This window comes from Pseudoalteromonas sp. N1230-9 (genome assembly GCF_032716425.1).
Taxonomy (GTDB): Bacteria; Pseudomonadota; Gammaproteobacteria; order Enterobacterales; family Alteromonadaceae; genus Pseudoalteromonas.
On record NZ_CP090419.1, the window covers coordinates 855,001 to 912,671 of the forward strand.

The 57,671-nt window shown below is 41.3% G+C and carries 53 protein-coding genes, 3 rRNA genes and 1 riboswitch (2 of these 57 only partly in view); of the genes, 36 read left to right on the forward strand and 20 right to left on the reverse strand.

The features are described from left to right. From LY624_RS04020 to ung, 14 genes are all read left to right on the forward strand, one after another. Window positions 1-2,607, forward strand: a 23S ribosomal RNA gene (locus tag LY624_RS04020); it begins 276 nt to the left of the window's first position. Window positions 2,608-2,796: 189 nt separating this feature from the next. Then, window positions 2,797-2,911: ribosomal RNA gene (gene rrf / locus LY624_RS04025) — 5S ribosomal RNA — on the forward strand. Window positions 2,912-2,969: 58 nt separating this feature from the next. Continuing rightward, window positions 2,970-3,084: ribosomal RNA gene (gene rrf, locus LY624_RS04030) — 5S ribosomal RNA — on the forward strand. 341 nt (window positions 3,085-3,425) lie between these two features. After that, the gene (locus LY624_RS04035) at window positions 3,426-3,854 is read left to right on the forward strand and encodes an FKBP-type peptidyl-prolyl cis-trans isomerase (RefSeq protein WP_341803913.1); all 429 of its coding nucleotides are present in this window, start codon (window positions 3,426-3,428) and stop codon (window positions 3,852-3,854) included. Window positions 3,855-3,938: 84 nt separating this feature from the next. Continuing rightward, entirely contained in the window at window positions 3,939-4,556 is a 618-nt protein-coding gene (locus tag LY624_RS04040) for a histidine phosphatase family protein (RefSeq protein ID WP_341803914.1), read from the forward strand. Between the two features lie 60 nt (window positions 4,557-4,616). Continuing rightward, window positions 4,617-4,685: riboswitch (cobalamin riboswitch) on the forward strand. 103 nt (window positions 4,686-4,788) lie between these two features. Continuing rightward, a complete protein-coding gene (locus tag LY624_RS04045) occupies window positions 4,789-5,619 on the forward strand; it encodes an ABC transporter ATP-binding protein (protein WP_341803915.1) in 831 nt (276 codons plus the stop codon). Beyond that, window positions 5,612-6,601 carry a FecCD family ABC transporter permease gene (locus LY624_RS04050; RefSeq protein WP_341803916.1) on the forward strand — a complete coding sequence of 330 codons (990 nt, stop codon included), beginning with the start codon at window positions 5,612-5,614 and terminating at the stop codon, window positions 6,599-6,601. The genes LY624_RS04045 and LY624_RS04050 overlap by 8 nt, the downstream gene beginning before the upstream one ends. A 3-nt stretch (window positions 6,602-6,604) precedes the next feature. After that, window positions 6,605-7,666 carry a nicotinate-nucleotide--dimethylbenzimidazole phosphoribosyltransferase gene (gene cobT / locus LY624_RS04055; protein WP_341803917.1) on the forward strand — a complete coding sequence of 354 codons (1,062 nt, stop codon included), beginning with the start codon at window positions 6,605-6,607 and terminating at the stop codon, window positions 7,664-7,666. Between the two features lies 1 nt (window position 7,667). Continuing rightward, the gene (locus LY624_RS04060) at window positions 7,668-8,474 is read left to right on the forward strand and encodes an adenosylcobinamide-GDP ribazoletransferase (protein ID WP_341803918.1); all 807 of its coding nucleotides are present in this window, start codon (window positions 7,668-7,670) and stop codon (window positions 8,472-8,474) included. Continuing rightward, a complete protein-coding gene (cobU, locus tag LY624_RS04065) occupies window positions 8,471-8,998 on the forward strand; it encodes a bifunctional adenosylcobinamide kinase/adenosylcobinamide-phosphate guanylyltransferase (protein WP_341803919.1) in 528 nt (175 codons plus the stop codon). The genes LY624_RS04060 and cobU overlap by 4 nt, the downstream gene beginning before the upstream one ends. Continuing rightward, complete coding sequence (locus LY624_RS04070; RefSeq protein ID WP_341804382.1) at window positions 8,998-10,482, forward strand: cobyric acid synthase; 1,485 nt, start codon at window positions 8,998-9,000, stop codon at window positions 10,480-10,482. The genes cobU and LY624_RS04070 overlap by 1 nt, the downstream gene beginning before the upstream one ends. 9 nt (window positions 10,483-10,491) lie before the next feature. Next, on the forward strand, window positions 10,492-11,091 hold the full coding sequence (cobO, locus tag LY624_RS04075; RefSeq protein ID WP_341803920.1) for a cob(I)yrinic acid a,c-diamide adenosyltransferase: 600 nt from the start codon (window positions 10,492-10,494) through the stop codon (window positions 11,089-11,091). Window position 11,092: 1 nt separating this feature from the next. Continuing rightward, window positions 11,093-11,950 carry a cobalamin-binding protein gene (locus LY624_RS04080; protein ID WP_341803921.1) on the forward strand — a complete coding sequence of 286 codons (858 nt, stop codon included), beginning with the start codon at window positions 11,093-11,095 and terminating at the stop codon, window positions 11,948-11,950. After that, window positions 11,947-12,621 carry a uracil-DNA glycosylase gene (gene ung / locus LY624_RS04085; protein ID WP_341803922.1) on the forward strand — a complete coding sequence of 225 codons (675 nt, stop codon included), beginning with the start codon at window positions 11,947-11,949 and terminating at the stop codon, window positions 12,619-12,621. Before LY624_RS04080 ends, ung begins: the two co-directional genes overlap by 4 nt. A 34-nt stretch (window positions 12,622-12,655) precedes the next feature. On the opposite strand, the gene LY624_RS04090 is transcribed toward ung, so the two are convergent. Both LY624_RS04090 and tal read right to left on the reverse strand, forming a co-directional pair. Then, entirely contained in the window at window positions 12,656-12,847 is a 192-nt protein-coding gene (locus LY624_RS04090) for a DUF3545 family protein (protein WP_062570233.1), read from the reverse strand. A gap of 186 nt (window positions 12,848-13,033) precedes the next feature. Further along, on the reverse strand, window positions 13,034-13,984 hold the full coding sequence (gene tal, locus LY624_RS04095) for a transaldolase (protein WP_130151001.1): 951 nt from the start codon (window positions 13,982-13,984) through the stop codon (window positions 13,034-13,036). Window positions 13,985-14,205: 221 nt separating this feature from the next. On the opposite strand from tal, the gene yaaA reads away from it, so the two are divergent. After that, window positions 14,206-14,985 carry a peroxide stress protein YaaA gene (gene yaaA / locus LY624_RS04100; RefSeq protein ID WP_237119648.1) on the forward strand — a complete coding sequence of 260 codons (780 nt, stop codon included), beginning with the start codon at window positions 14,206-14,208 and terminating at the stop codon, window positions 14,983-14,985. A 128-nt stretch (window positions 14,986-15,113) separates the two neighbouring features. After that, window positions 15,114-16,049 (forward strand): mechanosensitive ion channel family protein, encoded by a 936-nt coding sequence (locus LY624_RS04105; protein WP_237119647.1) that lies wholly within the window; start codon window positions 15,114-15,116, stop codon window positions 16,047-16,049. Between the two features lie 90 nt (window positions 16,050-16,139). Here LY624_RS04105 and LY624_RS04110 read toward each other — a convergent pair whose 3' ends face one another. Continuing rightward, window positions 16,140-16,871 carry a DUF3800 domain-containing protein gene (locus tag LY624_RS04110; protein WP_130151004.1) on the reverse strand — a complete coding sequence of 244 codons (732 nt, stop codon included), beginning with the start codon at window positions 16,869-16,871 and terminating at the stop codon, window positions 16,140-16,142. 376 nt (window positions 16,872-17,247) lie between these two features. Here LY624_RS04110 and LY624_RS04115 point away from each other — a divergent pair, with 376 nt between their 5' ends. Together LY624_RS04115 and LY624_RS04120 are read left to right on the forward strand one after the other, a co-directional pair. Beyond that, window positions 17,248-17,526: a type II toxin-antitoxin system RelE/ParE family toxin gene (locus LY624_RS04115; protein WP_054554252.1), complete on the forward strand. Its 279-nt coding sequence runs from the start codon at window positions 17,248-17,250 to the stop codon at window positions 17,524-17,526. After that, the gene (locus LY624_RS04120; protein ID WP_054554253.1) at window positions 17,526-17,819 is read left to right on the forward strand and encodes a HigA family addiction module antitoxin; all 294 of its coding nucleotides are present in this window, start codon (window positions 17,526-17,528) and stop codon (window positions 17,817-17,819) included. The genes LY624_RS04115 and LY624_RS04120 overlap by 1 nt, the downstream gene beginning before the upstream one ends. A gap of 265 nt (window positions 17,820-18,084) precedes the next feature. Here LY624_RS04120 and serA read toward each other — a convergent pair whose 3' ends face one another. From serA to LY624_RS04145, 5 genes are all read right to left on the reverse strand, one after another. Then, window positions 18,085-19,314 (reverse strand): phosphoglycerate dehydrogenase, encoded by a 1,230-nt coding sequence (gene serA, locus LY624_RS04125; RefSeq protein WP_130151005.1) that lies wholly within the window; start codon window positions 19,312-19,314, stop codon window positions 18,085-18,087. A 14-nt stretch (window positions 19,315-19,328) separates the two neighbouring features. Then, window positions 19,329-19,982: a ribose-5-phosphate isomerase RpiA gene (rpiA, locus tag LY624_RS04130; protein WP_130151006.1), complete on the reverse strand. Its 654-nt coding sequence runs from the start codon at window positions 19,980-19,982 to the stop codon at window positions 19,329-19,331. 54 nt (window positions 19,983-20,036) lie between these two features. Further along, window positions 20,037-20,633: a 5-formyltetrahydrofolate cyclo-ligase gene (locus LY624_RS04135; protein ID WP_341803923.1), complete on the reverse strand. Its 597-nt coding sequence runs from the start codon at window positions 20,631-20,633 to the stop codon at window positions 20,037-20,039. A gap of 13 nt (window positions 20,634-20,646) precedes the next feature. Next, complete coding sequence (locus LY624_RS04140; protein WP_341803924.1) at window positions 20,647-21,210, reverse strand: hypothetical protein; 564 nt, start codon at window positions 21,208-21,210, stop codon at window positions 20,647-20,649. Between the two features lie 116 nt (window positions 21,211-21,326). Beyond that, window positions 21,327-22,844, reverse strand: coding sequence for a S10 family peptidase (locus tag LY624_RS04145; protein ID WP_341803925.1), 1,518 nt, complete (start codon window positions 22,842-22,844; stop codon window positions 21,327-21,329). Window positions 22,845-23,085: 241 nt separating this feature from the next. Between LY624_RS04145 and LY624_RS04150 the strand changes: the two genes are divergently transcribed. From LY624_RS04150 to mrcB, 5 genes are all read left to right on the forward strand, one after another. After that, complete coding sequence (locus tag LY624_RS04150) at window positions 23,086-24,315, forward strand: response regulator (protein ID WP_130151010.1); 1,230 nt, start codon at window positions 23,086-23,088, stop codon at window positions 24,313-24,315. A 332-nt stretch (window positions 24,316-24,647) separates the two neighbouring features. Further along, the gene (locus LY624_RS04155; RefSeq protein WP_054554260.1) at window positions 24,648-24,986 is read left to right on the forward strand and encodes a P-II family nitrogen regulator; all 339 of its coding nucleotides are present in this window, start codon (window positions 24,648-24,650) and stop codon (window positions 24,984-24,986) included. Between the two features lie 9 nt (window positions 24,987-24,995). After that, window positions 24,996-26,225, forward strand: coding sequence for an ammonium transporter (locus tag LY624_RS04160; protein WP_062570248.1), 1,230 nt, complete (start codon window positions 24,996-24,998; stop codon window positions 26,223-26,225). A 160-nt stretch (window positions 26,226-26,385) separates the two neighbouring features. After that, on the forward strand, window positions 26,386-26,547 hold the full coding sequence (locus LY624_RS04165; protein ID WP_083515349.1) for a YqaE/Pmp3 family membrane protein: 162 nt from the start codon (window positions 26,386-26,388) through the stop codon (window positions 26,545-26,547). An 85-nt stretch (window positions 26,548-26,632) separates the two neighbouring features. Beyond that, window positions 26,633-28,957 carry a penicillin-binding protein 1B gene (gene mrcB, locus LY624_RS04170; protein WP_130151011.1) on the forward strand — a complete coding sequence of 775 codons (2,325 nt, stop codon included), beginning with the start codon at window positions 26,633-26,635 and terminating at the stop codon, window positions 28,955-28,957. On the opposite strand, the gene LY624_RS04175 is transcribed toward mrcB, so the two are convergent. The 6 genes from LY624_RS04175 to LY624_RS04200 form a co-directional block, all read right to left on the reverse strand. Continuing rightward, window positions 28,920-30,779, reverse strand: a complete 1,860-nt coding sequence (locus LY624_RS04175; protein ID WP_341803926.1) for a methyl-accepting chemotaxis protein — start codon at window positions 30,777-30,779, stop codon at window positions 28,920-28,922. The genes mrcB and LY624_RS04175 overlap by 38 nt on opposite strands. Window positions 30,780-30,879: 100 nt before the next feature. After that, a complete protein-coding gene (hemL, locus tag LY624_RS04180; RefSeq protein WP_130151013.1) occupies window positions 30,880-32,160 on the reverse strand; it encodes a glutamate-1-semialdehyde 2,1-aminomutase in 1,281 nt (426 codons plus the stop codon). 71 nt (window positions 32,161-32,231) lie between these two features. Then, window positions 32,232-33,248, reverse strand: coding sequence for an aspartate carbamoyltransferase (locus LY624_RS04185; RefSeq protein WP_237119640.1), 1,017 nt, complete (start codon window positions 33,246-33,248; stop codon window positions 32,232-32,234). Between the two features lie 104 nt (window positions 33,249-33,352). Next, window positions 33,353-33,787, reverse strand: coding sequence for a CopD family protein (locus LY624_RS04190; protein WP_341803927.1), 435 nt, complete (start codon window positions 33,785-33,787; stop codon window positions 33,353-33,355). Between the two features lie 21 nt (window positions 33,788-33,808). Further along, window positions 33,809-35,491: a chloride channel protein gene (locus LY624_RS04195; protein ID WP_062570254.1), complete on the reverse strand. Its 1,683-nt coding sequence runs from the start codon at window positions 35,489-35,491 to the stop codon at window positions 33,809-33,811. 102 nt (window positions 35,492-35,593) lie between these two features. Further along, window positions 35,594-37,783, reverse strand: coding sequence for a diguanylate cyclase domain-containing protein (locus LY624_RS04200; protein ID WP_341803928.1), 2,190 nt, complete (start codon window positions 37,781-37,783; stop codon window positions 35,594-35,596). A 371-nt stretch (window positions 37,784-38,154) separates the two neighbouring features. Here LY624_RS04200 and erpA point away from each other — a divergent pair, with 371 nt between their 5' ends. Beyond that, window positions 38,155-38,493 (forward strand): iron-sulfur cluster insertion protein ErpA, encoded by a 339-nt coding sequence (erpA, locus tag LY624_RS04205; protein ID WP_062570256.1) that lies wholly within the window; start codon window positions 38,155-38,157, stop codon window positions 38,491-38,493. A 726-nt stretch (window positions 38,494-39,219) separates the two neighbouring features. Continuing rightward, on the forward strand, window positions 39,220-39,459 hold the full coding sequence (locus LY624_RS04210; protein ID WP_130151017.1) for a helix-turn-helix domain-containing protein: 240 nt from the start codon (window positions 39,220-39,222) through the stop codon (window positions 39,457-39,459). A 104-nt stretch (window positions 39,460-39,563) separates the two neighbouring features. On the opposite strand, the gene LY624_RS04215 is transcribed toward LY624_RS04210, so the two are convergent. Genes LY624_RS04215 through LY624_RS04230 form a run of 4 tightly spaced genes read right to left on the reverse strand, consistent with a single transcriptional unit; the run spans window position 39,564 to window position 43,307 of the window. Continuing rightward, window positions 39,564-40,943, reverse strand: a complete 1,380-nt coding sequence (locus LY624_RS04215; protein ID WP_130151018.1) for an AmpG family muropeptide MFS transporter — start codon at window positions 40,941-40,943, stop codon at window positions 39,564-39,566. A gap of 42 nt (window positions 40,944-40,985) precedes the next feature. After that, window positions 40,986-41,606, reverse strand: coding sequence for a peptidylprolyl isomerase (locus tag LY624_RS04220; protein ID WP_062570258.1), 621 nt, complete (start codon window positions 41,604-41,606; stop codon window positions 40,986-40,988). A 2-nt stretch (window positions 41,607-41,608) separates the two neighbouring features. Continuing rightward, window positions 41,609-42,160 (reverse strand): YajG family lipoprotein, encoded by a 552-nt coding sequence (locus LY624_RS04225; protein ID WP_341803929.1) that lies wholly within the window; start codon window positions 42,158-42,160, stop codon window positions 41,609-41,611. Between the two features lie 13 nt (window positions 42,161-42,173). Continuing rightward, window positions 42,174-43,307 carry a methyltransferase gene (locus LY624_RS04230; RefSeq protein WP_341804383.1) on the reverse strand — a complete coding sequence of 378 codons (1,134 nt, stop codon included), beginning with the start codon at window positions 43,305-43,307 and terminating at the stop codon, window positions 42,174-42,176. 42 nt (window positions 43,308-43,349) lie between these two features. Here LY624_RS04230 and LY624_RS04235 point away from each other — a divergent pair, with 42 nt between their 5' ends. The 11 genes from LY624_RS04235 (at window position 43,350) to nqrM (ending at window position 53,204) form a co-directional block, all read left to right on the forward strand. Then, window positions 43,350-43,937, forward strand: coding sequence for an alpha-ketoglutarate-dependent dioxygenase AlkB family protein (locus tag LY624_RS04235; RefSeq protein WP_130151020.1), 588 nt, complete (start codon window positions 43,350-43,352; stop codon window positions 43,935-43,937). A 73-nt stretch (window positions 43,938-44,010) separates the two neighbouring features. Then, window positions 44,011-44,322, forward strand: coding sequence for a BolA family protein (locus LY624_RS04240; RefSeq protein ID WP_130151021.1), 312 nt, complete (start codon window positions 44,011-44,013; stop codon window positions 44,320-44,322). Window positions 44,323-44,432: 110 nt separating this feature from the next. Then, window positions 44,433-45,626 (forward strand): enoyl-ACP reductase FabV, encoded by a 1,194-nt coding sequence (fabV, locus tag LY624_RS04245; RefSeq protein ID WP_130151022.1) that lies wholly within the window; start codon window positions 44,433-44,435, stop codon window positions 45,624-45,626. A 349-nt stretch (window positions 45,627-45,975) separates the two neighbouring features. Beyond that, complete coding sequence (locus LY624_RS04250; protein ID WP_341804384.1) at window positions 45,976-47,319, forward strand: Na(+)-translocating NADH-quinone reductase subunit A; 1,344 nt, start codon at window positions 45,976-45,978, stop codon at window positions 47,317-47,319. A 4-nt stretch (window positions 47,320-47,323) separates the two neighbouring features. Further along, window positions 47,324-48,526, forward strand: a complete 1,203-nt coding sequence (locus LY624_RS04255) for an NADH:ubiquinone reductase (Na(+)-transporting) subunit B (RefSeq protein ID WP_130052184.1) — start codon at window positions 47,324-47,326, stop codon at window positions 48,524-48,526. Next, complete coding sequence (locus tag LY624_RS04260) at window positions 48,519-49,271, forward strand: Na(+)-translocating NADH-quinone reductase subunit C (RefSeq protein ID WP_237119633.1); 753 nt, start codon at window positions 48,519-48,521, stop codon at window positions 49,269-49,271. Before LY624_RS04255 ends, LY624_RS04260 begins: the two co-directional genes overlap by 8 nt. Further along, complete coding sequence (locus tag LY624_RS04265) at window positions 49,271-49,903, forward strand: NADH:ubiquinone reductase (Na(+)-transporting) subunit D (protein WP_054554281.1); 633 nt, start codon at window positions 49,271-49,273, stop codon at window positions 49,901-49,903. Before LY624_RS04260 ends, LY624_RS04265 begins: the two co-directional genes overlap by 1 nt. Window positions 49,904-49,913: 10 nt before the next feature. Next, window positions 49,914-50,522 carry an NADH:ubiquinone reductase (Na(+)-transporting) subunit E gene (nqrE, locus tag LY624_RS04270; RefSeq protein ID WP_016708692.1) on the forward strand — a complete coding sequence of 203 codons (609 nt, stop codon included), beginning with the start codon at window positions 49,914-49,916 and terminating at the stop codon, window positions 50,520-50,522. A 19-nt stretch (window positions 50,523-50,541) separates the two neighbouring features. Further along, window positions 50,542-51,768: an NADH:ubiquinone reductase (Na(+)-transporting) subunit F gene (gene nqrF / locus LY624_RS04275; RefSeq protein ID WP_062570265.1), complete on the forward strand. Its 1,227-nt coding sequence runs from the start codon at window positions 50,542-50,544 to the stop codon at window positions 51,766-51,768. Window positions 51,769-51,880: 112 nt separating this feature from the next. Beyond that, window positions 51,881-52,912, forward strand: coding sequence for an FAD:protein FMN transferase (locus LY624_RS04280; protein WP_341803930.1), 1,032 nt, complete (start codon window positions 51,881-51,883; stop codon window positions 52,910-52,912). 79 nt (window positions 52,913-52,991) lie between these two features. Next, the gene (gene nqrM / locus LY624_RS04285) at window positions 52,992-53,204 is read left to right on the forward strand and encodes a (Na+)-NQR maturation NqrM (protein ID WP_055020649.1); all 213 of its coding nucleotides are present in this window, start codon (window positions 52,992-52,994) and stop codon (window positions 53,202-53,204) included. A 40-nt stretch (window positions 53,205-53,244) separates the two neighbouring features. On the opposite strand, the gene LY624_RS04290 is transcribed toward nqrM, so the two are convergent. Continuing rightward, window positions 53,245-54,597, reverse strand: coding sequence for a M14 family metallopeptidase (locus LY624_RS04290; protein ID WP_341803931.1), 1,353 nt, complete (start codon window positions 54,595-54,597; stop codon window positions 53,245-53,247). Between the two features lie 232 nt (window positions 54,598-54,829). Continuing rightward, on the reverse strand, window positions 54,830-57,671 hold the 3' portion of the coding sequence (locus LY624_RS04295; RefSeq protein WP_341803932.1) for an Ig-like domain-containing protein. It continues 218 nt past the right edge of the window; only the last 2,842 of its 3,060 coding nucleotides appear in the window; the start codon falls outside the window, past its right edge — the gene reads right to left on this strand; it ends in the stop codon at window positions 54,830-54,832.

Sequence of the window (57,671 nt, forward strand, 5' to 3'; positions counted from 1 at the left end):
TTGTGTTAGTGAAACATTCTGGAAAGTTTGACGATACAGGGTGATAGTCCCGTACACGAAAATGCAATCTAAGTGAAATCGAGTAGGTCGGAGCACGTGAAACTTTGACTGAATATAGGTGGACCATCATCTAAGGCTAAATACTCCCAACTGACCGATAGTGAACCAGTACCGTGAGGGAAAGGCGAAAAGAACCCCTGTGAGGGGAGTGAAATAGAACCTGAAACCGTGTACGTACAAGCAGTAGGAGCCCTTCGAGGGTGACTGCGTACCTTTTGTATAATGGGTCAGCGACTTATATTTTGTAGCGAGGTTAACCGATTAGGGTAGCCGTAGTGAAAGCGAGCGTTAACTGCGCGTTGAGTTGCAAGGTATAGACCCGAAACCCGGTGATCTAGCCATGGGCAGGTTGAAGGTTGAGTAACATCAACTGGAGGACCGAACCCACTAACGTTGAAAAGTTAGGGGATGACCTGTGGCTAGGAGTGAAAGGCTAATCAAACCGGGAGATAGCTGGTTCTCCCCGAAATCTATTTAGGTAGAGCCTCGGACGAATACTTACGGGGGTAGAGCACTGTTAAGGCTAGGGGGTCATCCCGACTTACCAACCCTTTGCAAACTCCGAATACCGTAAAGTACTATCCGGGAGACACACGGCGGGTGCTAACGTCCGTCGTGAAGAGGGAAACAACCCAGACCGCCAGCTAAGGTCCCAAAGTCATAGTTAAGTGGGAAACGATGTGGAAAGGCCCAGACAGCCAGGAGGTTGGCTTAGAAGCAGCCATCCTTTAAAGAAAGCGTAATAGCTCACTGGTCGAGTCGGTCTGCGCGGAAGATGTAACGGGGCTAAACTATGCACCGAAGCTGCGGATTCAAACTTTGTTTGAGTGGTAGGGGAGCGTTCTGTAAGCCGTTGAAGGTGAACCGGGAGGTTTGCTGGAGGTATCAGAAGTGCGAATGCTGACATGAGTAACGATAATGCGGGTGAAAAACCCGCACGCCGGAAGACCAAGGGTTCCTATCCCATGTTAATCAGGGTAGGGTAAGTCGACCCCTAAGGCGAGGCCGAAAGGCGTAGTCGATGGGAAACGGGTTAATATTCCCGTACTTGGTATAATTGCGATGGGGGGACGGAGCAGGCTAAGCAAGCATGGCGTTGGTTGTCCATGTGAAAGTAAGTAGGTTGAGAGTTTAGGAAAATCCGGACTCTTAAGACTGAGATACGAGACGAGCACCCAAGGGTGTGAAGTTGCTGATGCCATACTTCCAGGAAAAGCCTCTAAGCTTCAGATTATACCGAATCGTACCCCAAACCGACACAGGTGGTCAGGTAGAGAATACTAAGGCGCTTGAGAGAACTCGGGTGAAGGAACTAGGCAAAATTGTACCGTAACTTCGGGAGAAGGTACGCTCCTATCTGTGATGAGATTTACTCTCTAAGCGGACGGGAGCCGCAGTGACCAGGTGGCTGGGACTGTTTATTAAAAACACAGCACTGTGCAAAATCGCAAGATGACGTATACGGTGTGACACCTGCCCGGTGCCGGAAGGTTAATTGATGGGGTTAGTTTTCGGACGAAGCTCTTGATCGAAGCCCCGGTAAACGGCGGCCGTAACTATAACGGTCCTAAGGTAGCGAAATTCCTTGTCGGGTAAGTTCCGACCTGCACGAATGGTGTAACCATGGCCACGCTGTCTCCACCCGAGACTCAGTGAAATTGAAATCGCAGTGAAGATGCTGTGTACCCGCGGCTAGACGGAAAGACCCCGTGAACCTTTACTACAGCTTGGCACTGAACATTGACCCTACATGTGTAGGATAGGTGGGAGGCTTTGAAGCAGAGACGCTAGTCTTTGTGGAGCCGTCCTTGAAATACCACCCTTGTAGTGTTGATGTTCTAACGTTGGTCCCTGATCGGGATTACGGACAGTGCCTGGTGGGTAGTTTGACTGGGGCGGTCTCCTCCCAAAGAGTAACGGAGGAGCACGAAGGTTGGCTAAGTACGGTCGGACATCGTACGGTTAGTGTAATGGTAGAAGCCAGCTTAACTGCGAGACAGACACGTCGAGCAGGTACGAAAGTAGGTCATAGTGATCCGGTGGTTCTGAATGGAAGGGCCATCGCTCAACGGATAAAAGGTACTCCGGGGATAACAGGCTGATACCGCCCAAGAGTTCATATCGACGGCGGTGTTTGGCACCTCGATGTCGGCTCATCACATCCTGGGGCTGAAGTCGGTCCCAAGGGTATGGCTGTTCGCCATTTAAAGTGGTACGCGAGCTGGGTTTAGAACGTCGTGAGACAGTTCGGTCCCTATCTGCCGTGGGCGTTTGAGAATTGAGAGGGGTTGCTCCTAGTACGAGAGGACCGGAGTGAACGAACCGCTGGTGTTCGGGTTGTCATGCCAATGGCACTGCCCGGTAGCTACGTTCGGAACTGATAAGCGCTGAAAGCATCTAAGCGCGAAGCAGGCCTCGAGATGAGTTCTCACTAGACTTTTAAAGTCTCTGAAGGGCCGTTGAAGACTACAACGTTGATAGGCAGGATGTGGAAGTGGTGTGAGCCATTAAGCTAACCTGTACTAATTACCCGTGAGGCTTAACCATACAACGCCAAACGCGTTTTGTGACAGCGTAACAGACAGAAGTTAAAAAACTAAAGTAGACATTTACTTAAAATCAGCATTCCGAATTTTAGTAGGGTGAACCGCAACGCTTAATGCGAAATCAGTTCACCTTGCGCAAAGGACTCGTAAGCGCTACGCGCTTTATCGAGAATCCTTTCCACGTATTTTGCTTGGTGACAATAGCGTTTTGGACCCACCTGACCCCATGCCGAACTCAGTAGTGAAACGAAACAGCGCCGATGATAGTGTGGCATTTGCCATGTGAAAGTAGGACATCGCCAGGCTCCTAATTCAGTCGAAAGACTTTAAATTAAAAATAATAAGAAAATCAAACAGAATTTTCTTGGTGACAATAGCGTTTTGGACCCACCTGACCCCATGCCGAACTCAGTAGTGAAACGAAACAGCGCCGATGATAGTGTGGCATTTGCCATGTGAAAGTAGGACATCGCCAGGATCCTAATTAAAGAAACCCGTTGCAGTAATGCAACGGGTTTTTTCGTATGTCGTCACGCTCTATCCGCGAACAGGCAGCCCATGACGCGGGATAAACCCGCTGCTACGTGATAAGGCTGCCCCAACACGTTTTTCGTCGGGATTTAAATCGCGTGTAGACTTTTAGCCGCAAGCTACCAGCTGAAACACAGAGACATTAGATATTAAGTGTCAGCTGATCTGTGCGGGTGTTTGGCTGAGTCTCTCAGCACTTACCCTGCTCATTCTTCACACTTCCACTTGCTTCAGTTACGTTGTTATGCGATAAAGCGTTTTATATTTGTAATACAATTAAGGTTTGCTGTGTCTCGCAAGAAAACAACCAAGTCAAAAGGCTCTTCAGGTTTAAACCGTAAAAATAGTGAAGCATTCATCGCTAAATTCTCATCTCACCCAGATACGCATCTGTGCCCGTCGGGTTTAATGTATAAAGTGATTGATGATGTTGAGGGAGAACGCATAACAGAGTTTGATACTGTGGTTATTAACCAACGTATTATGCTCGCTGATGGCAGTGTCATTGCCGACAGTTATAAAGCGGGTATGCCTGAGGTGTTCGCTTTATCTGAAGCAATCGAAGGGTTAAGAGAGGGGTTATTATTAATGAATATCGGTTCTCGTTATGAATTTGTGATCCCCCCAGAACTTGCTTGGGGTAAAAAAGGTAACGGTGGCAAAATTGGCGCAAATGCAGTGCTACATTTTGACGTTCGTTTAATGCGTTTAGCTTAACTCTCTTTGCATAACTCCCTTAGCATAAGTCGACAGAGTACTTAAAACGCGTTAATGTTCACTATTAGTTTACTTAGGAACATTATGGACGCATTTACTTCACGAGTTTACTTTCTTCGCCATGGCGAAATCGCTACGCCAGGCATTCTTGCTGGGCAAATCGATGTTGAATTATCGGAGTTTGGTCTTAAGCAAATGCGCCAAGCTTCTGCCGAGCTCATAAATTTAAATGCCATATATAGCTCTCCGCTCAAGCGTTGCTCAGTCCACGCTGATTATTTAGCAAATCAACACTCACTGCATGTACAGTACAATAACGCGCTGAAAGAGTTTAATTTTGGTGATTGGGACGGCCAAGATTACCAACAGCTTTGGCAGCAAACCAGTAAACCTCATATCGGTGATTTTTGGCAGCACCCTTGGCAAGTAAAAGTACCCAATGGTGAATTTATGGCAGACTTTTACGCTCGGGTAGAGGCATGGTGGCAAACGTTTTTACAATCATTGTGCGAATCTAAGCATGAACAGTCATTGGTAATTAGCCATGCTGGTGTGATTAAACAAATTCTCGCTATTGTTTGTCAGATGCCAAAACAATCAGCTACGCATTTAAATGTTTTCCATCTCCCTTATGCAGGGCTAATTACACTCGATGTATATATAGATGAACAAGGGCAAGCTTGGCCGAAAATTGTTTTTTAGCCATCTAGAGCGATATTCGTTGAATTATTTACTTAGCCCGCCATAATACTCATATGCTATGGAATGGGGTGAAATTCTCCAGCTGTTCCCGCAACTGTAATCCATATAAATATATGGTCAGCCAGATACTTAGCGCTAACAATTAATCATCGAGCGGGTCAACTCACGTCATTTTCTGGTACTTAGCAGTACTTTCTGGTGCGTTGTGCTTACTCGCCAAGAGAGAAAAAGCTTGCAACAAAATAGCCATAGCGCTGCACCATTAATATCAGTGTCTGATTTAAGTTGGGGTACTGCGAATAAAACCATACTTAAATCAATTAACCTTGAGTTAAAAGCAGGGCAATTTATAGGTTTACTCGGCCCTAATGGGGCTGGTAAATCAAGTCTGCTACGTTGTCTTTATCGTTACTTGAAACCTCAGCAAGGGGCTGTGCTACTAAGCGGTCAAGATATCTGGCAAATCAGTGCTGATGAATATGCAAAGCAGGTTGCTGTGGTTTTACAAGAGTCTCCATCGCAGTTTAATTTGTCTTTATTCGATGTGGTGAGTTTAGGCTTAACACCTCATAAGCGACTTTTTAGCGGCACGTCTGCCAATGATAAGCAACGAATATATCAAGCGATTGAGCAGGTTGGTTTGTCTCATCACAGTGAACAAGCATTTGATTCGCTCTCAGGTGGCGAAAAGCAAAGAGCACTCATTGCGCGCTCTATTGTACAGCAGCCTAAGTTGCTCATCATGGATGAGCCAACCAGCCATCTTGATGTTAAATACCAAATTCAAATAATGGAATTAGCTAAGTCCCTCGATGTAACTGTGCTTGCCTCTTTCCATGATCTAAATCTCGCAGCGAGTTTATGTGATGAGCTACTGGTGATTGATGAAGGTCGCTTGGTTTGTCAGGGGCAACCAAAAGCGGTGCTAACAGAGCAGCTGTTGAGCGATGTATTTGGCGTCTGTGCAGCGGTATCTGCTCATCCTCAATCAAGCACTGATAAGTTTATTCCGCATATAACTTATTTCTATGGTTATCAGACACAGGAGCATCAACATGACTGATGTAATGCGTTTTAGTATATGTGTTGTCGTTGGACTTATTAGTTGTTTTTTAGCACTGAGCTTTGGTGCTGCAAATACACCGCTGAGTGAGGTTTTCAATGGCCTGTTTAGCCAAGGTAGCGATGAATTTGTGCAGCGCATTATTTGGCAGTTGCGTATGCCAAGAACAGTGCTGGCATTTTTAGCGGGATCTGGACTGGCTCTTGCGGGATTAATTTTGCAGACCGTAACCCGAAACCCGCTTGCTGATCCTTACTTGTTTGGTATTTCTTCAGGGGCTTCATTCGGTGTGGTGTGCTTTATAGCCCTAACAGGTGTGAGTTTTGGCTTTAGTATGTCTATCGCAGCATTTGCTGGAAGCTTACTTTCTATGCTGTTGCTTATTGCTATTGCAGGGCGTCGCCATGTTGGCCAAGTTGAAGCTATGTTACTTGCTGGTGTTGCTTTATCTTTCTTATTTAGTGCTTTGACTAGTTTGTTGCTTTATTTTAGCGATCCTCAAGCCATAACCGCTATTTTATTTTGGACGATGGGCAGTTTTTCTCGTGCCCAGTGGGACACTCTTTGGCTGCCATTTACCGTTATTATTGCCTGCATGACTTTGATGATTGCATTTCGTCGTCAGCTTAATGCAATGCTGCTTGGTGATGAAAGTGCTGCGACCTTGGGGATTCATGTGCAACGCTTTCGGATCATGATGCTGCTGCTAAGTTCATTAATTACAGCAGTGCTTGTTGCTATGTGTGGGGGCGTTGGTTTTGTCGGCCTGATGATCCCACATATTGTGCGCTACTTTTCACCACAAGGCAGCAGCCATAACTTAGTTATGACATCCTTGGTCGGTGGCATTTTTATGGTGTGGGTAGATGTGTTGTGCCGAACCCTACTGAATAACCAAGAACTACCCGTAGGTGTGATCACAGCCGCTATCGGTAGCGTGTTCTTTTTATTCTTACTTTATTTTCGTAAACAGAGCAGGTAGTTAATGTTTAATATCACGCCTATTAATCAGCAATTTTCAGCTGTAATTCAACAAAAAATAGACCTTAAAACAAAGCCGCTAGGCGCTTTGGGTCAGCTTGAAAGTTGTGCTAAACAATTAACGCTTATTTTTTCAAAGCAACTTGATAGTGAGCAGGCGCTAGTTGCCTTTAAACCGGTTATTTCAAACCCTTCTCTAGTTGTATTTGCAGGTGATCATGGTGTGGCAAGCCAAGGTGTGTCGATTGCTCCTAGCAGCGTTACATCGCAAATGGTGGCAAACTTTGCAGCTGGAGGTGCAGCGATTAATGTATTTTGTCGCCAGCTTGGTTGGCAGCTGGAAGTTGTTGATGCCGGAACACTCAGTACTTCACACAATAAAAGTGTGCATAACCAGCGTTTAGGTGAAATCACTGCACCACTGAATACTGAAATGGCCATGTCAATTAGCCAAGTTGAAAAAGGGTTTGCATTAGCAAAGCAGCGAGTTCATTCACTCTATGAGCAAGGTTGTAATACCATCGCCTTTGGTGAGATGGGTATTGGCAATACCACAAGTGCTGCGGCATTAATGGCTGCCTTGTTGTCGTTACCTGCCAGCCAATGTGTTGGTAAAGGTACAGGTGTGAGTGACGAGGTTGTTGCTAAAAAAATCAAGGTTGTCGAGCAAGCCCTTCAATTACATAAAGCTCATTTTAGCGACCCACTAATGACACTCGCTGCATTAGGCGGTTTTGAAATTGTACAGATCACCGGTGCCATTTTAGCTGCTGCGGAGCTTGGTATAGCGGTGATTGTGGATGGCTTTATTTGTAGCGCAGCGGCGCTTGTTGCAACTCGCATTAATGCAAACGCTCGCGATTACATGTTATTTGCTCATGCCTCAGATGAGCAAGGGCATAAAGCAATGCTCAATGCCTTGCACGCATCGCCTTTATTGCAGCTTGATTTACGTTTAGGAGAGGGCACTGGGGCGGCGCTTACCTTACCTTTACTGCAAGCATCTTTGGCGTTTTACAATGATATGGCAAGTTTTGCCGATGCCAATGTTGAGCAAGTAGTTTGATATGAGCGTTGAACAACAGACTTCAAACACAACCCCAAGTCAGCTTCAGCTATTTTTGCTGGCGCTTAGTTTTTTAACGCGTATACCTGTTAAATTAAACTTTGAGGTATCGAGTAAGGCACTCAATCAGGCCAGCCGTTATTTTGCATTGGTCGGGGTGTTATTAGGTGTACTTTTAGCGCTCAGCTTTTTGCTGATAAGTTGGTTATTCCCCGCAGCCATTGCAGTCGCGTTAGTTATGGCGTTTAGCTTGGTAATCACAGGGGCATTTCATGAAGATGGCCTTGCTGATGTCTGGGATGGCTTTGGTGGTGGTTGGCAGGTTGTAGATAAGCTGAGCATTATGAAAGATAGTCGCTTAGGTACCTATGGTGCTGCGGCGTTAGTAATGGCTTTATTAATTAAGTACCAAACTCTCGTTGCACTTAGCGAAGTAACCAGTACGCTGATTATTGCACTTGTTTTAGGGCAAAGCTTAAGCCGGGTTGTAGCAACAAGTTTAATTGCAGACATGGACTATGTAAGTCAGGACGCCACATCTAAAGTAAAACCAATTGCGATGCATTTAAGCACGCAAAGTTATCAAATACTGCTAGCAACTGGCGGTGCGGTGTTAGCAATTGCATGGTTGTTTTTTGGCTTCACTTTAGGGCAAATATTTATAATCGTCAGTGTACTTTTTGTTACTCGATTACTATTAAAGCGCTGGTTTGAAAAACAGTTATCTGGCTATACCGGTGATTGCTTGGGGGCTGCCCAGCAAGTATCTGAGCTTGTTACCTACCTTTGCTTGGTGAGTCTATTATGAGCCAACAACATACTTTAATTTTAGGTGGTGCTCGCAGCGGTAAAAGCCGTTTTGCTGAGCAGCTGGCAACAAATTCAAACAAGCCGCTTATCTACATTGTCACAGCAAATGCTGGTGATGAGGAAATGGCTGCCCGAATTAATAGGCATCAAGCAGAACGCGCTAAGCATTGGCAACTTGTCGAAGAGCCTTTGTATTTGGCTAAAGCACTACAGCAACACAGCCAAGCTGGAAACTGTATTTTAGTGGATTGTTTAACCCTTTGGTTGAGTAATTGCCTATGCCAGCATGGTGAAGCATTTTGGCTTAAGCAAAAAGCGGCCTTACTCGATGTGCAAGAAAAATTGCCGGGTGAGGTGATTTTTGTCAGCAATGAAGTGGGTCATGGTATTGTGCCGCTCGGTGAATTAAGCCGTCAGTTTGTTGATCATTCAGGCTGGTTGCATCAAGCCTTAGCACAGCAAGTTGCACGTGTTGAGTTTGTGATTGCAGGTCTTGCACAAACCTTAAAAAGAGAACAATGATGAAAACATTAATGGTGCAAGGCACGACCTCAGATGCAGGTAAAAGTACCCTTGTAGCAGCACTTTGCCGGATCTTTGCTGAGCGAGGCATAAAGGTTGCGCCCTTTAAGCCACAGAATATGGCATTAAATAGCGCCGTAACCACAGATGGTGGCGAGATAGGTCGCGCACAAGCTTTGCAAGCTGTGGCGGCAAAAGTGCCCGCAGAAGTCGATTTTAACCCTATCTTATTAAAACCTAACAGCGATACTGGGGCGCAGGTAATCGTTCATGGTAAAGCGCTTTCGAATATGGAAGCGGGCAGTTATCACGACTACAAAAAAGTGGCGATGGATGCGGTCCTTACTTCGCAGCAGCGCTTAAGTGAGCGTTTTGAATTACTGGTTGTTGAAGGAGCAGGGAGCCCTGCAGAAATTAACTTGCGCGAAAACGACATTGCCAATATGGGTTACGCCGAGGCAGTTGATTGCCCGGTGATCATTATTGCCGATATCGACAAAGGCGGTGTGTTTGCTCATTTAGTCGGAACGTTAGCGTTATTGTCAGAATCAGAGCAAGCGCGAGTAAAAGGCTTTGTGATTAACCGTTTTCGGGGTGATATTGCGTTATTGCAAGGTGGCCTTGACTGGTTAGAACAATACACCAATAAGCCGGTACTTGGGGTATTACCTTATTTACATGACTTAGCACTAGATGCTGAAGATGCCGTTGCTATAACTAATCTGGTCGATAAACCGCAATTACGCATAGCAGTGCTACTACTTCCTCATATTAGTAATCACACAGACTTTGATGCGCTGCGATTACAACCCGAAATCGATTTACAGTATGTACGTCATACCCAAGCTATTCCAAGTGTTGATCTGATTATTATCCCTGGCAGTAAAAATGTACTTGGCGATTTAGCGTTTTTAAAAAATGAAGGTTGGCATAAACAAATAACACGTCATCTACGCTATGGCGGTAAAGTGCTCGGAGTATGCGGTGGGCTGCAGATGTTAGGTAACTACCTTGCTGATCCACATGCTGTGGAGTCTAATTTAGGCTGCGCAGATGGCCTAGGCCTTGCTGACTTTGAAACCCAATTAGGGCAACAAAAAGTACTAAGCCAAGTCTCTGGTATTCTTCATTTAAACAATAGCGATAAAGCAATTTCAGGTTATGAAATTCATGCCGGTATAAGCCAAGGGCCCGCATTTGAAAAGCCATTTTTAAGTTTTAGTAATCACCCAAGTGGATTTAAAGTAGATGGTTTTATTAGTGATGATAATCAAGTAGCAGGTACTTACTTACATGGCTTGTTCGATACCCCTGAAGGCGTATCTGAGCTAATAACTTGGCTTGCACCCAATAGCCAAATCAAGCCGATTGATATTAATTTAAACCGTGAACAGCAGTTAAGCCGTTTAGCAAACGTGGTAGCAGAGAATCTCGATATTGAACAAATCATCAATATTTATGAGAATTTCAATTTAGAGGCATAAGGAACAACAATGAGCGAACAGAATCAAGATAAGCACCAACAGCGCCAGCAAAAAGTAAAAGAAAAAGTCGATGAACGTATTGCTGCTGCGCAAAAAGAGCAAGGTATTTTTCAGGTTATTACTGGCAATGGTAAGGGCAAATCGACTTCAGGGTTTGGTACTGTCGCACGCGCTGTTGGTCACGGAATGAAAGCAGCTGTGTGTCAGTTTATTAAAGGGACTTGGGAGTGCGGTGAGCGTAACCTACTCGAAAAAGCGGGGGTTGAATTTGTTATTATGAACACCGGTTTTACTTGGGAAACACAAAACAAAGAGTCAGATACTGCTGCTGCACAAGTGACATGGCAAGAAGCGAAAAGAATGCTGAAGGATGAGTCGATTAACCTCGTTATGCTAGATGAAATAACCTATATGATCACTTACGGCTATATTGATTTAGACGAAGTGCTAGAAGCAGTTAGCTCTCGCCCTGCTATGCAATCGGTGATAATTACAGGTCGTGGTGCGCACCGTAAACTAATCGACTTGGCTGATACAGTCAGTGAAGTTAGAAACGTAAAACACGCTTTTGATGCAGGAATAAAAGCGCAAAAAGGGTTCGATTATTAACATGAAGGCCATCAAGTTTGCACTCTTAGGTGTTTTATTTTATTTACCAACATTGGCTCAAGCTCATGAAATTAAACAGCCACAGCGTATTGTTGCTTTAGCGCCGCATATCGTTGAAAACCTATTTGCGATTGGAGCAGGAGAGCGCATTGTTGGTACCGTTGACTATGCAGACTTTCCTCAGCAAGCGAATGATATCGAACGGGTAGGTGGCTATTACGGTATTAACATGGAAAAACTGTTGTCGTTAAAACCTGACCTTGTTTTGGCTTGGAAAACGGGCAACAAAGCCGACGATCTCGCTTACATTGAAAAATTAGGCATTCCGGTAGCGTACAGCAACCCAAATCAGGTTGATAATGTGGCTGATGAGCTGCGTAAACTAGGCACACTTACGCATTTGCAAACAAAGGCAAATAAAGTGGCTAAAGAGTTTGAAGTTAAGCTGAGTGCTATTCGTGCAGCCCAAGAGGGTAAAACGACTGTTTCGGTGTTTTATCAATTATGGCCTGAGCCGATGATGACAGTGGGTGGAAATACTTGGATCAATCAGCTATTAACTATTTGTCATGCGGATAATGTGTTTGCTAATAGCGATACAGACTACCCGCGCATTAGTATTGAAAACGTATTGGTAGCAGAGCCAGAAGTCATCATCATCCCAGATGAAAAATCGAAAAAGCCTCAGCCTAAAATTGATTGGCGACAATGGCCAGAAATGCCAGCGGTGCAGCATAACCAATTTATTAGTGTGAACGCAGATTTATTGCACCGTTTTACAACCCGTATGCTTGATGGTTTGACTGATATGTGTGGTAAAATAGACGTTTCTCGTCAGCAAATACAGGCTTCAAAATGAATGATTGGCAAACATTTTTAGATACCGAGCTTGCTAAACCCTACATGCAAGAAACTCTTCAATATGTGGCCGATAGACGCGCAGCAGGCGTTAGCGTTTATCCAAAAGATGAACAGGTATTTTCAGCTTTTGATGCCACACCATTAAGTGAAATCAAAGTGGTTATTTTAGGTCAAGATCCTTACCACGGAGAAGGCCAAGCCCATGGTTTGTGCTTTTCGGTATTGCCTGAAGTTAAAAAGTTACCTCCTTCTTTGAAAAATATGTACAAAGAGTTGGCAACCGATATTGATGGTTTTGAAGTACCTCACCATGGCTATTTGCAAAGCTGGGCCGAGCAAGGTGTGTTTTTACTTAACACCGTACTGACGGTCGAGCAAGGGCTGGCTCATTCTCATAAGCACCTTGGCTGGGAGCAATTTACCGATGCAGTGATTGCGCTTATCAATCAACATTGTGAGGGGGTGGTGTTTATATTATGGGGCGCATATGCTCAGAAAAAAGGTAAACACATTGATACCTCGCGTCATCATGTGATTCAAGGTCCGCATCCATCACCGCTTTCTGCTCACCGTGGCTTTTTTGGTTGTCAGCACTTTTCAAAAACAAACCAGCTACTTAGCGATCAAAATAAAACGCCAGTAAATTGGTCTTTACCACAAATTCTATAACAGAAATGCAAAAGGCCCAATTGGGCCTTTGAATTTACAAAAAGTCTAGCTCATCAATAGCAATACTATCTGTAAAGTAGTCTAACTCCTGTAGTTCTTTGCGTAATCTATGTTTATCTTTTAACGCTTCGATTTCACGCCATTTTCTCTTCTTATTTTTTGTAGAGGTCTTTCTTGTTTTATTAGGACCTTCTAATATTTCTAAAATATCGTCTAGGCTATCCATGAACTTCTCCTATTGATTTTTTGAACCTCGGAAATACCTATACCACAGGCTGCTTAAAAATAGAATAAAAAAGTGACAATACTGTTACAGAACTGTGATTGATAGATGAATAGATCAAGAGTTTAGTTATTTTAGAAACAAAAACGCCACCGAGCGGTGGCGTTTCAAAAAATGCTGCTGTTCGAATTACATCGCTTTAAAGCGAGCTTCTAATTCAATTTGAGCTTGTGCGAATGAGCGGATACCTTCAGCTAGTTTCTCTGTTGCCATTGCATCTTGGTTGTGTAACCAGCGGAACTGGCTTTCAGTTAGCGGTGCTGGTTTTTCTTCAACAGTAAAGTCGCTCTCTAGTAGGTACTCTTGTGCATCAGTTAATTGGCCTAACTCTTCTAAAAGAGCAGGGCTAATCGTTAACTTATCACAGCCCGTAAGCGCGATGATCTCGCCTGTGTTACGGAAGCTTGCGCCCATAACAACCGTTTTGTAATCGTGGCGTTTGTAGAATTCGTAAATGCTACGTACTGATTGCACACCAGGATCGTTTAGCGGATCTGTTGGTTTTTCCATACCGTTAGCAACGTGCCAATCTAGAATACGGCCAACAAATGGTGAAATTAAAAATACATTTGCATCGGCACATGCGCGGGCTTGTGCTTCAGAGAATAGCAGCGTTAAGTTACACTTAGTGCCTTCTTTTTCAAGCTGTTCTGCGGCTTTGATACCTTCCCACGTTGATGCAACTTTGATTAATATTTTATCTTTGCTCACGCCTTCTTTTTCGTAAAGGCTCAGTAAAGTGTGAGCTTTGTCGATAGTCGCTTGGGTATCAAATGATAAACGAGCGTCTACTTCTGTTGAGATATAGCCTGGTACGATTTCGCTAATTTCTTTACCGATTAATACAGCAAAGTAATCACATGCTAACTCAAGTTGTTTAGCTGCATCTTGCTCGGTCTCTTTAGCGTACTGCCACGCTTTATCTAAATAAGGCTTATACGCTTCAATTTCACTGGCTTTTAAAAGTAAAGATGGGTTTGTTGTTGCATCTTCTGGTTGGTGCTTTTTGATAGCTTCGATATCACCTGTATCTGCAACAATAGATGAATGCTGTTTAAGCCTTTGTAGTGCTGAAGTCATTTGCTTTCCTCATTCCAAGCAAGTTAAAAGAAAATCCATTATAGCGGCCTTAATACTGCAACACTATGACAGTGTTTAATAGGTTATATGTCCTTAATTTAGAAAACCAAGGCATTAGGTGTAAAAATGCAGTGTATCAAGGCAGGATGAAACAAAACGTGCATTTTGATTCAATTAATGTTGAAATTGACATCAAACAAATTACAAGTCAATAGCTAACTATGATCACTGTTATTTCACCAGCAAAAAATTTAGATTACGAAACACCAGCCACGACCGATAAATTCACTCAACCTGAATTACTCGAGCACAGCGAAGAGTTAATGTCAGTTTGCCGTGATTTAACACCTGCTCAAATTGGTAGCTTGATGAAAATCAGCGATAAACTAGCTGGTTTAAACGCAGCACGATTCGCTGAGTGGTCACAGCCCTTTACTACCGATAACGCAAAACAAGCAGTGCTAGCATTTAATGGTGATGTGTATGGTGGTTTAGATGCTGCAACATTGACAAGTTCAGAGCTAGATTATGCACAATCTCACTTACGTATTCTGTCTGGTCTTTACGGTGTGCTGAAGCCGCTTGATTTAATGCAAGCTTATCGCCTTGAGATGGGCACAAAGCTTGAAAACCCACGTGGTAAAAACCTCTATGAATTTTGGGGTAGCGTGATAGCCGAACAACTTAATACTGTGCTTGCCGAGCAAGATAGCAAGTATTTAGTTAATCTTGCTTCTAATGAGTATTTTAAAGCGGTTGATAAAAAAGCCTTAAATGCACAAATTATCACGCCACACTTTAAAGACTGTAAAAACGGCCAATATAAAGTGATCAGCTTTTATGCGAAAAAAGCTCGTGGCATGATGGCGCGTTACATCATTGAAAATAAAGTTACCCAATTGAGTGATTTAAAAGATTTCACCGTTGCTGGTTATTACTTTAGTAGCGATGCAACAGCAAAAGAATTAGAGCCTGTTTTCTTACGCGAAGAGCAGAACTAATTTTTAGTAAAATGAATTAGAAGAGCCGTGCCAAGCACGGCTTTTTTATGGTTTTAATATACTAAATTAGAAATGGCGTTCATCTTGCTAAATACTTTGTTGAGCAATTAATTCAACAAGGTATAAAAATGTTAAAAATTCCGTCAGTAAGTGAAGCTGAAAAGCTGATAGAAGAAAAACTCGGTGGCTGGGTTGATATCATCATAAGCCATATTCCAAACTTTATTGTCGCAGTCATTATTACTATCGTGTTTTCACTGCTGGCGCGTATCGTTGGTTCAATGCTCAGAAAGCTACTACGCCGTTCGTTAGAGTCTTCGCAAATAGCAGACTTAATGTCGTCGATAGTAAAAGTCATCGTGTTGTGCGTAGGCTTATTTGTAGCCCTTGATTTCTTGGGGCTCAGAGGCACTGTCACCTCATTACTCGCGGGTGCGGGCATAGTTGGCCTTGCCATTGGTTTTGCCTTTCAGGATATGACAGAGAATCTTATAGCAGGTATTGCTATGGGTATTCGCAAACCATTTAAAACGGGTGATGTAATTCGCACCGAAAGCGTGTTTGGTACTGTTAAGGCGATTAACCTTAGAAACACTCTTATCGAAAACTTTTATGGGCAACTTATCTTGGTGCCTAACAAGATTCTGTTTAGAAATATACTCAGCAATTACAGTACATTAGGTGTGCGTCGTATCGAGGTGCCTGTGGGTATTTCGTATGCCGACGACCCCGAGCAAGCCGCTGAGGTGATTGTTAAAAAAATCAATGAGTTTGATTTTGTTATTAAACAAGAAGAAACCGCGGTTTACGCCGAAAGCTTTGGTGATAGCAGCGTTAACTTACTGGTTTGGTTTTGGATTAAATACCCAGGTGAAGCGGATTTCATGACCGTTCGCCATAAGGCTGTTGTGGCAGTTAGAAACGCGCTAAGCGAAGCTGACATGACCATCCCATTCCCAATCCGCACGTTAGATTTTGGTATCAAAGGCGGCGAGAAATTAAACGCCATGATAAGCGAAAGACAGCAAGATAAAGACGCAGATACTCAAGTAACCGATGAGTAAAATTTACAGACTCATTGGCGTGATTTACACAGGGAAGTGTGGTTGTGGGGGAGTTTATTCGCAAAGAAAGTGATTAGTAATAAAGTAAAATTATTTGTTAATTCTCATATAATACTCAAACTCCTCTCTACTTATATTAGTTATTGAAAAGTTTGGTATAACTTGCTTTGTTGCAGGAATAGCTCTCGTTTCCAGAGGGAAGTGCCAAATATTAAAGTCATTGTTCGGCATTGTATCGTATGCTAGAGAATCCCAACCTAGAAGACTTGCCATTTTACTTATAGCTATTTTCTTAGCTAGCTGCATTTGTGCCGAAGGATTAAAAAACAATTGATAACTGCTGTTAACTGCACCAGTTAATATATCTACTGTTTGTAAGCCCCAGTGATATTTAGAATCTTCCATTGCAACATGATGTACTTTTGAACATGTTGGCAGCTTCGCTAACATATGATTTGTTACTATCTGCATTACTTCATTTTGTTTTGAATAAGAGCTAGATTTTTGATCTGCAAAGACAGTTATTTTTGCATTTTTCGAACGGCTACTCTCACGGATGAGGAAATCATAAGTTGTGTAAAAAGCTGTCTCCTCATTGCTATGCCACTTTCTATAAGGTTGTTTATGTACTGCTATAGCATGAAATGAAACAGGACTAGTTAATATGAATCTCAATATATCTATACATAAATTTATCTGACCAGCACTTTTCCTAACTTTTTCCCATTTTATTTCACCTTGTAGACCACTATTATCGTAAATGTCAGAAATCTTTTGATTGAATGCAGCGAAGTAGTGCTTGGGAATAGCAATTATACCTATCGTGTGGCAGGGACATCCTTTTGAGGTGCACTTTCATCGGCAAATGCAAATATTTCATCCATGACTCAAATTCCTTTTGACTCTCAATAATTTGGTTGTTTATAAACTGCACAAATAAATAATAAAAACATTCTTAACAAATTAACTAAGGAAATACTACCGGAAAGTTATCTTCAGTAGCTGATGTTCGCGCGAAATAAATTTCACGCCTAGGGTGAGCCGTTTTGACTTAGCGCTTAAAATTTACGGCTTAAAGCTTTTAATTACCGCGTTGGTTTTTGCTCCGCCTCAAATTTTAACCCACGGGCTATTCCCCCTAAGTAAGGGGGTTACATTTTAAGTGGACACCTGTTGCGCAACACGCTACACTTTGGCAATGATCAAGACATTCAAACATAAAGGCTTGAAAAAGTTCTTCGAGACTGGAAGCAAAGCAGGGATTCAAGCCAAACACGAGCGCCGTTTGAGAATGCAACTAGCCGCTATAGATACCGCTTCGATTATTGAAGATATCGACTTACCCGGATTTAAGTTGCACCCATTAAAAGGCAATCGAGATGGTGTTTGGTCAATAACTGTAAATGGTAATTGGCGAGTAACATTTGAATTCAAAGATGGTAACGCCTACATATTAAACTACGAGGATTATCACTAATGACTATGCATAATCCACCGCATCCGGGTGAATTTATTTCCGATGTATATATGGAGCCTTTCGGTTACAGCTGTAGATTTGTCGCGAAACAGTTGGATGTCTCACCTTCAACTCTTAACAGAGTCCTTAAGGGGCAGAGCTCTATTACTCCTGAAATGGCATTAAGGTTATCTAAGGCTTTGGGTAGAAGCCCTGAAAGTTGGCTATCGATGCAGGATAATTACAATCTTTGGCAAGCTAAACAAAACGTTAACCTTACCAAGGTACACCCTATTAGTTTTGCAGTGGCGTAATGAGAATAATCACAAGCTTGCTGCTACTTTGGCTGTTCACCTGAAATTTTTTGTGTGTTATTTACAGGAAATAAGCCATCGCGCGAAATAAATTTCACGCCTACGATGAGTTATTTTGACTTAGAGTTTAAAATTTACGGCTTCAAGCTAGGTTCCCGTGTTGGGTTTCGCTACGCTCAAACCAACCTACCTTAAAGTTTTGTTCTACAAAAAAGCGCAAGCAGTTTAACTGGTTGCGCTTTTTAATGATTCTATATGCGAATGATTAGTGGAGGATACGTGCTCTGATTGTACCTTCAACGGCACTTAGTTCTTTGAGGGCTACTTCAGAGTGGTCGGTATCTACATCGATGACCACGTAACCAATCGCTTCGTCAGTTTGTAAGTACTGGGCGGCGATGTTGATGCCGTGCTGTGCAAACGCTTGGTTAATTTGCGTTAGAACACCTGGGCGGTTGTGGTGCACGTGTAATAAGCGGCTGCGGTTTGCAAGCTCAGGCAGTGATACTTCAGGGAAATTAACTGCCGTAATGGTTGAACCATTATCTGAGTACTTAGCAAGTTTGCCCGCTACTTCAATACCGATATTTTCTTGTGCTTCTTGTGTTGAACCACCAATATGTGGAGTCAGAATTACGTTATCGAACTCGCGCAGCGGTGATACGAACTCTTCATCATTTGATTTTGGTTCTACAGGGAATACGTCGATTGCTGCGCCGCTCAGCTTTTTATCACGCAATGATTCTGCTAATGCATCGATATCAACAACCGTACCGCGAGAAGCATTGATCAAGATGGCGCCTTGCTTCATTACTTCAAGCTCAGCCATACCAATTAGGTTTTTCGTTTGCGGTGTTTCTGGTACGTGTAAGCTAATCACATCGGCACGTTGTAGTAACTGAGTTAGGTTATGAACTTGCGTTGCATTACCCAGTGTAAGCTTGTCTTCAATATCGTAAAACTCAACGTTCATACCGATGTTTTCAGCCATGATCCCTAGCTGTGTACCAATGTGGCCGTAACCAATAATACCTAACGTTTTACCACGTGCTTCAAATGAGCCGTTGGCAGATTTTAACCAACCACCACGGTGCGCGAGAGCATTACGCTCTGGAATACCGCGAAGGAGTAATAAAATTTCACCTAGTACTAATTCTGCAACAGAACGGGTGTTTGAGAATGGTGCGTTAAATACCGCAATACCACGTTCACGGGCGCCTTGCAGATCGACTTGGTTAGTACCGATACAGAAGCAGCCGATTGCCACGAGCTTATCAGCTGCTTCTAATACCGCTTCATTAATATGAGTGCGAGAACGAAGTCCTACAAAGTGCACATCTTTAATGCGCTCAATGAGCTCGTCTTCAGGTAAGGAGGTTTTTACGTAATCAATATTACTGTAGCCATTACGCTTAAGCGTTTCGACAGCACTTTGATGCACGCCTTCCAGCAAGAGAATTTTAATTTTGTCTTTTGCTAACGATACCTTACTCATATCCTCATTCCTATTTACTTGATTTGCGGCCCATTTTTGGTGCCGATAATGACTTTATCTGCACCGCGATGGGCAAATAAGCCGTTTGTTACTACACCCACAATCTGATTGATTGTTAGTTCTAATTCTTTGGCATTGCTGATATCTAAATTGTGCACGTCTAAAATGACGTTACCGTTATCTGTTACAACACCTTCACGGTAAACAGGATCACCGCCTAGTTTTACGAGTTCACGAGCTACATAGCTGCGTGCCATTGGGATCACTTCAACCGGTAGTGGAAAAGCCCCTAATGTTGTTACTTCTTTAGATTCATCAACAATACAAACAAATTGTTTTGCGACTGCTGAAACGATTTTTTCACGTGTCAGCGCTGCACCACCGCCTTTGATCATTTCGTTGTGTGGGTTGATTTCGTCTGCGCCATCAACATACACATCAAGGCTTGATACCTCGTTTAGTTCAAACACTTCAATACCCAGTGCTTTTAACTTTTCAGTTGAAGCCTCAGAGCTTGAAACTGCACCAATAAGGGTGTCTTTTACAGTACCCAGTGCATCAATAAAATGATTGACTGTTGAGCCTGTACCTACACCAACAATGGTGTTTTCATTTACAAACTCAAGTGCTGCCCAGGCAGCGGCTTTTTTTAATTCATCTTGCGTCATAATTATGTGCTCAGTTAGCTGTCAGAGAGGGCCTATAGTATACAAATAGTTTGCTTACCATTGGTAGATTTTCTCTGGGGTTATAATGTGTTTTAACGGTACATCCCACGATTCAATTGGCAATGCTGAAACATGCTGACATTGATGGGCAAGGCCTATCAAAATCGGTTTTTGCCAGTTTTCTTGGTAATACCGTGCCAATGTTTTGTCATAAAACCCACCGCCCATTCCTAAACGGTTACCTTGATCATCGAATGCCACTAATGGCATAAGTAAAATATCAAGCTTGTCTAAAGGACATATTTGACTGCAATTCAACTTGGGCTCCAAGATACCATAGCGGTTTGCGGTCATGGGTGAATTTTCTTCATACCTCTGAAAGTACAAAGTCGTGCCATTGAAGGGGTGAATTATAGGCAGGTATAAATGCTGTTCTTGCATCCATAATTCTTTAATTAACAATGAGGTGTCTAGTTCGCCATCATTGCTGAAATAAATGCCGATGTGGGCGTTTTTAGCGATTTTTAGTGATTTTAAGTGTTGAGTAAAATTCACTTTTAGCGCAATTGCTGCATTTTTTTGTTGTTCAACAGTCAGTGAATTGCGCTTTTTTCGAATAGATTGTCTGATTTCTGCTCGCGTGTTGCTCATGTCAATATAGGTGTTAACTTTCTAAAAAAGAGAAAAACTCAGGAAAAAGCTCTACAACGCCAAGAATAGCTAATAACAAAATCACCATGGCGATGAGTGAATAAAGTAATGTATTAGAGCGTTTTTTAACGGGCTCTGTTAACTCTTCTTCCAGTAGCAAGTCATCTTCTTGCCAGCTATCGTCGCTATCTTGTGGATTGGTACTCTCACTCTCAGGCAAGCGCTGCTCTAGATCATCAAGCTTTTCTTCAAGGCGAATGAGGCTGCTTGTAATGTAATCTAAGGCATCAAAAATGCGTTCATCACGTTGTTTAGCCTCAAGACTTGCATTCGTTTGTTGATTAACTTGGTTTTGATTGACTGGCTGGAGTTTTGCTTTAATCCCTACGCTTGCTAATAGCTTTGCTTGCTTTAATGCTTTTTCTTGTTCGCTAGGGGCAAAGAGTGGTTTATGTTCAAAAAGAGTGGCTACTTTATCTGTATTTGTTTTTAATTTTGCTGCAAGTTGCTCAGTAGCATGTGCTTGATCAACACCGGCTTCTAGCCCTGCAAACATCACACGAAATTTTTCAGCCATGTTGTGATTATCCAATTCCTTAAATCAATGACTTGAGTATATACCCAAATAGATTAGTGGATAAACAAAAGCCCGTGTAAAACGGGCTTTTTCTTTCTAAATGAGTCATCGTCTAGTTAGTACTTAGCTGCTTTGCCTTCAGCTGGTAGTGATTTAAGGATAAACTCACGTAAGTCATTATTTGATGATTCAAGATCAGCGTGACGTAAATACATCATGTGACCACTGCGGTAGCCTTTAAAGCTTAGGCGGTCTTTCATTTTGCCGCTCGGGTCTAATTGCCACATTGTGTATTTAGCATCAAAGTAATTAGTTGCACCATCGTAGTAACCTGATTGGATCATTACATTTAAGTATGGGTTTTGCGCCATCGCTAAACGTAAATTTTCACCTGTGTTATTACCAGTACGATCCCAAGGGTGAACATTGCCAAATAGGTTATATTTGATATCTGTTTTGTAGTTAAGCTCTTCACGTAGGTAATAGTTAATTGCTGGCGTGAATGAGTGCAACCATGAGGTAAGCTCTGCCCAGTAATCAGGTGATTCACCTGCATCACGTTTATCAATACCTAAATAACGAGAATCTAAACGACCTACCGTTTGACCGCGCTCGCGTAATAGCTCTTTCCAGAAGAAGTTAGTTGGAATATCAAGGTTGTTTTGTTCAACAAACTTTTCAGATAAACCTGCGTATTGTGCTGCTTGCTTGATGATTGCGCGTTTTTCATCGGCAGCCAAGAAGCCACCTTTAGCAATTGCTGGTAAGAACTTATTAACGGTAAACTCTTCAACTTCAGGTAGTAACTCATCTAAGTCTTTTGCTTGTAGGTCTGCGCTGAGGGCTTTGTGGTACCAAGCCGTTGCGGCAAAGTACGGTAGACGATTTGCAGCTTCTACAGGACCTTCGCGTTTAATACCAATTTCAGTTGGTGATACTAAAATAACACCGTTGATATACATCCACTGGCGGTTTTGTAATTCGTGAGCAAGGCCTGAAACGCGAGTTGTACCATAGCTTTCACCAATTAAGAACTTAGGTGAGCGCCAGCGCTCGTTGCGCGACACAAAGGTATTTAACCACTCTGCTAAGTATTTGATGTCGGCGTTTACACCAAAAAACATTTTTTGTTGGTCAGCTTTGCTTGGTAACTCACCTTTATCATTTTCAAGGATGCGAGAGTAACCCGTGTTTACGGGGTTGATATAAACAATATCAGCCACATCTAAAATTGAATATGGGTTATCTTTTACGCCATAGGGTTGAATTGGGTAGCCTTCGTCATCAATTTTTAATACGCGAGGTCCAGTATAGGCAAGGTGCATCCACACTGACGCAGAACCAGGGCCGCCATTAAATGAAAAAACCAATGGGCGTTTTGTTCTGTCGTCTACTTTATCGCGGGTATAATAAGTATATTGCAGCGTTGCAACCGCATTACCTTGTTCATCCCAAACTGGTTGGGTACCTGTTGTTGCAGTATAAGAGAAGCGTTCACCGTTAATACGTGCTTTATGTTCTGTAACAACACTGCTGTCAACGTCTATGCGTCGTTCATTATCAGCAAAGCTGGGTGTGCTGAAGGTCAGTGTTAGGGCTGTTACTGACAAGCCAATAAAACTAACTAGTTTCATGTTGATTCCTTATTATTCGAGTTGCTGCTATTAAAGAGAAAAGCTCGCTTGAAGACAAACTATTGAGACTAGTGACCAATAATAGCTGTTAAATAGGAAGATTCTGTAAACTGCGCAGTTAATTACAAAAAAGTACTTTTTAATAAAGATATTTTGCTTAATCATTTAGCTAGATTAAAAAATAACGTATATTTGGCATGTTGGTAATTTGTGTACATGTGCATAGAAAAGAGAAGTTGCAATGCAAAGAGTGTTAGTTGTTGAAGACAGTAAAGTAGTACAGCAAGTGTTACGCCACTTATCTGCCCACTATTTAGATGTGGATGTCGACTTTGCTTGGTCTTTGCAAGAAGGTATCGATTTAATCGCTGAGCATGACTATACCCTCGCTTTAGTTGACTTAACACTGCCTGATGCGATGAACGGTGAAGTGGCTAAATACACCTTATCAAAGAATATTCCTACCGTTGTGTTAACGTCTAAAATTGATGAATACATTCGTCAACAAATGCTAGAACTTGGTGTGGTTGATTATGTTGTTAAAGATAATCGTGACTCATACCACTATGCCATTAAGCTTGTTGCACAATTACTCAGAAACCATGGTTCAAAGGCACTTGTTGCCGATGATTCGGTATTAAGCCGCACCTTGATGAAGCAAATGCTAGAAAAGCAGCTTTTTAATGTAAGTGATGCCCATGATGGTGAGCAAGCATTGCAAATGCTCAAAGATGATCCTGAAATAAAGCTTCTTTTGACTGACTATGCAATGCCAACGATGGATGGTTTTGAGCTTGTTAAAGCAGTGCGTAATTTTCGAGGCCGTGATGACTTAGCTATTATTGGTTTATCAGGCGCAGGTAAGCACGGTTTATCGGCACGTTTTATCAAGTACGGTGCCAATGACTTTTTGACCAAGCCATTTATGAATGAAGAGTTTCATTGCCGTGTAATGCAGACGATGGAACAGCTTGCCCTAATCGCAGACATTAAAGAAAGTGCATACAGAGATCACTTAACTGGGCTTCATAACCGCCGTTATTTTTATCAATACGCCGAGAAAATTCTAAAGAAAACCGAACAAGAGAATGTGCTTGCATTACTCGATATTGATTTTTTCAAAACTATTAACGATCAGTTTGGTCACGAAGCGGGTGATCATGCATTAAAGCAAGTAACAAGCTTTTTAAAAAGCAAGTTCGACGACTTCACAATTGCTCGCATTGGTGGGGAAGAATTTGCAGTTGTGTTAGACAACATGGATCTTGAAAAAGCAGAGGCAAGGCTAAATAGTTTTAGAGAACAACTTGCTGAGCACCAATTTTCAATTAATGGCGAACCTTATTCACTCACTATCAGCATTGGTATGACCGCATTTCAACATGTCTCACTCACAGCTGCAATGCGCTTAGCTGATAAAGCTTTATATCAAGCTAAACAGCAACAGCGTAACTGCGTAGTACGTTTGTAGCACCAATACGCAATAAGACTTAATCATTTTGAGAGATTAAAACTGTTTCTAACCGATTGAAAAATAACTACTTTACGACTGCGTGGATGCATAGCAATTACTAAGCATAATTAAATAACGAAATGTTTGCTTTGCTATAATCAAGGTTTCATTGCTTGAATTGCACCAGTGCTGGTTAATTGTTAAAAAAATGCACCCTTGTGGTGCATTTTTTTTGTTTGTAAGTGGCTGATTGTATTTAAATCGTTGAAAATAAATAATAAAAAATAGTGGCACAAAGGTTGGATTGTTAAAGACAACAGGATAACAATAAGCGTCCGAAGGGGGCCACTATGAAAATGATTAGTGCAATAATAAAGCCATTCAAACTTGATGATGTGCGTGAAGCACTGGCTGATTTAGGCATTGAGGGGATGACAGTTGTCGACGTTAAAGGCTTTGGCCGCCAACGTGGACATACTGAGCTATACCGTGGAGCTGAATACCAAGTCGATTTTATTCCTAAAATTAAACTTGAAATTGCAACTCGTAGCGAAAATTGTCAACGCGTTGTTGAAACCATCACGAAAATTGCTTCAACAGGCAAAATTGGTGACGGCAAAATTTTTGTTTACGACCTAGACCAAATCGTCCGTATTCGTACCGGCGAACTTGATGAAGAAGCAATTTAAGGGGGATTTATGGAAAACACGATTGTAGAGTTGAAGTTCTCACTCGACACTTTTTACTTTTTGATGTCGGGTGTTTTAGTCATGTGGATGGCTGCCGGTTTTGCGATGCTTGAGGCGGGTTTAGTTCGTGCAAAAAATACAACAGAAATACTAACTAAAAACGTAGCACTTTTCTCGATCGCCTGCACCATGTTCTTACTTGTGGGTTATAACATCATGTATGTTGATAACGCAGAAGGTGGTTTTGTTCCTTCTTTTGGTGCGTTAATTGGTACGCAAGCAGCTGATGCAAATCACTCATTAGAGTCTGATTTCTTCTTCCAAGTTGTATTCGTTGCTACAGCTATGTCTATTGTATCTGGTGCTGTTGCTGAGCGTATGAAGTTATGGGCATTTTTGATCTTCACTGTTGTAATGACAGGTTTCATTTACCCGATTGAAGGTTATTGGACTTGGGGCGCAGGCTTTTTATCTGAAATGGGCTTTGTTGACTTTGCAGGTTCTGCAATTGTTCACGGTGCAGGTGCTGCAGCAGCGCTAGCTGGTGTGCTTTTCCTTGGGGCTCGTAAAGGTAAATACGGTAAAAACGGTGAAATTTACCCAATTCCTGGTTCTAACTTACCACTTGCCACATTAGGCACATTAATCCTTTGGATGGGTTGGTTTGGCTTTAACGGTGGTTCACAGCTGCTTGTTTCTGACGCTGAAAATGCAACAGCTGTGGGTAAAATCTTCTTAAACACTAACGCAGCAGCGGCATGTGGAGCTATTGCAGCACTGTTCGTATGTAAAGTGCTTTGGGGGAAAGCTGATTTAACTATGGTATTAAACGGTGCGTTAGCAGGCCTTGTCACTATTACGGCTGAGCCAGCATCACCAACACCATTACTTGCTTGTCTATTAGGTCTACTAGGCGGTTCACTGGTTGTATTTAGTATTGTTGCACTTGATAAAGCAAAAATCGATGACCCTGTCGGTGCGATTTCTGTACACGGTGTGTGTGGTGCATTAGGCATTATGCTAGTACCACTTTCAAACTCAGATGCAACCTTCGTTAATCAATTAATTGGCTTAGTGTGTATCTTAGGGTTTGTGTTTATCGCGTCATCAATCGTATGGGCAATTCTGAAAAATACCATGGGTATCCGTGTTACCGAAGAAGAAGAATTAAACGGTATGGATCAACATGACTGTGGTATTGATGCTTACCCTGAGTTTGTATCAGTTCGCAGTAACTAATTTTAGTGCGTGCTTCAGCACGCACATACAATAATCATTGTGTGTTCAAATCAAAGCTCTACTCAGGTAGGGCTTTTTTGCATTCAAAATAAGTGTTTTCTTATAGGCGATTTCAACAATATTGACTATGCTCAAATAACTTAATCAACAAGGGAATACTATGGATAACAAACTGTTATTAATTATTTTGTCATTGTTTTTACCACCTGTGGCTGTGTTTTTAAAAGCCGGTGTTGGTAAAGATTTGGTTATTAATATTATTTTATGCTTTATATTTTTTATACCTGCGGTTATTCACTCGCTTTGGTTATGTACCCGCTAATCGAGTTTAAGTGACTGTTAATTTTACAGGTGATAGAATTGCGACTGATTACACCTGTAAAATTAACTGACCAATAGCGAACTCAATGGCTGATAAAAAAACTCCTGCTAAAAAAACGCCAGCAAAGAAAACGGCGTCCACTAAACGAACGACTAAAAAACGCAAAACCTCTTCAAATACGACAGTAAAGTCGCGTATTTTTCGTAAAACGTGGTCAATTTTTTGGAAGTTATCCTTAGCTGTTGTGATTGCGATGGTGCTGTATCTTATTTATTTAGATGCAAAAATAACGCGTCAATTTGAGGGCAATAAGTGGCAGTTACCTGCGCAGGTATACGCGCGAGCAATGAGCTTTTACCCAGGGCAGTTTTTATCACAGCAAGAAGTTCTTTGGGAGCTTAACAGATTAAACTACTCTTCAGTTAATAAGCTTAGTCGTACAGGGCAGTATGTTAAGTCATCTAACAGCATTAAAGTGTATCGCCGCGAATTTGAATTTTACGATGGGCTTGAAGATGCTCGTGTTATTGAGCTTCGTTTTTCAGGAAAAAAATTAGCAACTATTAAGGATAAATTTGGTCGACGCTTAAATTCTGCGCGTTTGGAGCCTGTGCAAATTGCGCGAATTGGTAATGATTCGAACCAAGATCGTGAATTCGTTCCACTTGATAAGTTTCCTGCAATGTTAAAAGACACCTTGCTGGTGGTTGAAGACAGAGATTTTTATCAGCACCACGGTGTGTCGGTATGGTCTATTATGCGTGCCTTATACAGTAATATCAAAGCGGGAAGAACAGTGCAGGGGGGAAGTACCTTAACACAACAGCTCGCTAAAAATATTTACTTAACACGTGAACGCTCTCTTGTACGTAAGTTTAACGAAGCACTTATCGCATTGATATTAGACTACCGCTATAGCAAAGATGAAATTTTAGAAGCCTACTTAAATGAAGTATACCTAGGGCAATCATACAATCAGGGTGTTCACGGTATGGGGCTTGCCGCTGAATTCTACTTTTCTAAACCTGTGGATGAGCTAGAGTATGACCAAATTGCGTTACTGGTTGCTATGGTTAAAGGCCCATCGTACTACAACCCTCGCCGTTACAGTGAACGTGCGATGGAGCGTCGCGATTTAGTACTGCGCTTAATGGTCGAAAACAACTTAATAAATACACGTGAATATCGCGCATCGTTAAAGCGTCCAATTGATATTTCACCTATGAAAGATAGCCTACAGAAGTCGTATCCTGGTTATTTAGAGTTAGTTAATCGCGAATTAAAGCGTTTGTTACCTGACCAGCAAGTATTGGATGCTGGTGTGCGTGTCTTTACTTATTTCGACTTACAAAAACAAACTGCAATGGAAAAATCGGTTGAGGCAAGCTTACCTTACCTTGAAAGACGTCCTAAAACCGAAGAATTAGAAGCCGCTATGATCTCGGTTAACGTTGAAAAAGGCGGCGTGTCAGCTTTAGTTGCCGGTCGCGATGTTCGCTATTTTGGTTTCAATCGAGTATTAGATACTAAGCGCAATATTGGTTCATTAGTAAAGCCTGCTGTTTATTTGAGTGCTTTTGAAAGCGGCAAATTCAACCTTGCATCTTTGGTTGATGACTCTCCTCTAAGAGTAACGAATGAGCAAGGAAAAATTTGGCAGCCAGAGAATTTTGATAGGCAATTTAGAGGCATGATGCCGCTTTATAAGGCATTTAGTAATAGTATCAATATACCTGCGGTAAATACTGGGTTAGATGTAGGGGTCGATACAGTTGCAACGACCTTGAAGCGATTAGGAGTTGAAGGAAGCATCGATGAATACCCATCACTACTACTTGGGGCATTGGAGTTGTCTAGCTTTGAAGTCGCTCAACTTTATACAACACTTGCTGCTGATGGTCAGTATCGTGAGCTAACATCAATTTCTGCACTGACTGATTCGGTAGGTAAAGTACTTTATAAGCATAATGTTGAATCACAAAAGCGATTTGATGAAGCATCGGTTTATATGACCAAATATGCGATGAAGCGAGTAACTAAAGATGGCACAGCAAAACGTTTAAATGCCCACTTTCCATCGATTCAGTTAGCGGGTAAAACGGGCACAAGTAATGACTTACGAGATAGCTGGTTTGCAGGTTTTGACCAAAATACAGTAACCGTTGCTTGGATTGGTCGAGACGATAATAAAAATACCGGCCTAACAGGGAGTGTTGGTGCGTTAGAAACCTATATTCGTTATTTAAAACCGCTTAACCCTGAAGCCATTGCAGATACTCGTCCAGCTTCTATTCGCTGGGCGTTCATAAATGAAGAAACAGGTCTGCAAGCACCACCTGGCTGCGGCAAAGTGGTGCAACTGCCTATTCGAGCTAGTGAGTTTGAGCCTCGTCCGAGTTGTCGACGCTAAATGCTTTCATTGCATCGTTAAGTTGCTCAGCAAGCGCGGTTAAATCGTGTGCGCTTGCTGAGGCATTTTTTGATGATTTAAGCGTCTCTTCGGCTAAACAGCTTACCCGCTTGGCATCATTTAAAGCATCTTGTGTTGCACTCGTTTGCTCACCAACTAACTGCGCGATTTGTTCACCATGTTGACTGATTTCATCCATCGTATTTACGGCTGCAACTAAACTTGCTTTTGTTTGGTTAGCGGATGCTGCCCCTTGCTCCATTTTTTCGACACTTTGCTGCATTTTCTGCTGTGTTAACTGCAATGCATTTTGTAATGAAGCGATAATATCGTGTATTTCCTTTGTTTGTAGCTGAGTTCGCCCTGCCAATGTTCTAACCTCATCAGCGACAACAGCGAACCCTCGTCCTTGCTCGCCGGCTCTTGCAGCTTCGATCGCAGCATTTAAGGCTAAAAGGTTTGTTTGTTCAGCTATGTCGCTAATTCCTTTGCTTACTTGGCTAATATTTGAGGTGTCTTGCGCTAATGAATCCAGAGCTTTTAACCCTTGGTTAAACTCTTGTTGTAATTGTGCGATATGTTGCGCTAACTCCTCGCTATTTTTTGCGCTGTTTTGAACCTGTTTGGCAGCGCTATTGGCGAGAAAAACGGCGTGCGAGGCAGTTTTTTCAACATGCTCTGCCGATTGGCTCATGTTATCTAGTGAGTCATTAATAGCGCTAATGCTTTGTTGTTGCTCAGTAACATCATTGGTCGTTTTATTGCGGCTTTCAAATACGTGCTGAGTGGTACTTCTTACTGAGTGAGTGGTTTTTTGAGCATTATTGATAAGCGCCGTAAACGATTTTAGTAAATCATTGAATAGTAAGCTTATTGAGTTAAGCTCATCCTTGCCTTTTAAATCTAATCGCACGCCTAAATTACCTGTTGCAGCCTCTGTTGCTGCGCGAGAAAACTGCTTTAAAGTATCGACTAATGAGCGGTAAAACCCCATCATCAAATAACTTGCTATAAATAGGCTGATTAAAGCGGCAATGATAACCACAAGACGGGTCATACGTTGCTGTTTTAATTGCGCTAATATCATTGCCGATAAAGCCGGTTCACTGTGGGTAATAAAGTGATTAATTTTACTATTAATATTTACTTTTAAATTTGCAAGCTGCTGCCGTGTAAGTGCAATTTCATCCGGCTCAAGCAGGTCTTGGTTTAATGCTATAAAAAGTGCATTGATACTGCTTGAAAGTTGCGTTGCGGGTTCTGTTAGGGTGTTTTTGAGTTCTTCGTTTGCATTTAAAGATGTATTTAAACTCATTAAAAACTGTGACTCTAACTGCGGCAGTGCTTTAACTTGGTTGGATAACGTAATAAACGTACTCGGCGAAAACTGCCCGTTAGATATCACGGTTTCTGCACTTTGCATGGTTTTATTTAAATGTGTGATAAGAGGCGGTAGAGCGGTTACTAATGTGCGATTTAAGTAGCTACTACTGAGCTCATTTACAATAGCAAGTTGTGACTCAATCGAGACTATCTCTAAAATATTGTCGTCACCAGTGGCTGTATTCGCAAAATCTGCTTGTTGGGCAATACTGATATTATCAGCTTGATTTGCAGTGAGTAAATTAGCAAGTAATCGAGGATATATTTGAACCCCTTGATTTTGTTTTTGTGATATTTCAATTCCTTTACTTAAAACGCTTAGTAAAAAAAATAAACTTAAACAAAGAGGAAAAATTAAAATGCTAAACATTAGCGACATTTTTGCTTTGTAACTTAATTGTCCCATTAACAAAACAGCAGGTTTAATTAGATTATTCACAGATACACCCAGTTAGAAATTATATTAGGAGTAGACCTGTGATTGCGTTGTTTTTATTCATAAAAAAAAGCCCTTGCGGGCTTTTTTGTCTAATTATATTTTATAGCTTCGCGAATGCGCGTTCTGCTGCTGCTATGGTGTCGCTTATTTCTTGCTCTGAATGCTCTGCACATACAAAGCCTGCTTCAAATGCTGAAGGAGCAAGGTAAACACCTTCTTCAAGCATTAAGTGGAAGAACTTTTTGAAGCGCTCTAAATCACACTCAGTGGCTTGTTGGTAGCTCGTTACTTTTTCTTTGTCAGTAAAGAAGAAGCCGTACATACCGCCAGCGTAGTTTGTTGTAAGTGCAATGCCTGCTTTTTTGGCAGCGGCTTCAAAGCCTTCACAAATTGCTTTGCTCTTTGCTTCAAGTTCATCGTGCAGGCCTTCAGCACTTAAAAGCTCTAAAGATTTTAAGCCAGCAGCCATGGCAATTGGGTTACCTGATAACGTACCCGCTTGATAAACTGGCCCTACTGGGGCAATGTAATCCATGATTTCTTTCTTACCACCAAATGCACCGACTGGCATACCGCCACCGATCACTTTACCTAGGCAAGTTAGATCTGGTTTGATGTTGTAGTAAGCTTGCGCGCCGCCTAAAGCAACACGGAAACCAGTCATTACTTCATCAAAAATAAGTACTGATTTGTATTCATCACACACCTCACGCAAACCTTCTAAGAAGCCAGGTACAGGAGGAATACAGTTCATGTTGCCAGCAACTGGCTCAACGATGATACAAGCGATTTCGTCAGCGTATTTTGCGAAAATTGCTTTTACTTCATCAAGATTATTAAACGACACAGTTAAGGTGTGCTTAGCAAAGTCTTCAGGAATACCCGGTGAATTTGGAACACCCATAGTTAGCGCACCTGAGCCTGCTTTTACTAGTAGTGAGTCAGCATGACCGTGGTAACAGCCTTCAAACTTTAAGATTTTGTCACGACCAGTGAAACCACGTGCTAAGCGAATCGCACTCATTGTTGCTTCAGTACCTGAGCTTACCATACGTACTTTTTCGATTGATGGTACCAGCTCTTTTACTTTTTCGGCCATTAAGATTTCAGTTTCGGTTGGCGCACCATAGCTTAAGCCATTTTCAACGGCTTCTAATACCGCTTGTTTAATAGCTGGGTGGTTATGGCCCATGATCATGGGTCCCCATGAACCAACGTAATCGATATAACGGTTGCCATCAGCATCAAAGGTAAAAGGACCTTCTGCTTTAGTGATGAATAAAGGAGTACCGCCAACGCCATTGAAGGCACGAACTGGTGAGTTAACACCGCCTGGGATTGATTCTTGCGCGCGATTAAAAAGGTCTTGGCTAATTGTCATGAATAGTCCTATTGGGTTGTCACGTTAAATGAGTTGGTTTGCAAGGGCTCAAAGAGCCCAAACGAAGTAGCTTAGCTATTACGTTTACGGCTAAACCAAGGCACGTCGACTTCATATTGCTCAACTTTGTCGGCAACATCTAAGGTTAGAGCAAACAACGCCATGCGAATTAACACACCGTTTTGAACTTGGCGGAAAATTGCTAGGTTGTCGTTGCTATTTAAATCGTTATCAAGCTCGTTTGCTTCTAAACGGCTGTCACGAGGCAGTGGGTGCATCAGTACTGAGTTAGGCTTACAGTGTGCATTGTAAATTGCTTGACTGATACGAAAACCACCGCGGTATTTGTTAGCTTCTTCTTGTGAAGGGAAGCGCTCTTCTTGAATACGGGTTTGATACACAATATCGGCCGCCAAGTTGCCTTCCATTTTATCCACTACTTGAATTTTATGACCTGCGTTATCAACAGCATCTAAAATGTAGTCTGGCATTTGTAAGCCATCAGGTGCCACCATAGAGAACTTCACGTCTTTATAATGGCACAGTAATTTAGATAAAGAGTGCACAGTACGGCCATATTTTAAATCACCCACTAGGGCAATATGCATACCGTCGATACCTTGGTTGAAACGGCCAAGTTCACGTTCAATCGTTAATAAGTCAAGTAAGGCTTGAGTTGGGTGTTCATTTGCGCCGTCACCACCATTGATGACAGGTACATCACAACCGGTTGCAAACTCCGCAACTGATCCTGAATCAGGGTGACGCATCGCAACGGCATCAGCATACGCTGAGATAACGCGAGCGGTGTCATATAACGATTCGCCTTTGGCTAAAGCTGAGCTTTGCATGCCCGTTGTTTCGCGAACTAAACCACCCAGTAAGTTAAATGCCGTACCAAAGCTTACGCGAGTACGTGTACTTGGTTCAAAGAATAGGTTTGCTAAAATAGCGCCTTCTAATACATTGGTGCGCTTTTGCTTTTTAGCATAAGGCTCCATCTTTTTAGCAACTGCAAAAATACGTTCAATACAATCGCGGTCAAGCTGATTAACCGACAGAATATTTTCACCTTGGAAACTTAACATGGGGCTGTTCCTAATCACATTTATTAAGGCGCCGGCTCTCTATATGGGAGGCCGCATAAATTTGCGCCGTACTATAGCAAATTTTTAGCGTACACAGCAGCAAATTATAAGCTAGGTTTGATAATTGCTAGTGCGACTATTGCTAATAGAATAAGTACTGGGACTTCATTAAAAATACGATAAAAACGATCGCTGCGAGTATTACGATCATGTTTAAAGTCAGCCAGTAATTTGAAACAATAGCCATGATAGATATAAAGGATAATCACTAACACGAGTTTGTAGTGCAGCCACATACTGTATCTAAACCAATCTCGGCCATATTCAACAATGGTCAGTACGCCAAATACGAGTGTTAAAACGGCAAACGGCGTCACAAAGAACAGTAAACGGCGCTCCATTACTTTTAGCATTGAGTTGCAGGCTTTTTCTTCACTCATTGCGTGGTATACAAACAAGCGAGGAACATAAAAAATCCCCGCAAACCAAGCAATCATAAAAAATACATGAAAAGTTTTGTAAACTAATAGCGCGCTCATTGTTGTGTCCATTTTTAGTTGTTATAGCAAGCTGTTACGTATGGTAAGGATATGCCTGATTTGATCCCAACGCAAAAGCCCCATAATTTGCTGATTATCTAGTAGGTTATAAATATATACAGCGCCACTACGTTTATCTTTTAATAGATCAAATGCATCGGCAAGTGTTGCTTGGCTACTTAAACCATTCAAACTGACATACTTTATATTACTACTTTGGTCAGACATTAGGCTTAAGTCATACTCTGCAAGGCGATAGCCATTTTCATCATCATGAACAATCAATGGCGTTTGACTATCCAAAGCGTCTAATGACTCTTTTATTTGCTCTTTATCATCGCTGTATAGCAGCTTAAATTGCTCATCCATTTCTTCCATTACTCCAACCTTTTGTAGCGCTTCGGTTGCAGGGGATATTTGATATTCAAGCCCTTGAAAGTCTAGTTGCTGCATAAAGATAGAACGATTGCCAAAAAATTGCAGAGCAGTAACATACGCAGAAGAAATGACTAACATAGCAGGAACAATAATTTCAGGACTAGATGTAAGCTCCATCACCGTTGTTAGTGCTGCAAGAGGGGCGTGCAGGGTGGCTGCTAATAAGCCAGCCATGCCAAGCATGCTATAGGTACCCGCAATATCAGTTCCAGGGCTTATAAATTGGGCAAAAAATGCCATTAAGGTACCCATTAATACGCCTAAACCAATCACGGGGCCAATAATACCGCCTGGGATCCCCAGACCAATTGCAAATAATGTGGCAAGTAATTTAGCGATTAAAATTGTTGTTAAAAATTGCACATCATCAGGGGATTCAATGGCAATAGTGATAGCACTCATACCAGAGCCCATTGCATGAGGCACCATGTAGGCGATTAGCCCTGCAATTAAGCCTGCAAGTAATAAGCGAGGAAACATACTTAGCGGTTTAAAAGTGCGAATAATCAACATTAAATTTTGATTAAATGCATAAGCGACTGCACCTAGTGCCATGCCAAAAATAATTAAAAAAGGATAGTGCCAGCCACTAAGCGGGTTCATAGTGATAAGTGCAAGTTCCGATGCGTCACCAAAGACAAATTGAGTGGCAAGGGCACCTGTAACCGCTGCGAGCATAATAGGCACAAAAATATGTACTTTGTATTCTCTTAGCACTACTTCCATTACAAAAATAACGGCAGCAAGCGGGGTATTAAACGAGGCGGCAATGCCCGCAGCAACACCACAGCCGCTGAGTGTGCGCATGGCATTATGGGGTAAATGTAGTTTATCTGCTAATAAGCTTGCACCGGTTGCCCCCATATGAACAGAAGGGCCTTCTCGGCCAACAGAAAAACCACTGATTAGAGCCAGTGCCCCACCAACAAATTGATTGACTGTGTTATACAGTGGCATATGACCATAATGCTTTTTTATCCGGTGGATAACGAAAGGAATACCTAAACGGTAATGTTTAAAACCCGTTAGTGCTGCAAATAAAGCGATGACTAAGGCAGCACCAATAGGAAGAAGTACACGCTCTAGCGTGTCTAAGGTAGAGAAGTCATCGGGCTTTTCCAAAAAAAGACTTTGAAAAAACATAATTGTGAGGCGGAATAATATAATCAGTACTGCCGCAATTAATCCTGCGCAAACTCCTAGTAAGCACAATTGCACAGATGTTTTAGGCTTTGCTAGACGACGCCTCAGCGTTTCAAGCCACATGCATTTTTCCTCACAGCACCTTAGAGCCGCAAGTTTAGCAAATCAAATTCACTAAGTCCTTGTGATTTTGCAAAATTATCTCCTTTAAACGGATGTATAAAGTTACGGGGTATTCATCGTGGTTTTTTTAAGTGAACAATCTCGCTTTTGTTTATACATTTGCTCATCGGCTTTTTTAAGGAGTTCATCGAGAGATTTAGCATCGTCTGGATAGACTGCATAACCTACACTTGCACCTACTTGTAAATAACCTACTTCACAGGCTATGGGTGTTTCTATAGCATTGATTAGTCTAGTAAGAGCACGATTTATTTGTTCTTTATTTTCAATATCTGTGATGACTACAACAAACTCATCACCACCGATACGGGCTGTACAATCTGTTTTTCGCGCAGTTTCTTGTAATCGTTTTGCGATCTCTACAAGTACAAAATCACCTATTAAATGACCATAGGTATCGTTAATAGGTTTAAATTTATCAAGATCAAAGTATAAACAGCCTACTTTTGTGCCTGTTCGTTCTATACGAGCAAACTCATGCTTTAGGAATTTACTTAATGCACTGCGGTTAGCTAAACCTGTGAGGTGATCAGTTTGAGCTAGTTGTCTGATCTTTTGCTCAGCTAAAACTCGTTTGGTGATATCAAAATTAACACCAATCATTCGGTTCCCGTAGATTCTACCATCGGCATTTATATAACGAATTTGCCCACTGGGAAGAACAATCTGAAATTCAGCATGAAATTCCTCATTATTGAGCACTGCTAGTTTAAGTTTATTTGTAACGGCTTCGTATTCATCAGGATGAAGCGTATTAGCCCATGCGGCATAATTACCATTAAACTGAGATTTAGGGATCTCAAACAGGGTGTGCATCCAGTCATCCCATATCAATTCGTTGGTTTCAAAATTCCACTCCCAAATACCTATGTGGGCAGCATCTGCGGCCATTGCCATGCGTTGGTGTAAGTTCTCAAGTTCGGTTTTAGCTTGCTTAAGCTCAGTGACGTCTTCTGAAACATCGAGCAGATACTGTGCTTTTCCATGGCTATCTTTAATAGAGAGCTTGCGGGTGCGAAGGTAGTGAGTTCGGCCATCAATTGTAATAGGCTTTTCATCAACTGTGAGAATATCACTACTTGTGAGTACATCGCGATCTGTTTGCGCATAACTTAGTGCGTCTTCATTATTAAAAATGTCAAAATCGTTGAGGCCTATCAATTGCTCTTTTGTTTTTCCTAATAGTTGCTCGCCAGCCTTATTTACATGACTAAATGTTAAGTGTTTAGCTTCTTTTACAAACAACATGATAGGTAGGTTATCGAATATGGTTTGGGTGAATGCTTCTTGGTTGTGGATGTCACTCAAATCTTTAATTGTGGCAACGTACGGGCCCATATCTTTGTTGCCTATTGAGCTGATTGTCATGGTAATTGGAAATGCGCTTTGGTTCGCTCTAAGCGCATTTAATAATCTGCTTTTACTAAAGCTATTTGATTGCTGGAGCGTTGTTGATTCGGTGTTTAAGATTAGCTCGAGTTCAGCTGATTTATCTGCGATAAGTGTATAGATGTGCTTACCGATTAACTCATTTGGTTGATAGCCAAAAACAGGTAAAACAGCAGGGTTAGCAAATTCGATGATACCTGTGCTATCAAAGCTAATCACAACATCTTGGACTGTATTTAGTACCGCTTTTAGTTTAGCTGAGAGCAAGCTTCTCGCTCTAAGTTCCACAACACTCAGTACTAAAAGGCTTAACACCAATAGTACAGAAATAACAAGCTGAGCAAGCGTTGAACTATCGTGATTTGTAACATAGACAGTTTGCTCAGTTGTATAGACCGACATAGAGATCATACCGATATAATGCATACCGGAAATAGCGCTACCCATAATAACAGCAACGAGCATATTCATGCGTACTTGATGTGTTTTTTGGGCTTGTCGGAGGTCATTTATTTTTAGAGCAATGCCAGAAAGAATGATTGCTACAAAAATTGATAATGAAAACAACCTTGGCTCATAAGCCATATGAGCGGGCATCATCATTGCCATCATACCAACAAAGTGCATACTGCCAATCCCAGCTCCCATAAGAACACTTCGAAAAATAAGTCCTTTTATGTTGCTCAGTGAAGTTGAAAGCACGATATAACTGGCAAACACACTTGGCAGTACTGATACCAAGGTGATTGTGGTGTTGTACTCTACGTTTATCGGTAATCTATAAGCAAGCATACCGATAAAATGCATGCCCCAAATACCGATACCCAAAAAACAGGCTGCCATTATCGTCCATACTAAACTTTCATTTTTAAGGTGTGAGTTTTTGATTCGAGCAGAAAGTAAAAAAGAAACATAAGAGGCGAAAACGGCAGTAAGAACTGAGGCTATAACAAGCAAAACATCGTACTGTGCAGGGATTATTTGCGCACTATCTAAGTCAGAGTTTATGAAATGAAGCCTTAAATGGTCAATCACTATGATGATCCCTCACCGCTTACTTTAAATAATTAAAAAGTCGTACAAATTAACATTAGTTCAATGCAGATGGCTTAGCCAATGCGTACCTGAAAATACTTTTCAGCCGACAGTCGATACTTGATTAAAATACTCGGGTATTAGATAATTACAGTATTATAGATTTTGAGGGGTTTGGTATGTCTGAAGAGTTGCCAATTAAGTTCAGTGATGCAGCTGCTGTTCGCGTTAAACAGTTAATTGAAGAAGAAGAAAATCCAGATCTAAAACTACGTGTTTATGTAACAGGTGGTGGGTGTTCGGGTTTCCAATATGGTTTTACTTTTGATGAAAAAGCCAACCCTGGTGATTTAGAAATTGTAAAGAATGGCGTTACCTTAGTCATTGATCCTATGAGTATTCAGTATTTGGTTGATGGGACGGTCGACTACACTGAAGGACTTGAAGGGGCACGTTTTTTTGTAAACAACCCCAACGCTACAACAACCTGTGGATGCGGAGCTAGTTTCAGCGTTTAATTGAATATCTGAAAAGCCACATGATGTGGCTTTTTTATTGCCTTAATTTCTACACCATCCTGCCTTTATTCTTAGTGCTGATCTTAGCAATGGCTTTGGTTTTTCGTTTAGAAAAACTTTTTAAAATGAAAACAGCGTTAGTAGCAACGCTCTCCTTTCGTATATGACGATACAGTGAAGCTTGGCTTCGTTAATAAGTACTATTGGCAGGGGAGGGCTTATTAATGTTAGCCCTACTAGCTTTGGGTAACCTGAATCATTAATAAGAAAAAGCCTAATACCAGTGCAGAGGCGATTAAAATATACATGAATCCTCTTTTCCCTTGTTTAATTGGTATACGATTTTGCTTTAGAAATAGGTACCAGATGACACATAGTACAATTGGCAACAAAAATAATATTCGGAACATTTTCTAGCCTTTTTCAGTATTTACGTACACTTTAAGCATAAGTATGCAATTTTAAAAGCTATATTTTATATTTAACACGGTTCCAATTGATCAATTTTTTGGTACAGTTAAATAACTAATTATAGAGCATCTGCTTTAATTTTAGCTTTAAAACTAGACTTGCCAAGCAAAGCAGTCTATACCTGAAACGTGGACATTTGTATAATTATTAATTCACAGAAAAAATTATTAGTATATAATGTGTCCAAGAGTGAGACGGGCAAAATTTCACTCTTTAATTAATTAACTCAAATCATCTAGTAGGAGATGTATTTTTATGATGGGTAAAACAGTTTCTTCTGACGAAAACTCAAAACTAACGAAGTGGCTTAAAACAAAACGCCATGAGAAAGGCCATACAATGCGCAGCCTTGCTCAAGTTTTAGGAACGCCACATTCATTCATTGGTAAAATTGAAAACCAAGAACGTCGTTTAGATGTTATTGAGTTTATGCGTTACTGTGATGCTTTGGAAGTAGACCCATACGAAGGTCTTAACCTATTAAAAGACGCTTAATTTGCTGTTACTAATACATTTTTAGTAATACAATTAGTGCATGGATGCACTAAATAGTCATCCTCACTTTTCGGTAAATACCAATCACACCTTTATATTTTTTGTTAATTATCTCGATGATAATTGTTCTCTAACGCATAAAGCTTGTGGCGGATTAAAAATAAAAATACCAGCGAAGGAATTACCATGAGCGCTGTTAGCACAAAAAACAGTGCCCAGTTACCTAAAAGCCAATCATCTATCACAACACCACTGTAACTAGACAGGAGTGTTCTGCCTAAGTTTCCAAGTGACGCTAAAAGTGCATAATGAGTTGCACTAAAGGCGCGATCACACAGCATAGAAATAAAGGCGACCATTGCCACCAGTGACCAGGCCTGTGTAAATCCGTCAATGATAATTGCAAAGGCATAGAGGCTTAATTTAGGGCCTGCAATAGCAATCCAAGCAAATGCAAGGTTAGACGCTGCCATAGCAATGCCGCTAATGAATAAGCCTTTTACGATACCGTAGCGTTGATTGAATAGGCTACCGACGAAAGTAAAAGCGATGGTAAGAATTGCAGTGCCTACTTTTGAGAAGGTGGCAATGTCACTGTTGCTAAAGCCCACTTCTTTATAAAACACAATCGACATTCGCCCAAGGAAGGCTTCGCCAATTTTAAATAGGAAGATAAACGCTAAAAGTGCGAGCGCTGTTTTTACACCATTGCGTGCAAAAAAGGTTCTAAATGGATCAAACACGGTGACCGCTAACCAAGCAATTACTTTTGCAAATCGCGTTTGTTCTACACCCACAAGCTTTTGCTGATAGGTAGACTCAAGTTCAGCCTGAATAACTTCACGATTTGATTCGGGCTCTTTTGCCCAAAGTACACTACCCATTAATAGCAGCATGATAACGGATAAGAAAAAGTAAACTTGGGGCCAATCAATAGAGGGGATATCAGCCATGTAGAAGGGGAGCGCTCCTAGTAAAGCATAACCACTCCACCAACCTGATGTTGCCATGGCTGCAGCTGCCGTGGCTTTATGGCTTTCATTTTCACTTAAAGTATCGATACGAAACGCATCAATGGCGATGTCTTGAGTCGCAGAGGCAACCGCAATGACTAGGCACAGTGCGGCGGCAAACCAAAGATTCGCTTTGATATCGAGCCCTGCAAGTGAAAAGGTACCTATAAAAATGACTGACTGGCAGAGTAAAATCCAGCTGCGACGCTGACCAAGCCATTTAAATAAAACTGGCAGTTTTACACGGTCAACCAAAGGTGACCATAAAAAGTTAATGCTGTACGCCCCAAATACAATGCCAAATAGGCCAATCATACTTCGGCTGAGGCCTTCATCTTTTAGCCATGCAGACATGACAGAACCAATGAGTACCCATGGAAAGCCACTGCTGATCCCGAACAGAAAAATATTGATTAAGCGTTTGTCTTTAAAGTACGAAAAATACTCTGAAACAGAAAGCGTCTTTGTCATAGTACTGCCATGTGAGTGGGGCGATGAGCTCGCTTGTTATTTTTATAGTGCAGTGGGTTCAATCATTTTTACATTTAAGATAACCACAGGCGTTTTGGGTACAAAGCTGTAACCTATTTTTTCGTTATAAGCTGTTTCCACGCGCATAATTTTATCCAACGTTTCATAGCCATCCATAACCATGCCAAATACAGCAAACCCCCAGTCACGACCTGGGTTTAAATGATCATTATCATCCATATTAAAAAAGAACTGGCGTGTCCCTGAGTGCGGTTGTCTGTCTTGATAAGCCATGGCGATGCTATACATATCATTTTTTAAACCATTACCGCTCTCATTAAAGATAGGGTCGTATTCGTGTAGACCATCGTAATCTTTATCGTAGCCACCGCCTTGAATAACGAAATCTCGTTCGTTGTCTTCATCACGTTCTACACGATGAAATACACTCCCTTTATAGCTACCATCAGCGACATAAGTTAAGAAGTTGTTGACTGTGATAGGAGCGCGAGAACGGTCCATTTCTACGATGATGCTACCGAGTGTGGTGACAATTTCGACACGAGGAAACATGTTGTCTTTTTGGATGAACTTACCCTCAGTTGCACTAAAGGTGTTCTGGCTGAACAGTAAGATAAAACTAAGTATAAAAATGCGCTTCATAGTTAACCTTCCAAATAAGCGATTAATTCTGGGTCAGATACAATGCGGGTAATTAGTTGTTCAGTCAACTTATTCAGTTGACTCTCAATTTTTGCTCTATCGTGTCTTAATGGCCCTTCAAGGTTTGCACTGCCGCGGTAAACTTTACTAAAGTTACTATTACTTCTTATTACGCGAATACCCAGCTCAATATTGGCATGACTCGTGTGTGTCATCATTTTTTCAGTGACGATCGCTTGTAATGCGTGAATATCTAATTCAAATCGTGTTGTCGCAAGATTAGAAATACTGGCACCATTTCGGCTAAGGGCGCTATCAAGTGTGCTTTTTACTGACTCAGTCAGGCCTGGACTTGCCAGGGTTTTTACTTTATCTGATTCAATAATTTTTAGGGTTACATTATCACCACGCAAATCAATGACGCTGGTACTGATATTTGCATTGATTGAGGTAACCTTACCGCTTTTATAAACAGGGTTTAAGATCAGTTGGTTAGGTTGGTTACTACACGCTGTTAGCGCAACTAACATGCTTAAAAGAAGTATTTTTTTCATTTATATTGCTCCATTAAGTTGTCTTTTTTGCACTTAAAACAACAAACTTTTTATTTGAACCTAATAGTTTACAGTTGCCGAACATGCGTTTTAGTTTTTCATGATAATCGAGGTGACGATTACCTATTATTCTTAATTCACCACCTTGTTTAAGTGCCTGCTTAGCTTGTTTAAACATCTGCCAAGCAATGTGATCTGTGACAGCTTGCGCTTGATGAAAGGGGGGGTTGCACAAAACAAGATCTGCACTTTGCGGCTCAAAATCTGTTAAACAATCATTTTGAATAAATTCACAGTTAGCTAATTGCTCAGGTAAATTACTTTGTATATTTAGGCGTGCAGATTCAACTGCCATGTATGATTCATCAACAAAGGTTACATGTGCTTTGGGGCAGCGTTTGAGTGTCATCAGTCCAATCACGCCATTGCCACAGCCTAAATCAATGATGTGGCGTGCTTTACTGGTTTGTGGCAAGTAGTTAAAGAAAAAGCGAGCGCCAATATCTAAAGAATCACGCGAAAAAACATTGGCGTGATTTTGAATCTCAAACTCACAGCCTTCAAGTGGCCAGCTTACAGGAAATGCAGCTTGTTTATTGAGTTGGCTCGTTTTACTGATGATTAAGCGAGATTTTTTAACGGCTAAACTTGTTGATGTTTCGCCAATGAATTGGCTAAACGCTTTAATTGTCGAGTTATGAATGTCTTTGGTTTTGCCTGCTGCAAGTATGTCAACATCTTTAGGTAACGCGGCACTGATTGCAGCAAGTTGATGTTGTAAATAGCCTAAATTTCGTGGCACTTTTAAGATCACTAAATCAACCTTGTTTGGTAATGCCTCTAAAGAGTTTAATTGCGTCAATGAGCTTGTTTCTAAGCCATTTGCTTGTAAATTGTAATAGGTTGCTTGATGACTAATATACGAATCATTAACTGAATAAGTGGTTAATTGATTAAACGCACAAGCCAATGCACCAAAGCTGTCATTTAAAATCAGGATTGAATTTGCCTGCGCATGATGCTCCCTTACATAAGTGACAAGGTACTCATCAGCAGAGTCCCAAGCTTGTAGGCTGCGATTTTTTTGATTTAATGGAAAACGTTCTAGGGTATAGGTATTATCGCCGAGTTGTACTTGGGTGGTCATCATGGTTTTAGGGTAAGTATTTAAGTATGGGTAAATTCTAACATGCAACAGCCAAACGCCAAGCCTAATCATTTACCTGAAGGGTTTTATTATCAACAGAAAGCGTTGAGTGCTCAAAAAAGTCTCGATTTGTTTTATTTTTTACAGCAACATTTAAATTGGCAACAGCCCAATATCACTGTATTTGGTAAAACCCATCCTATTCCTCGTTTGCAGTGCTTTATCGCTGATGAGCAGGTTAACTATGCTTATTCAGGCACACAGCTTGTGGTTGAACCTTGGCCTGAGGTGCTTGATGCAATGCGAAGGCGCTTATCCCAACAATTACACATTCCATTTAATGCGTTATTGGTCAATTTATATCGTGACGGTCAAGATTGTATGGGATGGCATAGTGATGATGAAAAAGAGCTTGGTGAGCAGCCGACTATTGCGTCCATTTCACTGGGGGCTGAGCGGGTATTTAAAATTAAGCACAAACACAGTAATGAAAAACAAAGTATTGTGCTGCAAAGTGGTAGCTGCTTAATAATGAATGGCTTTAGTCAACGTGACTATCAACACAGCTTACCAAAGCAGCAAAGGCTAATGCATCCCCGTATTAACTTAACCTTTCGCTCGATAATATAAAATTATTGGTAAAATGAGTCATCCCCTTGATATAGTGACGACCAATTATTTTGCTATTAAAGGTCTATGACACATGTCAATGCAACAACAAATTGAGGAAAAGCTCGCAGCGGGTATTGAATGTAAGCACCTAAATGTTGTCAATGAAAGCCATATGCATAGTCGTGGCACAGAATCACACTTTAAGGTAATTGTGGTGAGCGAAGAGTTCGCTGGTAAGCGTTTACTTGCACGTCACCGTCAAATTAATGAATTATTACAAGATGAATTAGCGAATCATATACATGCATTGGCGATTCATACTTTTACGCCCGATGAGTTTTCTGCACAGCAAGGGCAGGCTCCTGAATCACCGAAATGTTTGGGTGGTTCGAAGTTCGATTAATCGTATGGTTTGATTAGTAATTTATACTTATATTACTGATCAGACCTGTATTTTAACTATTAGCCTTTAAACTAGCGCTAATTTTTATTGTGATAGATATAGGATGATCAATGGTCATTAAGCCTAAAATTCGTGGATTTATCTGCACTAACGCGCATCCAGTAGGGTGTGCTGAGCACGTACAAGAACAAATTAATTATGTGAAGGCACAGGGGCCACTGAGCAATGCGCCTAAAAATGTATTAGTAATTGGTGCCTCTACTGGTTATGGTTTGGCATCACGTATTACAGCTGCATTCGGTGGTGGCGCTAAGACTTTAGGCATCTTCTTTGAAAAAGAAGGTAGCGAGCGTAAAACAGGCTCAGCGGGTTGGTATAATACTGCGGCATTTCAAGCAGCTGCTGAAGAAGCGGGTCTTTGGTCTAAAAATATCAATGGCGATGCGTTTTCTAATGAAATCAAGCAAAAAGCAATTGATACGATTAAAGCTGACTTAGGTAAAATTGATTTAGTTATCTACAGCTTAGCGTCTCCTCGTCGCACTGATCCAAATACAGGTGAGACATACTCATCAACGCTTAAGCCAATTGGCTCAGATATCACAACAAAAAACTTAAATACGTCTAAGCGTGTGATTGATGAAGTAACCGTTGAAGCGGCAAGCCAAGAAGACATCGACAATACAATCAAAGTAATGGGCGGTGAAGATTGGGAAATGTGGATTGACGCATTAAAAGCAGCCGATGTCCTTGCTGATAACTTCAAAACAACAGCTTATACCTACATTGGTAAAGAGTTAACATGGCCAATTTACGGTCACGCAACGATTGGTAAAGCAAAAGAAGACCTAGATCGCGCAACACAAGCAATCAAAGAGTCTACAAAAGGCTTAAATGGTGAAGCGTATGTTTCTTCATTAAATGCAGTTGTGACACAAGCAAGTTCAGCAATTCCTATCATGCCTTTATATATCTCTGCGTTATTCAAAGTAATGAAAGCAGACGGCACATACGAAGGTACCATTGAACAAATCCATGCGCTATTCACTGAAAACCTTTACGGCGAAACGCCACGTTTCGATGACGGCGGTCATTTATTCCAAAACTACAAAGAGTTAGAAGACGATGTGCAAGCTCGTGTTCAAAAAGTGTGGGATACGGTAGACACAGACACCATTGACGAATTAACGGATTATGTGGGTTACCACAATGAGTTTTTACGTTTATTCGGTTTTGGTATCGATAGCGTAGATTACGAGCAAGATGTGAATCCTGATGTGGCGATTTCACAGCTGATTGATTAGTGATTAAATAACGCTGGTTTTGGAAAAGTCGCTTTTTTAAGCGGCTTTTTTGTTTTTAAGAGAAAATAAAACGGCATCAATAGCACTTTGGTCTATATTGAAATTAATTCAAATGGTTTTTTGTAGTCTAAATAACCACATCAGTCGTATAAATTTCATATTTGCTCTCGCATAGTCACCCTGATTGATGTTAAAATTCGGGCAATATATGTGAGGAGTTTACTGCGTTGCTTGTTTGGGTGTGAAACAAGCAGTTTTTAGATACTAAGAACTTAACTTGAGCATATCAAGAAGCGACGTGGTTGGTACGATTTTTCAGTTTCTTTCCGTTAATGTAATGCAAGTGCGTATGATCAACATAAAAAAAGGTCTGGATTTACCCATAGAGGGCGCACCTCAGCAAGTTATTCATGATGGTTCTGCCGTCAAACGTGTAGCTGTGCTAGGTGAAGAATTTATTGGTATGCGTCCAACCATGCATGTTCGTGTGGATGACCAAGTCAAAAAAGGCCAGGTACTTTTTGAAGACAAAAAGAACCCAGGCGTCTTATTTACTGCACCAGCTTCTGGGGTAGTTAAAGAAATTAATCGTGGTGCTAAACGTGTGCTGCAATCTGTTGTTATTGAAGTTAATGGCAGTGAGCAAATCACCTTTGACTCTTTCAAGGCCGACGAGCTTTCAAGCTTAGACCGTGAAAAAGTGAAAGAAGTACTAGTTCAGTCAGGTCAATGGACAGCACTACGTGCTCGCCCATTCAGCAGAGTAGCGGCTTTGGATGCAAATCCTAGCTCAATCTTTGTAACGGCTATCGACACTAACCCGCTAGCTGCAGATCCTGCAGTAATCATTGCTGAAAACACTGTAGCATTTGAAGCCGGTTTAGCTGTGGTATCTCGTTTAACTGACGGCAAAGTATTTGTTTGTAAACAAGCTGGTAGCCAAGTGCCTAGTTCATCAATCCCTCAAGTAGAAGTACATGAGTTTGGTGGCAAACACCCGGCTGGCCTTGTTGGTACACACATTCATCATTTAGACCCAGTTTCTGCTAGCAAACAGGTTTGGCACTTAGGCTACCAAGACGTTATTGCGTTTGGTAACTTATTCCTGACAGGTGAAATCTTCACAGACCGTGTAGTTTCGCTTGCTGGTCCGCGTGTTAAAAACCCACGCTTAGTAAAAACTCAATTAGGTGCATCATTAGATGATTTAGTTGCTGGCGAATTAGAAGACGGTGATAACCGTGTAATTTCTGGTTCAGTGCTTTCAGGCGCTACTTCACAAGGTCCACATGCTTTCTTAGGTCGTTACCATGTTCAAGTATCTGTATTACTTGAAGGTCGCGAAAAAGAATTCTTCGGTTGGATTGCGCCTGGTGCTAATAAGTTCTCTGTAACACGTACCTTCTTATCTCACCTGACTCCGAGCCGTCTATTTAACATGACGACTTCTACAGGTGGTTCGAACCGTGCCATGGTACCAATTGGTAGCTATGAGCGTGTTATGCCTTTAGACATCTTACCTACACTATTATTACGTGATTTAATCGCACGTGATCTTGATGGTGCAATTTCGTTAGGTGCGCTAGAGCTTGATGAAGAAGATTTAGCGTTATGTACTTTCGTTTGTCCAGGTAAATACGAGTACGGTTCAATCCTGCGCGATTGCTTGACTACGATCGAGAAGGAAGGCTAGAGAGATGGGTTTAAAGAAATTTCTAGAAGATATTGAGCCGCATTTTGAACCGGGTGGTAAACATGAAAAGTGGTATGCGCTTTACGAAGCTGCTGCAACTATTTTTTATACACCTGGTTACGTAAATAAAGGCAAAACACACGTTCGCGATAACATCGACCTAAAACGTATGATGATTTTAGTGTGGATGGCGACGTTCCCTGCAATGTTCTTTGGTATGTTCAACATCGGTCATCAGGCCGCGGGTGCATTAGCACAAGGTTTTGAACTGGCAAACACATGGCAAGTTGGTCTGTTCCAATTATTTGGCGGTGAATTAACTGCTGACTCTGGTTGGGGCGCGAAAATGTTTTACGGGGCCTGCTTCTTCCTACCAATATACGCAGTAACGTTTGCTGTGGGTGGTTTCTGGGAAGTGCTATTCGCTTCTGTGCGTAAGCACGAAGTAAATGAAGGTTTCTTCGTAACATCTGTACTATTCGCACTCATTCTGCCGGCAACAATTCCTTTATGGCAAGTTGCATTAGGTATTACGTTTGGTGTTGTAATCGCTAAAGAAATCTTTGGTGGTACAGGTCGTAACTTCCTCAACCCTGCGCTTGCTGGTCGTGCGTTCTTATTTTTCGCATACCCTGCACAAATTTCAGGTGACACAGTATGGACAGCAGTAGATTCATTCTCTGGTGCAACTATGCTTGGTCAAGCTGTTGTAGGTTCACTTGATTACAGCAACATGGAACTATGGTGGAATGCGTTCTACGGTTTCATTCAAGGTTCTGTAGGTGAAACGTCAACATTAGCATTATTAATCGGTGGTTTATTCCTGATTTATGTGCGTATTGCTTCATGGCGTATCGTGCTAGGTGTATTCCTAGGTATGGTTGCAACGGCATTCTTACTAAATACAGTTGGTTCTGAAACTAACGCAGTATTTGCGATGCCTTGGCACTGGCACTTAGTGCTTGGTGGTTTTGCATTTGGTATGTTCTTTATGGCAACAGACCCAGTATCTGCATCATTCACAGACAAAGGTAAGTTCGCTTACGGTGCGTTAATCGGCTTTATGGTTGTAATGATCCGTGTTGTTAACCCGGCATTCCCAGAAGGTATGATGCTAGCAATCTTATTTGCTAACTTATTTGCACCATTATTCGATCACTTTGTAGTGCAAGCTAATATCAAGCGGAGGTTGGCACGTAATGTCTAGTAATAACGAATCAATCGGCAAAACGCTAACCGTTGTTGTTGCACTATGTTTAGTGTGTGCAATCATCGTATCGTTTGCTTCAGTTCAGCTTCGTCCTTTACAGCAAGCTAACAAAACTCAAGATATTCAACGTAATATCCTAGCGGCAGCTGACATTGACGTTGAAGGCTCTGTGTCAGAGACTTTCAATGGTAAAATTGAAGCGCGCGTTGTAGATATGGATACTGGTGAATTTGTTGAGGGTGCAGATCCTAACTCATTTGACTTCGAGAAAACTAAATTCGACCAAGCGCGTAGCTTTGCGTTGAAAGAAGAGGGAATTAAAGACATCGCGGGTATTCAACGCATGACTAAGAATTCACCTGTTTATATCTCGAAAAAAGCAGATGGTTCTACTGATGCAATCATTCTACCTATCCAAGGTTATGGCCTTTGGGGTGTAATGTATGGCTTCTTAGCGCTTGAGAGTGATGGTGAAACTGTTAAGAACATCAATTTCTTCAAGCACAACGAAACGCCTGGTCTAGGTGGTGAAATTCAAAATCCACAGTGGACTGCTAAATGGCAAGGTAAAGAGTTACCAATCAATATCATGAAAAGTGGTGCAAGCAATGAACATCAAATCGATGGTCTTTCTGGCGCAACATTAACTTCAAATGGTGTTGATCATACAGTTGACTTCTGGACTGGCGAGCATGGCTTTGGTCCATTCCTTGCGAAAGTACGTGAAGGAGCGTTGAAATAATGGCTGATACTAAAGAAATGAAGTCGGTCCTATTTGGTCCGGTATTCGCAAATAACCCAATCGCACTACAAGTACTTGGTATTTGTTCTGCGCTAGCGGTAACATCAAGCTTAAAAAATGCACTTATCATGTCAATCGCATTGACACTTGTAACAGCATTCTCAAGCTTGTTTATTTCGTCAATTCGTAACCACATCCCATCATCTGTACGTATTATCGTGCAAATGACGATTATTGCATCATTAGTAATCGTGGTTGATCAGGTATTGCAAGCATTCTCTTATGCAACGGCAAAAGAGCTTTCAGTATTCGTTGGTCTAATCATTACTAACTGTATCGTAATGGGTCGTGCTGAAGCATACGCAATGAAGTCACCACCGTTAATGTCTTTCTTAGATGGTATCGGTAATGGTTTAGGCTACTCAGTAGTACTACTAACTGTTGGTTTCATCCGTGAGTTATTCGGTAAAGGTTCACTATTCGGTGTTGATATTATCCCACTTGTACAGAACGGTGGCTGGTATCAACCAATGGGTCTATTGATTTTACCACCGAGTGCATTCTTCATTATTGGTTTATTCATCTGGGTACTTCGTACCTTCAAGAAAGACCAAGTAGAAGCAAAAGCGTAAGGGGCGAGCAGTGGAACATTATATTAGTTTATTTGTAAAAGCAGTTTTCATTGAAAACTTAGCTTTAGCCTTCTTCCTAGGTATGTGTACTTTCCTTGCGGTATCAAAGAAAGTAACAACATCAATCGGCCTAGGTGTGGCAGTTATCGTGGTACTAGGTATCTCTGTACCTGTAAATAACTTGGTTTATCACGCTGTTCTTGCACCAGGTGCATTAGAGTGGCTTGGCTACCCAGAAGCAGACCTTAGCTTCTTACGTTTCTTGACATTCATCGGTGTTATTGCAGCACTGGTACAAATTCTTGAAATGGCATTAGATAAGTTCTTCCCTGCACTATACAACGCGTTAGGTATCTTCTTACCACTGATCACAGTTAACTGTGCAATCTTCGGTGCGGTATCTTTCATGGTTGAGCGTAACTATAACTTCGGCGAGTCTGTTGTTTATGGTATCGGTTCAGGTGTGGGCTGGGCGCTAGCAATTACTTTACTTGCTGGTATCCGTGAGAAAATGAAGTATTCAGACGTTCCTGATGGCTTACGTGGTTTAGGTATTACTTTCATCACTGTTGGTCTTATGGGTCTTGGCTTTATGTCATTCTCTGGTATTTCACTTTAATAGGTAGCGAGGATAAATCATGAATGAGATTTTCTTAGGCGTTGGTGTTTTCATCGCTATCGTTGTTATTTTAGTTTTAGTTATCATTGGTGCTAAATCTAAATTAGTAGCAAGCGGCGATATCATCATCGGAATTAATGGCGACCCAGATAAAGCTATTAAAACATCAGCAGGTAGCAAGCTATTAGGTGCCCTAGCTGATTCAGGTATCTTCGTTTCATCTGCATGTGGTGGCGGTGGCTCTTGTGGTCAGTGTCGTGTACACATCAAAGAAGGTGGCGGCGATATCTTACCAACAGAACTTGATCACATCTCTAAAGGTGAAGCGCGTGAAGGCTGCCGTTTAGCGTGTCAGGTAAATGTTAAAAACGACATGGAAATTGAACTTGAAGAGTCAATTTTCGGTGTTAAGAAGTGGGACTGTACAGTTATCTCTAACGATAACAAGGCAACTTTCATCAAGGAACTTAAATTACAAATTCCTGATGGCGAGTCAGTACCGTTCCGTGCCGGTGGTTATATTCAAATTGAAGCACCAGCACACCACGTTAAATACGCTGACTTCGATATTCCAGAAGAGTATCGTGGCGACTGGAACCACTTCGGTTTCTTCGATCTGGAGTCTAAAGTAGATGACGAAACAATTCGTGCATACTCAATGGCTAACTACCCAGAAGAAGAAGGCATTATCATGCTTAACGTGCGTATCGCTACGCCGCCGCCAAGAGACCTAAGCCTTCCATGTGGTAAAATGTCTTCGTACATTTGGTCACTAAAAGAAGGTGATAAAGTGACTATTTCTGGCCCATTCGGTGAGTTCTTCGCGAAAGACACTGATGCAGAAATGGTATTCGTAGGTGGTGGTGCAGGTATGGCACCAATGCGTTCACATATCTTTGACCAACTTAAGCGTTTAAATTCTAAGCGTAAGATGAGCTTCTGGTATGGTGCGCGTTCTAAGCGTGAAATGTTCTACGTAGAAGATTTCGACGGCTTAGCAGCAGAAAACGATAACTTCGTATGGCATACAGCACTGTCTGATCCACAACCAGAAGATAACTGGGAAGGTTACACAGGCTTCATCCACAACGTACTTTATGAAAACTACTTGAAAGATCATGAAGCGCCTGAAGATTGTGAGTTCTACATGTGTGGTCCTCCAATGATGAACGCGGCTGTTATCAATATGCTTAAAGACTTAGGTGTAGAAGACGAAAACATCTTATTAGATGACTTCGGTGGCTAACACCATACACAAAACAATAAGTTTTGGTTAGAATACAAGCCTCGTAGCACAATGTGTTACGAGGCTTTTTTTATTTTTATACCAACGTCACGGTATCCTAAAGGTGAGTGCTATGAATAGAGTGTTTTATCGCCAAGGCTTGATGGCCTTTTTTTTACTAACTATTACTTTACTCATGGCAGGTTGTAGCCAAGCAGATAAAGCTGAGGAGCATTATTTCGAAGGCAAAACCATGGGAACGACTTATCACATCAAGGTATTTGCTGAACCTTCTAAACTAGAAGGGGCTGATTTACATTCTGAAATTAAGCAAGCACTCAAAGATGTAAACCAATCTATGTCAACTTACATTGCTGATTCAGAAATTAACCAGTTCAACCAGTTACCAGCAGGGCAGGTTATGCCGATTAGTGATGATTTCCGTAAGGTTGTGGCTGAGTCAATTCGCCTTGGTGAATCAACAAAAACCCTTGATGTGACAATGGGGCCACTTATTGACTTATGGGGCTTTGGTCCAGATAAAAAGCCGACTAAACGCCCGACTGATGAAGCCTTAGCGGCGATGATTGAAAAGATTGGTGTTGATAAGCTTGAATTAACAGATTCAGGCCTTATGAAAACGATAGACGGTTTAGAACTGTCGTTTTCGGCTACGGCAAAAGGCTACGGCATAGATAAAGTTGCAGAGGTTATTGAAAGCCACGGCTTAACAAATTATATGGTTGAGATAGGTGGTGAGCTACGTGTATCGGGTATTAAGCCAGACAACATCACGTGGAAAATTGCAATTGAGCAGCCAGATGCAGAGCCTGGCGTGCGCAAAGTACATAAAGTGATTGAACCAGGTACCAATGGTATTGCCACATCAGGTGACTACAGAATTTTTTATGAAATGGATGGTGTGACATATAGTCACTTAATTGATCCTGTAACAGGCATGCCAAGTCGTCATGACTTAGTGTCGGTCACAGTATTGCATCCTTCAGCAATGACGGCTGATGGCTTAGCAACAGCATTGACAGTTATGGGGATGGATCGTGCCCAAAAATATGCTGAAGAACATAGTCTGCCGGTATATTTAATTGGTAAGTCAGACAATGGCTTAGTCACTTATTCAAGCCCTGCTTTTAAACCTTATTTGTAGCAGGGCAAGAAGCAGTTTATAATGCATACAGCCCAACAGGTTGGGCTCATTTTTATTGCTGAACAATAGGGGCAAAGCAATGTCACTTTTTCTTCTTACATTTGGTCTACTTATTTTAATTGTGGCAGCGATGGCTGTTGGTATGATTGTGCAAAAGAAATCTATGGCCAGTAGTTGTGGCGGCCTAGGTGCTGTTGGTATCGACAAAGCCTGCGACTGCGACGACCCGTGTGACAAGCGCAAAAAGCGCATGGCAAAAGAACAAGTCTGGAAAGAGAATCAAATTCTTTAACCACAAAAAAAAGCGCCTTTAGGCGCTTTTTTAATGTTTATTAATTGAGTTTTATGAGTTCTGAACCTAGTACTGCGTATTTTATGGTTTGTCCTTGGTAAAGTAAGAATGCCGCTGAGGCGTGCAATTTAGGTTGTGAATCAAATGCGCCTTGGCACCGGTAAACTGGCCAGTGGGAACGGTTATCTAGTTTCGCGAAATCCCCTGAAAAGCAGCTATAACCTTGCTTTAATAGCTCTTTATAATGCCTCTTATTAAGCTTAATTGGTTCTGTTAAAGAAAAACCTTTACCTGGGTTATAAACGAGCTTGTTGGCATCTATTTGAGTGTAGCCACGGCGAATGCTACTTATATCTCCCAGCTCTTTGATACGTGGTGCATTACCTTTGTTATTAATGGCTATATCTATTTTGTAATCACCGTAATGGCTCTGTACATTCACATCATCAATAAGTAGATCGACCCAGTTATTACTAGCATTAAAAGGAATTGCATTGTATTGGTTAATGCTGGCTGCTTTCCACGTGCCATTTTGTAGTGTATCGATTATCTCTTTATAAAGTACACGATTTACTTTTCGCGCAACTTGGCGATGAGGGTCGTTCGGGTAAGCACCTGATTCAATTAATATAGTGCGAATACCCATTTCGGAAAATGTATCACCAAAGCTTCGATACGAGTAACTGTCGTTATACTTTGCTAGGTGCCCTGGGATCATCGTTTCAATTGTTTTAGCTAAGTGAGCGATAAGCTGCATGGCTTCGCCACGGCTAGTATTAATCTCTCTTGCATCATTATAGGCAGGGGCGAGTACAGAAATAGTAGCTTGATTCCCTTTTTTTCCTGCACCGTAATACGCGTTCTGATCATGCAAGTTAAAGCCAAAGTCAGGTTTAAACTCCTTAGCGGCACGCATGAGTGTTTGCCCCTCTGGGGTCCTCAATGCTTTTGCATCACGGTTTAGATCAATACCTTGTGCATTGTGACGCGTTTGAGCTTTGGCACCGTCAGGATTAATCATGGGAATAATCCTGAGCGTTAGTTTGTCTTGCCAGCTTTGTAGCCAGTGAGCGTTTTCGGGCAAAGTTATAAAATCAAGAAAATCCATAAGTGCAGCGGTTGCCGTGTTTTCATCACCATGCATTTGACTCCACATCATCACTTTTGTGGTGCCAGAGCCTATATCAAGAGCGTAAATGGGTTGACTGTGGTACGATCTACCGAGTTGCCGTAGTGTAATTGCAGGATGCTTGGCTATGCGGTTTAAAACAGGTTTTATATCTGTGAGATTAATCGCTGCTTTATCAAAACCATCAACCTCGTTATTTTCAATTTCAGTGGCAATTATTGGTGTACTGATTAGCAAAGTCATGGCAAGTATACAGCCCCGCATAAGATATCCTTTATTCCTTTTTGTTTTAATGCTAAGAATATTATATTTGCATTCGTTTGGCTAACTTTTGTTCAACCTTATCTTCTTGTTTTTATTCTTTTTAACTTTGGGGTACTTAGCAGCGCGCGTCTTTAGTTGATTTTTTATAGAAGCACACAGAATAGAGGCGCTATTATTGAATCTTGCTCTTGGAATATTTCCCAAGAGCAAGTAAAGGTTGGAGTTGTTAAGTTTATACAGTGAAAGAAAACTTCGATTTACGCAGCAGTCCCACAATGGCAAGTAATGAAAGAATATAGAAGGGCATACTGCCCCCGCTTTTTTCTTTTGTTTCTTCGCCATTATCGTCTGTATCATCGGCTTTAGTGGTTATAGTAACTGTACTTGGCTCAGAGTAGCTCATACCATCAAAAACGCGGTACTGAAAGCTAGTTTCGTAGCTTGTATTAGTTTGCGGCGTATATGATGCGATTCCACTGTTGTTGTCTAATGTTACTGAACCTATGCTTGGCTCAGATACAAGCTCATAAGTAAGTGGATCTGAATCTGCATCTTGGGCTAATAGTTCGAATTGAGCTGCTTCAGATTGATTGATAATTAATTCCAGAGCCTGTGTCTGTGGAGATGTATTGGTATGATTTATTGTAATCATTTTATCAATATTTAAACCAATTTCGTTGCTTATATTAACAACAAAATTAGCTGGCTCTAACGTTGAGATTAATGGTGTATAGGTAAACTCACCCGTTGCATTATTACTAAACACAAACTCGCCTGATGCTGGCTGTACCTTTACGTTAAGTTGAAGATTACTGTTTTCACCTGCACCTGATAAGGAGAGAGTTTCGCTCAGTGGCGTGCGCCAATGAGCAGAAATTGAATTAGGCTCAATGACAAGAGGTGTTCCATCAATATTGACTGAAACCGACACACTTTCAGTGGCCCTTCCGCCTATAGACATAGAAAGCTCAAATTGGTCTAGGCCAACTTCGCCAGTTGTGGGAGTGTAACTAAAGTGGCCAAGAGCCCTATCGGTAAATGTAATATTGCCTTTGCTAGGTGCCTTTGAAATATAAAAGCGATAGTTGAAGGAATCTTTTTCGCTCAATGCTTTAAACTCAACAGGCGTGAACTTATTGGTGTTAAATTCAGCTACACTAAGTTGATAAGGTTGCTCTGTTTTTTCAGCGATTTTAAATAGTTCTCTGCCATTTGAATGTGTTATTAACCAATAAGTTTTTTCGTCAACTATTTCAATATCTGAATGTGTAGCGGCCACATCAAGAGTAACCAGCTTATTATATTGTGCATTTGCCAAATTAAATACACCTAGTTCATTTTCGCAGGCGATATGAAGTTGGCCACTAAGATGTTGCTCAACAGCAATTAATTTTGATGATGCACAGAAGTTAGCCACTTCTTGTTTGTTTCCTTGGGCGGAAATAGATACTAAAGCCCCGTCCTGAGTTGTTGTATACAATTGCTCGTTATTATTATACGTAAAAGTATCAAGTGATTGGATATCACCTAAATCAAGTAATGAGTGGGTGTTTTTAACAAAGTTATAGACAGCTGGCTGCTTGTTAATACCTGGATGCTCTAACACAAGTTCTTTAATACCATCACCGTCAAAGTCAATTGTCGTTAGTAATTCTGATGTATCAAGTGGACGCTCACCAATAAGTGAAATCGTATATTTTATGCTGTCACTGTATAGCTCTCTGACTTCAAATGGTTTTGACTCATCAGAATACCATTCCGAATATTGGTAGAGGTACTCTTGGTTTCCATCACCGTCAATATCACCCAATAGTTTGAAATAGCCAATAAAAGGTTGTTCGATATGATTAGACCCATCCATGTTCAATACATAGTGTTTCATAATACCGGGGTTCCACACCCCATATTGATCCGGGTCACCTAGAGTCGAGTACACAATTTTATTATCGTTGTTTTTTCCAAAAGGTATAATTGAAACTTTCGTTACTATAGAATAAAAGTGTTTAGATACCCTTTTTGACCATGATTCAGTTTGTGTTACAGGGGATATATTTCTTAATACGGTATCATCTTCAACTAAATAGGAGCCACTATCCGGGGCTCGGTATGTCATCGTTACATTTTCATCGATAATCTTTATTTCTCTATTTTGTACAGCTAAATAAGCATTACCGTTAAAGCCGAGTTCAGTTACCTCACCGAATTTCACTTGTTCAGAACTAAGCAAATTTCTTCGCACAATTGCTTCTTTTTGCTCATCGCCATATAAGTCTAAATATTCATAGACATAAAAGTATATATAAGGTTGGTGAGGGTCATATTCCTCTCTTGTGACGCTCCTGCCAATGACTTCTTCTTCTCTTGTTAAATAGTTATAGAAATAGTTAAAGTGAGTACTAGGATACAGATCATGGTACATCTCGGCATTGTTTTCAATGGCTGTATAATGTTGGTAAAGGTCGTTGTTGTAGTAAGGCGATCTACTAGTGTAATTTAACAAACCACTATCTTGATTACAATCTTCTAGCGTACTCTCCAAAGGCCAAATAACGCTGTTTTTATTTACATCGATAGTACACCTTCCAGCTATTGCTTCATCCATGCCATCATTATTTAAGTCTTTGGCAAATAGGTATCTGCTTGTTACGGGGAGCTCGCCAACTTTTTTTACATCACTGCCTTGAATTTGGTAGATTTCGCCGTCCCATGTCAGCATTTCATTGAACAGATAATTGGTAAACTTTCCGACAGTAAACTCATAATGTGGCAGAGTGTAGTGCGCTTTTGTTTCGAGGCTATGCATATCTAGCGTATACATAGTACTTTCATTTATTAGTATAACCTCAATATTGCCATCGTTATCTATGTCTTTAAATTTAACGTTATCAGCAGTTATATTTGGGATCTTTTTTACATATTTTCTAGCAGTTAAATTTACAAGGTGTGCGTTGCGTTGATCGCTAATAATAATAGCAAAGTGATTATCTGAATTTTTATCGTAATAAATTTCAAACGAAGTAATTGATTCTCCTTCGCTCTCAAACTCTATTGCATTGGTTACTGGCGTGTTGACA

Bases quoted from the DNA above. Each gene is read 5' to 3' on its own strand.
- LY624_RS04040 (WP_341803914.1), top strand. From the start codon at position 3,939: ATGGACGCATTTACTTCACGAGTTTACTTTCTTCGCCATGGCGAAATC.
- LY624_RS04050 (WP_341803916.1), top strand. From the start codon at position 5,612: ATGACTGATGTAATGCGTTTTAGTATATGTGTTGTCGTTGGACTTATT.
- cobT (WP_341803917.1), top strand. From the start codon at position 6,605: ATGTTTAATATCACGCCTATTAATCAGCAATTTTCAGCTGTAATTCAA.
- LY624_RS04060 (WP_341803918.1), top strand. From the start codon at position 7,668: ATGAGCGTTGAACAACAGACTTCAAACACAACCCCAAGTCAGCTTCAG.
- cobU (WP_341803919.1), top strand. From the start codon at position 8,471: ATGAGCCAACAACATACTTTAATTTTAGGTGGTGCTCGCAGCGGTAAA.
- LY624_RS04070 (WP_341804382.1), top strand. From the start codon at position 8,998: ATGAAAACATTAATGGTGCAAGGCACGACCTCAGATGCAGGTAAAAGT.
- cobO (WP_341803920.1), top strand. From the start codon at position 10,492: ATGAGCGAACAGAATCAAGATAAGCACCAACAGCGCCAGCAAAAAGTA.
- LY624_RS04080 (WP_341803921.1), top strand. From the start codon at position 11,093: ATGAAGGCCATCAAGTTTGCACTCTTAGGTGTTTTATTTTATTTACCA.
- ung (WP_341803922.1), top strand. From the start codon at position 11,947: ATGAATGATTGGCAAACATTTTTAGATACCGAGCTTGCTAAACCCTAC.
- LY624_RS04090 (WP_062570233.1), bottom strand. From the start codon at position 12,847: ATGGATAGCCTAGACGATATTTTAGAAATATTAGAAGGTCCTAATAAA.
- tal (WP_130151001.1), bottom strand. From the start codon at position 13,984: ATGACTTCAGCACTACAAAGGCTTAAACAGCATTCATCTATTGTTGCA.
- yaaA (WP_237119648.1), top strand. From the start codon at position 14,206: ATGATCACTGTTATTTCACCAGCAAAAAATTTAGATTACGAAACACCA.
- LY624_RS04105 (WP_237119647.1), top strand. From the start codon at position 15,114: ATGTTAAAAATTCCGTCAGTAAGTGAAGCTGAAAAGCTGATAGAAGAA.
- LY624_RS04115 (WP_054554252.1), top strand. From the start codon at position 17,248: ATGATCAAGACATTCAAACATAAAGGCTTGAAAAAGTTCTTCGAGACT.
- LY624_RS04120 (WP_054554253.1), top strand. From the start codon at position 17,526: ATGACTATGCATAATCCACCGCATCCGGGTGAATTTATTTCCGATGTA.
- serA (WP_130151005.1), bottom strand. From the start codon at position 19,314: ATGAGTAAGGTATCGTTAGCAAAAGACAAAATTAAAATTCTCTTGCTG.
- rpiA (WP_130151006.1), bottom strand. From the start codon at position 19,982: ATGACGCAAGATGAATTAAAAAAAGCCGCTGCCTGGGCAGCACTTGAG.
- LY624_RS04135 (WP_341803923.1), bottom strand. From the start codon at position 20,633: ATGAGCAACACGCGAGCAGAAATCAGACAATCTATTCGAAAAAAGCGC.
- LY624_RS04140 (WP_341803924.1), bottom strand. From the start codon at position 21,210: ATGGCTGAAAAATTTCGTGTGATGTTTGCAGGGCTAGAAGCCGGTGTT.
- LY624_RS04145 (WP_341803925.1), bottom strand. From the start codon at position 22,844: ATGAAACTAGTTAGTTTTATTGGCTTGTCAGTAACAGCCCTAACACTG.
- LY624_RS04150 (WP_130151010.1), top strand. From the start codon at position 23,086: ATGCAAAGAGTGTTAGTTGTTGAAGACAGTAAAGTAGTACAGCAAGTG.
- LY624_RS04155 (WP_054554260.1), top strand. From the start codon at position 24,648: ATGAAAATGATTAGTGCAATAATAAAGCCATTCAAACTTGATGATGTG.
- LY624_RS04160 (WP_062570248.1), top strand. From the start codon at position 24,996: ATGGAAAACACGATTGTAGAGTTGAAGTTCTCACTCGACACTTTTTAC.
- LY624_RS04165 (WP_083515349.1), top strand. From the start codon at position 26,386: ATGGATAACAAACTGTTATTAATTATTTTGTCATTGTTTTTACCACCT.
- mrcB (WP_130151011.1), top strand. From the start codon at position 26,633: ATGGCTGATAAAAAAACTCCTGCTAAAAAAACGCCAGCAAAGAAAACG.
- hemL (WP_130151013.1), bottom strand. From the start codon at position 32,160: ATGACAATTAGCCAAGACCTTTTTAATCGCGCGCAAGAATCAATCCCA.
- LY624_RS04185 (WP_237119640.1), bottom strand. From the start codon at position 33,248: ATGTTAAGTTTCCAAGGTGAAAATATTCTGTCGGTTAATCAGCTTGAC.
- LY624_RS04190 (WP_341803927.1), bottom strand. From the start codon at position 33,787: ATGAGCGCGCTATTAGTTTACAAAACTTTTCATGTATTTTTTATGATT.
- LY624_RS04195 (WP_062570254.1), bottom strand. From the start codon at position 35,491: ATGTGGCTTGAAACGCTGAGGCGTCGTCTAGCAAAGCCTAAAACATCT.
- LY624_RS04200 (WP_341803928.1), bottom strand. From the start codon at position 37,783: ATGGCAGCCTGTTTTTTGGGTATCGGTATTTGGGGCATGCATTTTATC.
- erpA (WP_062570256.1), top strand. From the start codon at position 38,155: ATGTCTGAAGAGTTGCCAATTAAGTTCAGTGATGCAGCTGCTGTTCGC.
- LY624_RS04210 (WP_130151017.1), top strand. From the start codon at position 39,220: ATGATGGGTAAAACAGTTTCTTCTGACGAAAACTCAAAACTAACGAAG.
- LY624_RS04215 (WP_130151018.1), bottom strand. From the start codon at position 40,943: ATGACAAAGACGCTTTCTGTTTCAGAGTATTTTTCGTACTTTAAAGAC.
- LY624_RS04220 (WP_062570258.1), bottom strand. From the start codon at position 41,606: ATGAAGCGCATTTTTATACTTAGTTTTATCTTACTGTTCAGCCAGAAC.
- LY624_RS04225 (WP_341803929.1), bottom strand. From the start codon at position 42,160: ATGAAAAAAATACTTCTTTTAAGCATGTTAGTTGCGCTAACAGCGTGT.
- LY624_RS04230 (WP_341804383.1), bottom strand. From the start codon at position 43,307: ATGACCACCCAAGTACAACTCGGCGATAATACCTATACCCTAGAACGT.
- LY624_RS04235 (WP_130151020.1), top strand. From the start codon at position 43,350: ATGCAACAGCCAAACGCCAAGCCTAATCATTTACCTGAAGGGTTTTAT.
- LY624_RS04240 (WP_130151021.1), top strand. From the start codon at position 44,011: ATGTCAATGCAACAACAAATTGAGGAAAAGCTCGCAGCGGGTATTGAA.
- fabV (WP_130151022.1), top strand. From the start codon at position 44,433: ATGGTCATTAAGCCTAAAATTCGTGGATTTATCTGCACTAACGCGCAT.
- LY624_RS04250 (WP_341804384.1), top strand. From the start codon at position 45,976: ATGATCAACATAAAAAAAGGTCTGGATTTACCCATAGAGGGCGCACCT.
- LY624_RS04255 (WP_130052184.1), top strand. From the start codon at position 47,324: ATGGGTTTAAAGAAATTTCTAGAAGATATTGAGCCGCATTTTGAACCG.
- LY624_RS04260 (WP_237119633.1), top strand. From the start codon at position 48,519: ATGTCTAGTAATAACGAATCAATCGGCAAAACGCTAACCGTTGTTGTT.
- LY624_RS04265 (WP_054554281.1), top strand. From the start codon at position 49,271: ATGGCTGATACTAAAGAAATGAAGTCGGTCCTATTTGGTCCGGTATTC.
- nqrF (WP_062570265.1), top strand. From the start codon at position 50,542: ATGAATGAGATTTTCTTAGGCGTTGGTGTTTTCATCGCTATCGTTGTT.
- LY624_RS04280 (WP_341803930.1), top strand. From the start codon at position 51,881: ATGAATAGAGTGTTTTATCGCCAAGGCTTGATGGCCTTTTTTTTACTA.
- nqrM (WP_055020649.1), top strand. From the start codon at position 52,992: ATGTCACTTTTTCTTCTTACATTTGGTCTACTTATTTTAATTGTGGCA.
- LY624_RS04290 (WP_341803931.1), bottom strand. From the start codon at position 54,597: ATGCGGGGCTGTATACTTGCCATGACTTTGCTAATCAGTACACCAATA.